This is a genomic window from Brachybacterium alimentarium, assembly GCF_002332425.1.
Taxonomy (GTDB): domain Bacteria; phylum Actinomycetota; class Actinomycetes; order Actinomycetales; family Dermabacteraceae; genus Brachybacterium; species Brachybacterium alimentarium.
Genome location: NZ_NRGS01000025.1, coordinates 115,344 through 169,849, shown reverse-complemented (window position 1 = coordinate 169,849; position 54,506 = coordinate 115,344). Strand labels below are relative to the sequence as shown.

Below are 54,506 nucleotides of genomic sequence, written 5' to 3'. Positions count from 1 at the left end.
GATATCAAACAACACGCGCACTCAGAACTCCGAGCCATCAGGCTCTTTGCTCCGGGGCAACCCTTATAACTTAGGGGTTCCGGTTCTCCATGTCAACTCGGAGGGAAGTGATCCGCGCCTCGCCGATCTCCGGAGAGATCCTCCGTGCCTGGTCAGGAGTGGAATCTCGGGACAGCCTCTCGGCCGCTCCTCGTTCCCGTTCTCCCGGGCACAAGGAAGAACATTACGCAGATCCAGTGGCGGCGTCAAGCTGGAACGGCCCTTCCGGCGGTGTCCTGCGCCACACACCGGGCCACCTGGACGAACACCCTGGTCAGGAGCTCATCTCGGGCCACCGTCGCCGTCCAGGGCGTCCGTGCCGGCGCGCTTGCTGCTCGGCGGCGTCCCACCGCGCCCGCTCAGCGCGGGGGCACGACTCCTCGGTGGAGGGCGACGATCCCCCCGGTGAGGTTTTGGAACTGGGTCCGCGCCAGTCCGATGGCCTCCATACGGCGGCGCAGGGTCTCCTGGTCCGGCCATTCGAGGATCGACTCCGCAAGGTAGTCGTAGGCCTCTGCGCTCGGGACCACCCGTCGTGCCATGGCCGGGAGCGCGCGCAGCAGGTACTTCTCGTACGCCTTGCGCCCGACGCGCGATGTGGGAGTGGAGAACTCGCAGACCACGACCCGCCCTCCGGGCCGGACCGCACGGACCATCTCGGCCAGCGCTCGCTCCGGGGTCTGCACGTTGCGCAGTCCGAAGGAGATGACGGCTGCGTCGAAGGAGCCGTCAGCGAAGGGCAGGCTCTGGGCGTCCGCTCCGATGAACGGCACCGGCGCCCCGCGGCGTCTGCCCTCGGTCATCATCCCCAGGGAGAAGTCCGCGGCGACCACCCGAGCACCCGCCCGCGCGATCGCCGTCGACGAGGTCCCGGTGCCGGCGGCGAGATCGAGGACCTCGTCCCCCGGCTGGATGTCGAGCGCGTCGACCATGGCGCTCCGCCACAGTCGTACCTGGCCCAGTGCGGCGACGTCGTTGACGAGGTCGTAGCGCGTCGCGATGCTGTCGAACATCCCGGCGACGTCGTACGGCTGCTTGTCGAGATCTGCTCGGGTCATGCTCCGATCCTGCCATGTGCACCGTCCCACGACGGACCGTTCTCGAGGGACGGCCGCTCCCCTGGCAGGATATGAGGCGGGGCCGGCGGATTCGCCGTCGGCACCGGTCCACGCATCACGAGGAGTTACCGATGTCCGATGCCCGCACCGCTCGAGCCGATACGATCCGCGGCCTGTCGATACCCCAGGAGATGCTTCCCGGGGACGGTCGCTTCGGTTCCGGTCCGTCCCGCATCCGCGACGCTCAGATGGAAGCCCTGAGCTCGGTCTCCCGCACGGTCATGGGGACGTCGCACCGGCAGGCGCCCGTCAAGCAGTACGTCGGCCGCATCCGTGCCGGGCTGCGCGAACTCTTCTCGCTGCCCGAGGGCTACGAGGTCGTTCTCGGCAACGGCGGTTCCACGGCCTTCTGGGGCGTCGCCGCCTGCGGCCTGGTCGAGCAGCGCGCTCAGAACCTGGTGCTCGGGGAGTTCTCGCAGAAGTTCGCCACCGAGCTCACCGCCGCTCCGCACCTCCGGGAGCCGGAAGTCGTCGCCGCGACGCCCGGCGCGCTCCCGGTGCCTGTCGCCCGGGACGACGTCGATGCCTACGCGTGGCCGCACAACGAGACCTCGACGGGTGTGATGGTCCCCGTGCAGCGCCCCGAGGGCGCCCGGCCCGATCAGCTCGTGCTGGTCGACGCCACCTCGGCCGCCGGCGGCGCGATGGTCGACATCACCCAGACCGACGCGTACTATTTCGCCCCGCAGAAGGCATTCGCCTCCGACGGCGGGCTGTGGCTGAGCATCCTCTCCCCCGCCGCGATCGAGCGTGCCGAGCGCCTCGCCGCCGACACTTCGCGGTGGATCCCCTCGTTCCTCTCCCTCACCAGCGCGATCGACAACTCGCGCAAGGACCAGACTCTCAACACCCCGGCCGTCGCGACCCTCGTGCTGATGGCTGAGCAGATCGAGTGGATGCTGGAGCAGGGCGGCCTGACGTGGGCGGACTCCCGCACCCGCACCACCAGCGGCATGCTGCAGGACTGGGCCGCCCGCCGCGACGAGGTCACGCCGTTCGTCACCGACCCCGGTGCGCGCTCGCAGGTCGTGACCACCCTGGACGTCGACGACGAGATCGACGCGACGGCCCTCACGACAGTGCTGCGACAGCACGGCGTCGTGGACGTGGAGCCGTACCGCAAGCTGGGCCGCAACCAGCTGCGCATCGCGACCTTCCCCGCCGTGGGCGAGGAGGACGTGGCCGCGCTGATCGCCGTCCTGGATCACCTGCTGGACCAGAGCGCCTGACCTCCTCCTGACCGCAGTGCATGCAGTACATGCAGTGCGGCCTGCGGGCGAAGGGCACGAGCACGAGGGCCGGACCACCTCCGCGGTGGTCCGGCCCTCGTGCAGGCAGCCGGCGGTCGGTCGGTGCACCGGTGGTCCGCTCGACCGGGACAGCACCGGCGGGCCTGAGGGTGTGCTCAGTCCGGTGACGAGAAGAGGGTGTCGCGCAGCAGTTCGGTCGCTGCCCGCAACGATTCCTGCTGGGCAGGTCCGGCCGCTTCGATCCGGGAGCGGAGCCAGGCATCGCGCTCGGCACGGCCGCGCACCACGACCTCCTCGCCGATCGTCGTGAGGGTCACCTGCACCTGCCGGCCGTCGCCCGGATGCGCCACGCGGTCCACGAAGCCGGCTGCTTGGAGCCGCCCCAGGAGTCGTGTCATCACCGGTGGACTGACGTGTTCGAAGTCCGCCAGGGTGCCGGGCGTCGACGGACCCGAGCGCTGCAGATAGGCGAGCACGGAGTACTGGGAGGCGGAGACGTCGTCGGATGCCGTGCGCGCACGCAGGACCCGTGAGGAGACCAGCAGGACCCGGCGCAGATCGGCCGCGAGCTCGGCGACCTCCTCCTGCGCCGTCTCCTCGGCAGCGCTCGGAGGCGGCGCTGCGTCGGCCGGGTCCTCCCGCCTCCCGGGGCTCACAGCAGGAGTCCCTCGATCGCGCCCCGCAGGAAGTAGGCGATGAAGAGGGCAGCGATCACGTACATCAGCCAGTGCACCTGGCGGGCCTTGCCGCGCACCACCCGGATGAGCACGTACATGAGGAACCCTGCTCCCATGCCCACGGTGATGGAGTACGCGAAGGGCATCAGGATGATCGTGAGGAACGCCGGGATCGCGACCTCGACATCGGTGAAGTCGATGTCCGTCACCTGGGTCATCATGAGGAAGCCGACCATCACCAGTGCGGGCGTGGCGGCCTCGTAGGGCACGAGCGCCACGAGCGGGGAAAGGAAGGTGGTCGCGAGGAAGGCGATGCCCACGACCACGGAGGCGAGACCGGTGCGCGCTCCCTCGGCGACTCCCGAGGTCGATTCGACGAAGCTGGTGTTCGAGGAGACGCCGCCGACACCGCCGGCGATCGCCGCGATCGAGTCGACCACGAGGATCTTCTGGGAGCCCTCGATCTCACCGTCCTCGTCGACGAGGTCGGCACCGGACGCCACGGCGACCATCGTGCCCATGGTGTCGAAGAAGTCCGCCAGCAGCAGGGAGAAGACGATGACGATCGCGCCGATGCCACCGGCTGCGGTCACGCCGCCGATCGGGTCGACGGTGAACAGCGTGGCGAAGTCAGGGGCCTTGATCGGGAACTCGGTGAGAGCGGGGACGTTCATCGCCCAGCCGCCCGGATTGCCACCGGCACCGGACTCATCGGCCGGGGAGAATCCGCCCAGGTGCAGGACCCGCTCGAGGACGATCGCGAGCACGGTCGCCACGACGATGGCCAGGAGGATCGAGCCGGGTACCTTGCGCACCCACAGCACGAACATCAGCAGCAGGCCCACCACGAACACCAGCGTCGGCCAGCCGGTGAGCGAGCCGTCGTTGCCCAGCTGCACCGGGGTGCCCGACGCGGTGGTCACGAACTTCGCGTTGAACAGGCCCAGGAACGCGATGAACAGGCCGATGCCGACGGCGATCGCGGTCTTGAGGAACGGGGGCACGGCGCTGAAGACGGCTTTGCGGAAACCGGTGAGCACGAGCCCGAGGATGACGACGCCCTCGAGGAGCACCAGACCCATGGCCCCGCCCCAGGTCATGCCGGGCAGCGGCACCACCGAGTAGGCCACGTAGGCGTTCAGCCCCAGTCCGGTCGCCAGGGCGAGCGGGAACTTCGCCCATGTGCCCATGAAGATGCTGAGCAGCCCGGCGATCAGGGCGGTGCCCGCAGCGACCGCGGCGAGGTTGGGCTCGTCCCCTCCTCCGAGGAACTTGCCCGTCGAGTCTGGCACGGTGCCGATGATCAGCGGGTTCAGCACCACGATGTAGCACATCGAGAAGAACGTGACCAGGCCACCACGGATCTCGCGGGCCACGCTCGAGCCACGTTCGGAGATCTTGAAGAAGCGGTCGAGACCGTTGCGGGGCGCCGCTGGCGCGACGGGGGACGGAGACGAGGAGGAGTCTGCCTTCTGCATGGGAATGATCGTATCCGCCCGGTCGCGGCGCGGCCTCTCCCTCCTCCTCTCGTCAGCTGTGAGGTACGACCGGGTTCTGTGCCGCGAGCGAGTGCTGGAACCGGTAGTAGTCGCTGAGCTCCAGCTGTGAGGCGGCCGCCTCATCGATCACGACGAGGACCTCCGGGTGCAGCTGGAGGCTGGTGGCCGGCCAGCGGGCGCTGATCGCTCCCTCGACGAGCTGCGCGACCGCCGCGGCCTTGCCCTCCCCGGACGCCGTGAGCACGATGCGCCGGGCATCCCTGATCGTGCCCAGGCCCTGGCTCAGCGCGCGCACGGGCACCTCGGAGACGTCACCGAAGAAACGGGCGTTGTCCTGGATGGTCCCCTGGGTCAGGCCCACGACATGCGTGCGGGAGGCGAGCGAGCTGCCGGGCTCGTTGAAGGCGATGTGGCCGTTGGAGCCGATGCCGAGGATCTGCAGATCCACGCCGCCGGCCTCGCGGATCTTCTCGTCATAGGCCGCGGCCTCGGCCGCGGGGTCCTCGGCGCTGCCGTCCGGCGAGACGACGGCGGCGTCGTCGATGTCGATGTGCGACGTGAAGTTCTCGCGGATGAATCGGTGGTAGCTCTGCTCGTGCCCGGCGGCCAGGCCCACGTACTCATCGAGCAGGAAGGCCCGGCTGCCGGCGAAGGAGAGCCCCTCCTCACGATGGCGACGGATCAGCTCCGTGTACGCCGGGACCGGCGAGGAGCCGGTGGCCAGGCCGAGCGCGGCGCCGGACCCCGCGGCCCCGCGCAGGGTGCTCTCGATGGCGTCAGCGACCGCCTTCGCGCCCTCGGAGGCGTCGGCGACGATATGGATCTCCATGCGGTCCTGCCCTTCCGGCCGTATCCCTCCACACGAGATGTTTCCGCCTGCGGATGGTCGACCCTGCTCGTTCAATGCCAGAAACGATCATACTCGGTCATTCGCGATGAGCGCGCCCGCGTCGGCCACGAGCACCGCATGACGAAGCACTGCCACGACGAAGCACCGCCACGCCTCGCGTGACGGTGCTTCGTGGTGCCTGCGGGCGGGAGGAGGCGATCAGTCCGCGCCTCCCGACCGGATCACTTCTTCTTGCCGGAGTTCGCGGCGTACTCGAACGCTGCGCGAGGGGTCGAGGACTGCGGGATGCCCACGATGTCCCGACGCGAGATCAGGTTGCTCGCCCACCCGGCGATGACGGCGGCCTTCCGGCCCAGCGTCGGCATCGCGTAGACGTGGTAGGCGCGCGCCATCGCCCAGGCCGGGAGCCCGCGGATGTCGAGCTCCTTGTCGGCCACGTTGAGGCGGCCGACGCCCTTGTACATGCCCAGGGTCGCCATGACACCGAGGTTCTTGTGGTAGTAGTCCACCAGCGGCCGGCCCTGCACAGAACGGGCGATGTTGTCGGCGACGCGCTTGCCCTGCCGCACGGCGTGCTGGGCATTGGGCGGGCAGAACTTGCCCTCGCCGGACGCCAGGTCCGGGACGGCGGCGCAGTCGCCACCGACGAAGACGTTCTCGAGCGGGCCGTCGGCGCCGTTGACCCGCAGATCGGCCAGCGCCTCGAGCTTGCCCATCATGGGGCCGCGCTCGGTGATGACCGGCAGATCGGAGGACTCGTCGTCGGAGAGCACCGGGTTGGGCTTCACGCCGGCGTTCCAGACCAGCAGACCGGTCTCGAACTCGTCGCCGTCGCTGGTCTTGATGAGACCGTCCTCGGCCGAGTTGAGGAAGGTCTCGAGCTTGACCTCGATGCCGCGCTCGCGCAGCTGGTTCAGCACGTACGCGCGCTGGTCCTCGGTGAGCTCGGGGAACACGAAGGGCGCCGCGTCGATGAGCACGAAGCGGATGTCCGACGCGTGCAGATCGGGGTAGTAGCGCAGTGCATCGCGCACCATGTCCTCGGTCTCTGCGATCGCCTCGCCACCGGCGAAGCCGCCGCCGATGAACGTGAAGGTGAGCAGACGCTTGCGGATCTTCGGATCCTTGGTGGAGGCGGCCTCGGCGAGGTTCGCGAGGATGCGATCGCGAACGGTGATCGCCTCCTCGACCTGCTTGAAGCCGATCGCGTTCTCCGCGAGGCCCGGGATGGGCAGCAGGCGCGGGACGGAGCCGAGACCGACGACGAGGTAGTCGTAGGAGATCTCGAGCTGCACGTCCTCCTCGATGGTCACCACGACGGTGTTCTCCGCGCTGCGGATCTGCGAGACAGCACCGGTGACGACCTTGGCGCCCGCGAGCACCTTGCGCAGGGGCGCGAGGACGTTGCGAGGATCGATGCTGCCCGCGCCGACCTCGGGGAGGAAGGGCGCGTAGGTCATGTACGGGCGCGGGTCGACGACCGTGATCGCAACCTCCGTGCCGAGCGTCTTGCGCAGATCGGACGCAGTCGTCAGGCCGACGGAACCGCCGCCGAGGATCAGGACATGGGGCTTACCGCCGAAAGTGGTGTTCATGGACCACAGCCTAGAACCGAGGAGCCCTGCTGACAAAAACGACGCGCTCCGTGGACGCGCTCCGTGGACACTTCTGCGACGGTCCCGGCGGGCTCTGCTCCGGGGAGGCGGCGGCCCGGGATCAGGACCGGTGGTCCAGCAGGTCCCGCGCGATCCCGTCGAGGATGTCGTGCTCGCTGGTGCGGGTCCGGGTGATGCCGGCCGCCGCAGAGACCCGCTGGACGATCCGCGCCCAGATCAGAGCACCCGCGCCGATCACGTCGATGCGCCCGGGGTGGATGATGCGGTGCGCGGAACGCTGCTCGCGGGTCATGCCCAGCAGCTCGTGACAGAGGCGGGTGACGTCCTCGACGGCGAGGGCCGCCCCGTGTGTGAGGTCGGGTCGGTATTCCTCGTGGCCCTGGGCGACGGCAGTGACGGTCGTCACGGTCCCGGCGACACCGATGAGCACGGTCGCCCGGTCCAGGGGGACCTCGGCGGCGGCGAGATCCAGGAGCTCGTCGATGTCCGCAGTCGCGGACGCGATCTGCTCGGCCGACGGCGGATCGCTGACCAGGTGGCGCTCGGTCAGCCGGACCGAGCCCATGTCGAGGCTGATGCGGTGGGTCGGAGTGGTGGTGCCGAGCACCAGCTCGGTCGAGCCGCCGCCGATGTCCACCACCAGCCGCGCTCCCTCGTCGGGCAGGTCCGGGAGGGTGCTGACCGCTCCCAGGAAGGAGAGCGCAGCTTCCTCCGCGCCGCTGATCACCTCCGGCGTGACGCCGAGGATCTCGCGGATCCCCTCGATGAACTCGTCGCGGTTCGAGGCGTCGCGCGTCGCGGACGTCGCCACGAAGCGCACCGCGCCGGGTGCCACGCCGTGCTGATCGATCAGGCGCCGGTAGCCGCGTGCGGCCTCCAGGGTGCGCTCGATCGCGACCGGGTCGAAGCGTCCGGTGCGGTCCACCCCGAGTCCCAGGCGCACCATCTCCAGGCGTCGCTCGAGCTCGACGACCTCGCCGGTGCTCTCGTCCTGACGGACGATCAGCAGTCGGATCGAATTCGTCCCGCAGTCGATCGCTGCGACGGGCGCGCTCATCGGCCCTCCCCCGTTCCTGCCGTCTCCTGCGTCGTTGCGTGCAGCTCTGCGGTCCCGTCGACGTCCGCATCGCACCGGCACACCAGCTCCGGAAGCACTCCGTCGATCGTCGCGAGGACCTCGTCGGCCACCGGGTTGATGCCAGGCCCCTCGGCGAGGGCCTGCCCGGCCACGGCGTGCAGGCACTTCACGCGGGTGGGCATCCCGCCGGCGCTCACGTGGCGGACCTCCTCGGCGTCACCGATCTCGGCCCGCCGGGCGAGATAGCGCTCGTGCGCCCGCTGGTATCCGGCGGCCAGCTCCTCGTCGGCGGCGAGCCGCTCGGTCAGGTCGGCCATCGTGCCGGTGGCCTCGATGCGGGAGATGTCCAGCGTGAGCCAGGGCAGCGTGAGGTAGAGCGAGGTGGGGAACGGAGTGCCGTCCTCGAGCCGCGGGGACGTGCGCACCACGGCCGGGCGGCCGCAGCCGCAGCGTCGGGCGATCGAGACCACCCCGCGCATGTCCCGGCCCAGCTGACCCCTCATCACCTCGAGATCGTGCTCTGTCGCGGGAGTCTCGTAGGGAAGGGGCGGGAGTGCAGTCACTGGTCGGCGTCCTGATCGGTCGAATCGTCGGCGGGATCCTCGTCGGAGACGTCGTCGTCGGTCGAGCCGGTCTCGTCGGGGATGTCCTCGGGGGTCAATCTGCTGGAACCCTCGACGCTCTTCCAGAGCGTCGAGAACCACTCGCCCTCCTGGGCCTGCTCCGCGGCCTGCTCGGCCTCGGTCTGCGGGACGTCGTGCCCGGAGGTGTCGGTGAGCCGGTACTGGGTCTCCCCCGGCATCGCGAACAGCAGCCGCTCGCGGGCGCGGGTGGCGACGAACGCGGGATCCTCCCAGCGGGCGACCTGCTCGCGCAGGGTCTCCACGTCCTTCTCCTGGTTCCCGACCTGGGTCTGGAGCTCGGAGAGCTGCTGGCGCTGGGCCACATAGGAGTTCACGGTGGGAACGAGCGCGGCGAGGGCGATCACCACCAGTGCCACCAGGGCCAGGGTGCGCCGGGTGATGGTCACGCCGGGGCCGTCCTGCTCGGGGCCGCGCGGCGCCGTGCTGCGGGGCCGGGAGGCCGACGCCGGGCCTCGACCACGCGAGCCCGCGGCGTTCTTGGTGCCGTGGCGCGAGGAGGCGGAGGCGGACCGGGCTCCCGGTCCTGCGGCCGGTCGTGCTCCGGGGCGACGGGCCCCGGACGCAGCGACCGGGCGCCTCGCTGATCGCGGGGCACCCGGTCGTCTGCTGCTCATGCTGAGAGGCTACAACGTCCTGCTGGACTCTCCCGAACTCTTGTGAGCTCTCAGGCGGAGAAGCGCGGGAACGCGGAGGCGCCGGCGTAGCGCGCGGCGTCGTCCAGCTCCTCCTCGATGCGCAGCAGCTGGTTGTACTTCGCCACTCGCTCGCCGCGGGCGGGAGCGCCCGACTTGATCTGACCGCAGTTCGTGGCCACGGCGAGGTCGGCGATGGTGGTGTCCTCGGTCTCACCGGAGCGGTGGGACATCATCGCCTTGAAGCCCGCGCGGTGCGCGAGGTCCACGGCGTCGAGGGTCTCGGAGAGCGTGCCGATCTGGTTGACCTTCACCAGCAGCGCGTTCGCGGAGCCCTCGGCGATGCCGCGGCCCAGACGCTCCGGGTTGGTCACGAACAGGTCGTCGCCGACGAGCTGGACCCGGGCGCCGACGCGCTCGGTCATGGCGTTCCAGCCCTCCCAGTCGTCCTCGTCCAGCGGGTCCTCGATGGAGACCAGCGGGTAGGCGTCCACGAGCTCGGCGTAGTAGTCGATCAGCTCGGTCGAGGTCTTCTTCTCGCCCTCGAAGAGGTACGAGCCGTCCTCGAAGAACTCGGAGGCGGCGACGTCGAGCGCGAGGGCCACGTCCTTTCCGGCCTCGTAGCCCGCCTTGCCGATGGCCTCCACGATCAGGTCGAGCGCGGCGCGGTTGGACTCGAGGTTCGGGGCGAAGCCGCCCTCGTCGCCGAGTCCGGTGGCCAGTCCGCGCTCCTTGAGCACGGACTTCAGCGCGTGGTAGACCTCGGCGCCGACGCGCAGCGCCTCGCTGAAGGTCTCCGCACCGATCGGCGCGATCATGAACTCCTGGATGTCGACGTTGGAGTCCGCGTGGGACCCGCCGTTGAGGATGTTCATCATCGGGACGGGCAGGATGTGGGCGTTCGGGCCGCCCACGTACTGGTACAGCGGCACGCCGGCCGAATCCGCGGCGGCACGGGCCACGGCGAGGGAGACGCCGAGGATGGCGTTCGCGCCGATCGCGCCCTTGTTCGTGGTGCCATCGGCCTCGAGCATGACCTGGTCGATCGCGCGCTGCTCCTGGACGTCCATGCCCAGGATCTTGGGCTGAATGTCGGTGATGACCGCGGAGACGGCCTCTTCGACACCCTTGCCGAGGTAACGGGACGAGTCGCCATCGCGACGCTCGACGGCCTCGAAGGCGCCGGTGGAGGCGCCGGAGGGCACTGCGGCGCGAGCCACGGTGTCGTCGGAGAGGAGGACCTCCACCTCGACGGTGGGGTTGCCGCGGGAATCGAGGATCTCGCGGGCGTGAACGGCATCGATCAGAGCTGCCATGGGCTGTTCCTTCCTTCAGGAGAAGTTCGGTCACGTCCGGTCGGCGCTGACCGTCCGCCGACCATCCTAGGCGGTTCTGGGCCGGAACGCCGCCGACGCCCGACCTGCTGCTCTCCCCGGCACTCTCCCTGGCGCTCTTCCAAGCGCTCTCCCTAGCGCTCTCCCTGGTTCCTCGCGGGTGCGGTGTCCGGGGGCGTCCGACGGGTGCCAGGGACGTCAGTGCGAGTCGGGACCGGCCTCGATCATGCTGCGGGTGCGGGCGAGCAGGGCACGCAGAGCGGTCTCGGGATCGTCGTCCCGCGCCTCGGCACGCACCGCGAGATCGAGCAGGTCACGGCCCAGGTCGGCGCCCCAGTCGAGGCCGTCGGCCGCGGCTGCGGCCTCGTCAGCGGCGGCGAGGAGCTCGTCGAGCCGGCCCTCGGAGCGGGCACGGTGCACGACCTTCGCCGCAGTCTGCAGCGAGGGCAGGTCCACGGGGATGCCCTCGAACCAGACCGGGCCCTGGGCGGCGATCGCTCCGGCCGCCTCGCGCTCGGCGGCCTTCACGGCGTGCCACTGAGCGACGATCTGCCCGACGTCCCCGCGGTCCTCGAGGGCGCGGTCCCGCCGCTCGCCGAAGATATGGGGATTGCGCCGCTCCATCTTCGCCGTGAATGCGCGCGCCACATCGTCGATGTCCCACGCCGGATCGGCCTCCTCCCCCACGCGAGCATGGAAGAGGATCTGGAACAGGAGGTCGCCGAGCTCGTCGCGCAGCGCCTGCGGTCCATGGGCCCCGGGATCGTCGATCACCTCGAGGACCTCGTAGGTCTCCTCGAGCAGGTACCGGGCCAACGAGGCGTGGCTCTGCTGATGGGTCCACGCGTCCCCGTCGGCGGCCCGGAGCGCCTCCATCACCTCGACCGCACGCAGCAGGGCGCTCCCGCGCGGCGCGGGGGGCTCCCCGGCGCCTGCGGCACCCGCGGCACCTGCGGCACCTGCTGCATCGGCGGCGTGAGCGGGACGCGTGCCATGGACTGCACGCGCCGCATCGTCGGGAGCGGTCGCGGGAGGCTGCTGCGGATCGGTCACGGGAGCGAGGCTACTTCGCCTCGCCCTGCACCGTCGGCCGGGAGATCGAGTCGGCCGCCGAGGGGATCAGCGTGCGCATCACCTCGCGCGCCCATTCCAGCAGCTCGTGGTCACGCAGCTCCGTGCCCCCGAACCGTGAGGTCATGGGCCGGGGCACGAGCACCTGGCGGGTGGCGGGCTTCAGCATCGTGCCCGGGTAGAGGCGCTTCATGCGCATCGCGGCGGAATCCGGGACGTCGAGGTGGGCGAAGCGGATCATCTTGCCCTGTGCCTGCACCTCGTCGATCCCGGCGCTGCGGGCATCGATCCGGAAGCGCGCGACGTCCAGGAGCACCTCCACGGGCGCCGGCGGCGTGCCGTAGCGGTCGGTGAGCTCGGCGCGGATCTGCTCGATCTCGGACATCTCCCGCACCGCGGACAGCTTCGAGTAGGCCTCCAGGCGGAGCCGCTCGGAGCCGATGTAGTCGTGCGGGACGTGCGCATCCAGCGGGAGCTCGACCCGGATCTCCTTCTCGGGAGCGGAGGATTCACCGCGGAACGCCGCCACGGCCTCCCCCACCATCCTCACGTACAGGTCGAAGCCGACCCCGGCGATGTGCCCGGACTGCTCGCCGCCGAGCAGGTTGCCGGCGCCGCGGATCTCGAGATCCTTCATCGCCACCTGCATGCCGGCACCGAGATCCGTGTTGGTCGCGAGCGTGGTGAGGCGATCGTGCGCGGTCTCCGTGAGCGGCTTGGACCCGTTGTAGAGGAAGTACGAGTAGGCGCGCTCGCTCGAGCGGCCCACGCGTCCGCGCAGCTGGTGCAGCTGGGAGAGGCCGAACTTGTCGGCGTTCTCCACGATCAGGGTGTTCGCGTTGGCGATGTCCAGACCGGTCTCGACGATCGTGGTGCACACCAGCACGTCGAAGTCGCGCTCCCAGAAGTCGATGATGACCCGCTCGAGCTGGGTCTCGTTCATCTTGCCGTGGGCGACCTGCACTCGGGCATCGGGCACCAGCTCGCGCAGGTGCGCGGCGACCCGGTCGATGTCCTCGACGCGGTTGTGGATATAGAAGACCTGGCCCTCGCGCAGGAGTTCGCGACGGATCGCGGCGGCGACCTGCTTGTCCTCCTGGGCGCCGACGTAGGTCAGGACGGGATGGCGCTCCTCGGGCGGGGTGGCCAGGATCGACATCTCGCGGATCCCGGTGACGGCCATCTCGAGCGTGCGCGGGATCGGGGTGGCGGACATCGCCAGCACGTCCACGTCGGTGCGCAGCGCCTTGAGGGTCTCCTTGTGCTCGACGCCGAAGCGCTGCTCCTCGTCGATGATCAGCAGGCCCAGGTCCTTGAACCGCACCTGCCCGGTGAGCAGACGGTGGGTCCCGATGACGATGTCGACGCTGCCGTCGGCGACGCCCTCGATGGTCTGCTGCGAATCCGCTGCGCTCTGGAAGCGCGAGAGGCCGCGCACGGTGACGGGGAAGCCCGTGTACCGCTCGGCGAAGGTGTCCAGATGCTGCTGAGCGAGCAGCGTGGTCGGAGCCAGCAGGGCGACCTGCTTGCCGTCCTGGACGGCCTTGAACGCCGCTCGCACCGCGATCTCCGTCTTGCCGTAGCCGACGTCACCGAGGATCAGACGGTCCATCGGGACGGTCTTCTGCATGTCGGACTTGACGTCCTCGATGGTGACCAGCTGATCGGGGGTCTCGACGAACTCGAAGGCGTCCTCGAGCTCACGCTGCCACGGCGTGTCCGGCCCGAAGGCATGGCCGGGGGCGGACTGCCGAGCCGAGTACAGGCGCACCAGCTCGTCGGCGATCTCCCGGATCGCCTTGCGGGCGCGGGACTTGGTCTTGGCCCAGTCCGAGCCGCCCATGCGGTTGACGCTGGGCTCCTCGCCGCCCACGTACTTCGTGACCTGGTCCAGCTGATCGCTGGGGACGTACAGCCGGTCGCCGGGCTGACCTTTCTTCGAGGCCGCGTACTCGATGACCAGGTACTCGCGCGTGGTGCGCTTCGCCCCGGTGCCCACGGTGCGGCTGGTCATCTCCACGAATCGGCCCACCCCGTGATGGGCATGGACGACGTGGTCGCCGGGACGCAGCTGCAGCGGATCGACGACGTTGCGCCGCCGCGAGGGCATCTTGCGATCCTCGGCGCGACGCGCTCCGGACTTGCCGGTGAGGTCCCGCTCCGAGGCGAGGATCAGGCGCAGGTCATCGACGATGAGCCCGTCGGGGAACGGGCCGACGGTCACGACGGCCTCGCCGGGCGCGACATGGCCCTCGAGATCGTGGGAGAACACCGCCGGCATGCCCTCCGCGCGGAGGTTCTCCGTCACGTGCCGGGCACCTCCGGGGCCCACCATCGTGGCGACGACGCTCCACCCGTCCTGCCGTCGGCGCTCGAGATCCTTCGCCGCGTCGCCGGGCTTGCCGGAGTACCCGGGGTGGGTGTGGGAGGTGGAGGTGAGATCGAGATCGGGGTCGAGGCCGAAGGGGGCCAGGGTGAACCAGGCGCGGCCGCCCTCGCGGGCGTGGCCCTTGGCCTCCGAGAGCGGGACGAAGCTCGCATCGCCCACGTCGATCGGCAGGCCTCCCCCGGCAGCGGCGCTGGACCAGGCCGCGGCGAGGAACTCCTCGGTGGTCGCGACCAGCTCCTCCGCGCGCGAGCGGGTCTTCTCGGGATCCAGGACGAGGAAGCGGGCGTTCTCGGGGAGGACGTCGGCGACCTGCTCCATGCCGTCGACCAGCACGGGGCTGAGGGACTCCATGCCGTCGGCCGCGATCCCGTTCGCGATGCGCAGCAGCAGGTCACGGGCGCCGGGGAGCTCCTCGGCCATCGCCCGGGCGCGATCGCGCACCTCGGGGGTCAGCAGGATCTCGCGGCAGGGCGGGGCGTCGAGCCCTCCCGGCGCCGGGTCCAGCGAGCGCTGATCGGCGATCGAGAAGTACCGCACCTCGTCGATCTCGTCCCCGAAGAGATCCACGCGCAGCGGATGCGGCTCGGTGGGCGGGAAGACGTCGAGGATGCCTCCGCGCACGGCGAACTCCCCGCGCTTCTCGACCATGTCCACCCGCACGTAGGCGGCGTCGACGAGGTCGCGCACGATCTCGTCGAGGGGGTAGGTGTCCCCCACGTCCGCGCGCAGCGGGCGCAGATCGCCCAGACCCTTCGCGATCGGCTGGAGCAGCGAGCGCACGGGCATCAGCAGCACGTGGACGGGCGTCTCCGTCTCCGGGTGCGCGATGCGACGCAGGGTGGCCAGGCGCTTGGCCACCGTGTCAGCGCGCGGGGACAGCCGCTCGTGCGGCAGCGTCTCCCAGGCGGGAAGCTCGGCGACGTGGTCGGTGCCGATCAGGGCGGACAGCGCCGCCCGCAGGTCCTCGAGCGCCCTGGTGGTGGGGGTGACCACGATCAGCGGGCGCTCGGCGCTCGCCTCTCGCGCGAGGTCGGCGACGGCGAAGGGGAACAGACCGGTGGGCGCGACGATGCTGCCGTCCTCGCCGGAGCTCTCGCCGTCCTGGACGAGAGTGCGCAGGGCGGTCAGATCCCGACCAGCGGCCAGCTGGTCCAGCAGCGGGAGGAGGGGGTGCAGCGGGGTCTGCGTCGGGGCGGTGGCGGAGGTGGTGGTCATCGTGCCTCTCGGGAGTGGAATCGCTGCTGGGCCGCGGTGAGTCCCTCGAGGACCACGGACTCGACAGCATCTGCTGCGTCCGAGATCAGCAGGTCCAGCGACCTGCGCTCGGTGGTGCTGAACGGGGCGAGCACATGGTCGGCCGTGTCCCGGCCTCCGACCGGACGGCCGACGCCGACCCGCACCCGCAGGTAGTCCTTGGTGCCCAGGGCCCTGGTGAGGTCGCGCAGGCCGTTGTGGCCGCCCTCGCCGCCGCCGAGCTTGAGCCGTACGGCGTCGAACGGGATGTCGACCTCGTCATGGACCGCGACCACCCGCTCCGGAGGGACGTCGTAGTAGGCCGCGAGCGCCTTCACCGGGCCGCCGGAGACATTCATGTAGGTGGTCGTCTTGGCGAGGATGACACGCGCATCGGAGCCGGGAGTGCCCAGGCGGCCCTCCAGCACCACAGCCTGCGCGCGGCGCGCTGCGGCGAAGCGGCCGCCCGCGGCACCGGCGATGTGGTCCAGCACCATCTGACCGATGTTGTGCCGGGTCGCGGCGTACTTCGCCCCGGGATTGCCCAGCCCCACCACCAGGTACGGTCCGGCGCGGCGATCGCTCACGGTCATGGCCTGCTCCTCGCTGCAGCGTCGACGCCGGATCCGGGACTCGCTCCTGCCCGGTACGGCCTGATGGCCCGCGGCGCAGCACCTCGCGCGCCCGACAGGGCCTCGAACACAGTACCGGGGCGCCGCGCAGTGCGCGACGCCCCGGTGCTGAAGGTGTGAGCAATCGAGCGGGCGGTCCACGTCGCGGGGCGACGTAGGTCTCCGCTCGTGCGGGTCACTCCTCCTCGGCGGACTCCTCGGTGGGCTCGGCGCCCTCCTCGGCCTCCTCGGTCTCGTCGGTCTCCTCCTCCACGCGGGGCAGGGCGACGCTGGCGACGAGGATCTCCACGTCGGTGACGAGCTCGGTGCCCTCGGGCAGCGTGACATCGCCGGCGAAGACCTGGAAGCCGTCCTCGGAGCCGTCGACGTCGACATCGACCTGCTCGGGAACGTTCAGGGCGTCGACCAGGAGGGTCAGGTGCTGCAGGTCGACGTAGGCGTCGGCCGGGGCGACGGGCTCGCCGTGCAGGACGACGGGGATCTCGACCTCGACCTTCTCGCCCTTGCGGACGGTGATCAGGTCGAGGTGGTTCAGGTTGCGCTTGAGCGGGTGACGCTGGATCTCCTTGATCAGCGCCAGCTGCTTCTTGCCCTCGGGCAGCGCGAGCTCGAGCAGGGCGTTGGGGTTGCGCGCGATCAGCGCGGTCTCGTGGCCCGGGAGGGAGAGGTGGATCGGGGCCTCGCCGTGGCCGTACAGGACGGCCGGGACACGGCCCTCGACGCGCAGGCGGCGCGCAGCGCCCTTGCCGAAGTCCTCGCGCTGTTCGACGTTCAGCTTCTCAGCCATGGTGGTGCTCCTCGTGATGCGGTTGCTCGACGATGAGCGACGCCACGGGGCACAGGAGGAGTCCTCCCGTTCACCGCACCGCGTCGATCACGGAGGGGCCAGTGCCCGCTCCCTCGCCGAAGTGACCCGGTGAGATTAGCACGCAGCAGGCACCGTGGCCGCACGGACGTGACGCCCGTCGCCGCTGCGGCGGGAACGCGAAGGGCCCGCCTCCCGGAGGAGGCGGGCCCTTCAGAAGGCACGAGCGCGCTGGAGGCTCCTCGGAGCTCTCAGACCTCACCGTCGAACAGGCTGGTGACGGACCCGTCGTCGAAGACGGCGCGGATGGCGCGGGCCAGCAGCGGCGCGATCGACAGCTGCGTGAGGCGGTCGAACTGCTTCTCCGGCGGCACCGGCAGCGTGTTCGTGCACACGACCTCGCGCACCGAGCTGGCCTTCAGGCGCTCGGTCGCGGGATCGGACAGGATCGGATGCGTGGTGGCGATCACGACGCTGGCCGCACCGTTGGCGATCAGGGCGTCCGACGCCTGCACGATGGTGCCGGCGGTGTCGATCATGTCGTCGACGAGGATGCAGGTCTTCCCGGTGACCTCGCCGATCACGCGCTTGGCGACGGCCTGGTTCGGGCGCTCGGGATCACGCGACTTGTGGATGAACGCGAGGTTCACGCCGCCGAGCTTCTTCGCCCACTGCTCAGCGACGCGGATGCGGCCGGCGTCGGGCGAGACCACGGCGATGTCCTCATCGCCGTACTTGTCCTGGATGTACTCCGCGAGGATCGGCAGCGCCATCAGGTGGTCGAGCGGGCGGTTGAAGTAGCCCTGCACCTGCGGAGCATGGAGGTCGACGGAGATCATGCGGTCCACGCCGGAGGTCTCGTAGAGATCCGCCATCAGACGGGCGGAGATCGGCTCGCGGCCGCGATGCTTCTTGTCCTGGCGGGCATAGGGGAAGCTCGGGGCCACGGCGGTGATCCGCTTGGCCGATGCGCGTTTGAGCGCATCGATCATGATCAGGTGCTCCATGACCCACGTGTTGATCGGCGCGGGGTGGGACTGCAGGACGAAGACATCGGTGCCGCGCACGGACTCGCCGTAGCGCACGTAGATCTCCCCGTTGGCGAAGTCCCATGCGTCCATCGGGAGGATCTCGACGCCGAGCTCGTCGGCGACCTCCTGGGCGAGGACCGGGTGGGCCCTGCCGGAGGCGAGAACCAGGCGCTTCTCCCCCGTGGTGACGATTCCGCTCATCGCTGCTCGTGCTCCTTGTGCTCATCGGCGACTGGTGTGGCAGGCGCATCGGCAGCGGACCTGTCTGATGAGCCGAGTGCGGCACGTGCTGCCGCCTCGGCCGCGGTCCCCGCACGGCGTCGCAGGGTCCATCCTTCCATGTTCCGCTGCGAGACCGCGCTGACGGCCAGCGCGCCCGCGGGCACGTCCTTGCGCACCGTGGTCCCGGCACCGGTCGCCGCGCCGTCGCCGATGGTGACGGGGGCGACGAGCACGTTGTCCGAGCCGACGCGCACATGCCTGCCGACCGTGGTGCGGTGCTTCTCGACGCCGTCGTAGTTGGCGAAGATCGTGGCCGCGCCGATGTTCGTGCCCTCGCCGATCTCGGCATCGCCCACGTAGCTGAGGTGAGGGACCTTGGCGTCCTCGCCGATCGTGGCGTTCTTGGTCTCGACGAAACCGCCGATCTTGCCCTTCGCGCCGAGGTCCGTGCCGGGCCGCAGGTAGGAGAAGGGGCCGACGGAGGCATGCGCGCCGATCACGGCGAGGACCGTGTGCGAGCGCACCACCTCGGCGCCCTCGGCGACCTCGGTGTCGCGCAGCGTGGAGTCAGGGCCGACGAGGGCCTGCTCGCCGATGTCGGTCGCACCGAGGAGCTGCACGCCCGGGAGGATGGTCGCGTCCTGACCGATCGACACCTCCGCATCGATCCAGGTGGTCGAGGGATCGACGATCGTGACCCCGGCGCGCATGTGGCGCTCGAGGGTGCGACGGTTCATCTCGGCGCCGAGCTGGGCGAGCTGGACACGGTCGTTGACGCCCTCGACCATCATCACGTCGTCGGTGACGAGGGCGTGCACGGAGCGGCCGTCGGTGCGCGCGATGGAGAGCACGTCGGTGAGGTACATCTCGCCCTGGGCGTTGTCGGTCCCGATGCGGGCCAGCGCATCGCGCAGCACGGCGAGGTCGAAGGCGTAGATGCCGGAGTTGATCTCGTCGATCCCGCGCTGCGCCTCGGTGGCGTCCTTGTGCTCGACGATGCCGAGCACCTCGGAGCCGTCCGGGCTGCGCAGGATGCGGCCGTAGCCCGTGGGGTCGGCCACGCGCGCGGTGAGCACGGTCGCGGCCGCCCCGGCGCTCTCATGCGCCCCGACCAGCTCGCGCAGGGTGGCAGGGTCCAGCAGCGGCACATCGCCGTAGGTCACCAGGACCGTTCCCTCGGAGGCGGAGACCTGCTCGAGGCCGCACTGCACGGCGCGGCCGGTGCCGGGGACCGCGTCCTGGTCGGCGACGGAGACCTCGGAGGCGTGCTCGGCCAGATGCTCGGCGACCAGGTCGCGCTCATGGCGCAGGACGACCACGAGCTCGGAGGGACTGGTTCCCTCCGCGGCGGTGACCGCGTGGACGAGGAGCGACCTGCCCCCGATCTCATGCAGGACCTTCGGTGTGCGGGACTTCATGCGAGTCCCGGCACCGGCGGCCAGAACGATGACAGCGACGGGTGCGGGGGAATCCACGTCGGCAGCTCCTCGGAATCGACGGGTGGTGTGCGGCGGCATCGTCGCCAGGACGATGGTCGTTCCGCCATCAGGACTCGAACCTGAAACTTCAGAACCAAAATCTGAGGTGTTGCCGATTACACCATGGCGGACCGTGCTGCAGGGAGCCGGGGCCCTCGGCGCAGCGCCCGCCGCGGAGCATGCGGACGTGAGGGACCGGCGCCGTGAGCGCGGGACCGATCCTATCCTCCGGAACGTCCTGCCCGGGCCGCTGCCAGCGACGCCCCGGGGTGCTCCTGGCCACGCCTGTGCGACACTCTCGCCATGGCGGAGAAGGGTGCTTCCCGAGGTCGGTCGACCCGGATGACAGGGCGCGAGCGGCGCGAGCAGCTCGTGGCGGTGGGCCGACAGGTCTTCGCCGAGAAGGGCTTCGACATGTCCAGCGTCGAGGAGATCGCCGCCCGCGCGACGGTCTCCAAGCCGATCGTCTACGAGCACTTCGGGGGCAAGGAGGGCCTGTACGCGGTGGTCGTGGACCGTGAGGTGAGCACTCTCCTGGCGGATCTCGAGCGCTCCCTCAGCGATCAGCGCGCCCATCCCCGTCTGCTCATGGAGCGGGCCGCGCTGGCCTTCCTGTCCTACATCGACGAGAACGAGGCCGGCTTCCGGATCCTCGTGCGCGACTCCCCCGTGAGCCAGGCCGGCGGCACGTTCTCCTCGCTGCTGACCGACGTCGCCCAACGGGTCGAGGACATCCTCGCCGCGCAGCTGAAGATGCACAGCTACCCCACGCGGGACGCCACGCTGTACGCGCAGATGCTCGTCGGCATGGTGGCGTACACCGGTCAGTGGTGGGTCGAGACCCGCACGCCGACCAAGGAGGTCGTCGCCGCGCGGATGGTGAACCTCTCCTGGTACGGACTGGTCGCTCTCCAGAAGGAGCCGACGCTCCGCCAGGACGCCCGCGGCTGATCCGGTGCGGGCGTCTGATCCGATGCGCTCTTCCGGTGCCGAGGCCCGGGGCCCGCAGGTCTCCTCCGCTCTCCACCGCTCTCCGCCGCTCCAGACCGTGGCACGCACCACGCGGGGCCGGGGCATCCTGTCTGTCCGATCGTCCCGACCCTAGACTCGGCCCATGCCCACGACTGCTGATGACGCCGCCGCGCCGTGCCTCGACGAGGTCGACCGGATCATCCAGGGCTGGGAACGGGCGCGCTCGGACCTCGACATCGAACCGCTTGCCGTGTTCTCCCGCATCTCGCGACTGGCCCGCTACCTCGAGACCGCACGCCGCGAGTCCTTCGCCGCCGCCGGTCTCGAAGGCTGGGAGTTCGACATGCTCTCCGCCCTTCGGCGCAGCGGCGACGACGCCCTCTCCCCCGGTGCGCTCATGCATCAGACCCTCGTGACCAGCGGCACCATGACCACGCGCATCGACAAGCTCGTCGCCCGGGGCCTGGTCAGCAAGAACCGCAGCCCGCGCGACGGCCGCGCCGTCGAGGTGCGCCTGCAGCCCGACGGGGTCTCCCGGGTCGACACGGCGATGGAGAGCCTGCTCTCCGCGGAGCGCCGGCTGCTGCAGCCGCTCAGCGCGCAGGGCCAGTCCGCCCTCGCCAGCACGCTGCGCTCGCTGCTGCTGACCTTCGAGGCGGACGAGTCGTGAGCCCGCTGATCGCTTCGGCGTCCGCTCTCGCGCCGGACCGTGCAGTATCCGTGGGCGCCACGCGTGCGACCTCGAGGCCGTCGGCCTGTCGCCGCCCGCGCTCTATCCCTCCTGATCTCCCGCCGCCCGTGCTCTAGCTGGTCGAGCTGGTCAGGCAGGTCGAGCTGGTCGGGCAGGTCGGGCTTCTCGCGCTGCTCTCGGGACCGTGCTCCCGCGGCGCCAGCCGCTCGGCCCGCCGGCTCTCCGGCCCACCAGCTTTCCGGCCCGCCAGCTTTCCGGCTCGTCGGCTCCCAGGCCCGCCGCCTCTCCGGACCGCCAGCCCACCGGCTCTCCACCACGTCGGCTCCGCTCCATCTGTGAAGGACGCACCACCCCATGGCTCATATGCTCGGCACCCAGTCCCTCCACGTCTCCCTCCCTGATCGCGTGCTGCTCGACGACGTCACGATCGGGATCGACGAGGGGGACCGCATCGGCGTCGTCGGACGCAACGGCGACGGCAAGTCGACGCTGCTGCGGATGCTCTCCCGGAGGCAGGGTCCCGATTCCGGGCGCGTCACGGTGCGCGGTGACGTGCGCGTCGGCGTGCTGGACCAGCAGGACGACGCCACGGCGAACACGACCGTGCGCGAGCGCGTGGTCGGCGACCGCCCCGAGTACGAGTGGGCCTCCGATCCCCGCATCCGAGACGTTCTGGCCGGCCTCCTGGACGAGGTCGACCTCGAGTCGAACCTCGCCGATCTCTCCGGCGGGCAGCTGCGCCGCGTGCACCTCGCCGAGCTCCTGGTGGGTGACTGGGACGTGCTGCTGCTGGACGAACCCACCAACCATCTCGACGTCGAGGGCATCGCCTGGCTGGCCGAGCACCTGCGTCGCCGCTGGAGCGGACGGGACGGCGGCCTCGTGGTCGTCACCCACGACCGCTGGTTCCTCGATGCCGTGTGCACTCGCATGTGGGAGGTGCATGACGGGATGGTCGAGCCGTTCGAGGGCGGCTACGCCGCCTATGTGCTGCAGCGCGTGGAGCGCGACCGCCAGGCCGCGACGATCGAGTCCAAGCGACAGAACCTCATGCGCAAGGAGCTCGCCTGGCTGCGCCGGGGCGCTCCCGCCCGCACGTCGAAGCCCAAGTTCCGGATCGACGCGGCCAATGAGCTGATCTCCGGCGAACCGCCCGTGCGCGACACGGTGGAGCTGACGCAGCTCGCGACCTCGCGACTGGGCAGGGACGTGCTCGACGTGCTGGACGTGGACGCGGGCTACGGCGACGTCCGCGTGCTGAACGACGTGACGCTCCACATCGGCCCCGCAGACCGGATCGGCGTCCTCGGCCCCAACGGCGCCGGCAAGTCGACACTGCTCGCCCTGATCACCGGCGACCTCGAACCGCAGGCCGGTCGCGTCAAGCGGGGCAAGACGGTCACGGTCCGTCAGGTCACGCAGCGGCTCGAGGGCCTGCAGGACCATCTGGACTCCCGGGTCAGCGATGTGGTGGGCAGGTACCGCACCACGTTCAAGGCAGGGAAGGACGAAGTCTCCCCCGGGCAGCTGCTGGAGCGCCTCGGCTTCACCGCTACACACCAGAAGGTCCTCGTCAAGGCACTCTCCGGTGGTCAGCAGCGGCGGCTGGACCTGCTGCTCACGCTCCTCGAGGAGCCGAACGTGCTGGTCCTGGACGAGCCGACGAACGACATGGACACCGACATGCTCGCGGCCATGGAGGATCTGCTGGACACCTGGCCCGGCCCGCTGATCGTGGTATCCCACGACCGGTACCTGCTCGAGCGCATCACGGATATCCAGTACGCGGTGCTCGACGGGACCGTTCGGCACGTGCCCGGTGGCGTGGAGCAGTACCTGAAGCTGCGGTCCGAGTCCGAGGCGACGACAGCCGGTCAGGCCAGCCGGGCGTCCGGCTTCGCGCCGGCCAAGGGCTCCTCATCGAGTCAGGAGTCCTCCGGCGGAGCTGCCGGAGCTGCCGGAGCTGCCGGCTCTGAGGGGTCCGACGGATCGGCGGCGTCGGGAGCGTCGGCCGGAATCTCCGGTGCGCAGGCCCATGCCGCTCGCAAGGAGTTGAGCGCGGCCGAGCGTCGCATGGAGAAGCTCACCGGGCAGACCAAGAAGCTGCACGAGAAGCTCGCGACTCACGACCAGTCGGACTACCAGGGGCTGCAGTCGATCACCGATGAGCTGCGTGACATCGAATCGGAGATCGAGACGCTCGAGGAGCGGTGGCTGGAGCTCTCCGAGATCATCGGCTGAGCGGCCTCAGCCGTCGACCGACCGCCATCGGCCCGCTTCGAGCGCAGCGGCGGCGTCGAACACGTAGTCACAGCGAGCTTGGAGCGTGAGCCGCTGTCGATTCAGCGAGTCACGGCGGTGGTGAGCGGTGAAACCGGCCAGCGCGATTCGATGCAGTCCGCGATGGGTGCTGGCATGCGATGAGGGCTCCGGTGCCTCGCGCTCCCACTTCCGGGCGACGTCATCGAGGGTCCGCGCTGTCCACCCCTCCAGGAAGTCTCCGTCGTGCGTCGGGACCTCCGCGACGGGATGCTGCTCCACGTCGCGCTGCTCCGCGTCGTCATTTCGGGATGGCGACGCACTGGTGCCCTGATCAGCGTGAGGGTTCCGGCCGCGGAGGGTCCGCCAGGCAGTGCCGACGGGGTCGAAGTTGGTGCCTCTCCTCCGGGCCTTCTGGCCATAACGTGTCGTCCACTCCACGGAGCGTCGTGTCCCGTCGGCGTCGCGCACGACTCGAGCCCGGACACCGGCCTCTTCCTTCTGATTGTCCAGGGCGCAAAGGCCGTTCCCGTTGTCCACCGAGGTGGAGCCACCCTCTGCATACGGCGTGATGTGGTCGTTCTGACGGATCGGGGCATCGCAGTAGGGCGCTCGACAGGTGAGGTGGCTCCATCGGAGGAATCTCGACAGCGCTGGAGGAAACGCTCGGGAGCGGGATTCGACTGCGACGAGCTGACCGTCCTCGGGATCGATGTACAGATTCCGCAGGGCGAGCCGGAGGTCGGGATCGTCATCACCGGTGCCCATCGCGCACCGCATCTCCTCGCGGATGTGCTCATAGGGGACGGGCCCGAGGCCCTCGATGACGGCAGGGTCCGCGTGCGCCGGAGCGAAGAGCGAGCGATCCGTGATGATCACTCCGATCTCCATGGTGGTGGGCGCATCGCCGGTGCCGCGCCCGATCAGGGTGTCCGCGAACAGATCGGCCATGATCTGGCTGTGCCCGCGACGATCCCCGTGCGCACGAGCCTTCTCGGCGGCGAGCGAGAGCCCCTTACGGATCCTGGCCCCGTCGAGCGCTGTGAGCGTCGCGGTCACGCGGCTCATCCCGTTCTCCGACCTGCGCACGGTAACGCCCCGGCTCTGCGTGGCGCGCACATGACGGGCGGCTGCACCGTCCGGGTCGAGAGTCTGCATGATCTTCTCCGCCTCACTCCCCCATTCCTGCACGCCGCAGCCCTCGAGGTACGGCAGGTGCTCGGTGAGCACGTCGTCGACCTGGGTGCGCAGGCGCGGGGAGGCCGGGCCGACGACGCGGCCGACGCGGTGCGCGGCCGCCGGGGACACCTTGCCGCCAGCGAGCGCAGAGAGCATCCCGGGCATCGACTGCACGAGACGTCGCGAGCTCGACATGCTCTGACCTGCTGCTGCCGGCGCGGCATGCAGAGCGAAAGCGGCCTCGGCGCGCGCCGTTCTCAGAGCGACTCGTGGCTTCGCGCCACGAGCGAGGCAATCCTCCTTCGTGGCAGTCTCGAGTCGGAGCAGCGCTCGCGCCTGCACCGCGGCTATCGCTGCGGAGATCCCGTTCAGGCCGGCGAGGAGTTCGATCGTGTCCGAGGTCGAGAGATGCGCCAGGGATTCCGCCCCGTCAGCGCCGAGACTGGCGAGAACTGACCTCGCCGCCGACAGGTCGACATCGTCGAGCCGGAGCTCGCCCTCCCCCGCCACGATCGCGATGCCTCGCCGGGCGGCCGCCTCGCCACTGCCCTTGGCGGACACCAGCGCCGAGTCCGGCGAGGGCGAGGGCGAGGGCGAGGGCGAGGGCGAGGGCGAGGACCCAGGAAGAGAGGACGAGGAGGAGGAGGAGGACGACGACGCACCCGCGCCCTCGAAGGAACCTCCGTCGGCTCCCTCGTCTCCCCGTATCTCACCAGCCGCACCCTGATCCATACCCACCATTATCGCACGCACATTCGAGTTACCGTAGGGTTATTCCGGAATCTCCGCACGTACGACCGGAAACGTGGACACCAATGTGGATAAAAAGGCTCTGTGGAGGAAAGGCCAGAGATCTGCCGATCCGCGTTGCGGCCCACACAGGAGGGTCACGGCACGGCGGAGCGCACCCTCGAAGACACCACCTTGATAGCACCGCAGGAGCAGTCGCTGCTGCATCGAAAACACAGCACCTGGGCAGTCGATGCAGCACAAAGGCAGTCCAGGCAGGCGCGCCAGGCGCACCAGATACTGCCGGTGCTGCAGGTGAGGCGGGCACAGGAAGGTTCCGGGCAAGGATGCCGCGCAGGCGCGGGCAGACCCCTCATGGCGCGCCTCTGTCGGTCTACACACAAACGCACACAAGGTACATGCAGCGCCGCTGCCCACGTCGGCTGCCGTGCACGGCCAGCACTACCTACCCGCGCCGTCCGCATAGCCGCACTACCTCACCGCACGCCCGACGCCATCGACATGAAATACGTCGGAATACCTCGGTCCCCGTATCCAGTCAACTACCCACCGAGAATTGTGGATCGTCCCGCAACGAGGCGCATCCGATCTTCCGAACCGGCGTTCTCGACCTGCGGCCCCAGGAGCGGAAGCCTGATGACACCAGGACTCAGAGCTCAAGACTCTTCGAGAATGCTTGCGCCGGGGGCGGATCCGCGGGCCACGAGGTAGGACTCCACGAGCTGCTCCTGGCGCATCCGCGCACCGATCTCATGAGCGTGCTGGTCATCCTCGACGAGGGCGGCGACGGTCGGCCCGGACCCGGAGACCATGGCTCCGAAGGCCCCCGACCTCTCTGCGAGCTCAACGACGGGCTCGAGGCGGGGGTCCAGCGCGAACGCGGCGGCCTGCAGGTCATTGTGGAGCGTCTCCCCCAGCATCGCCGCACCGCCGGAGCTCAGTGCCTGGAACTGCAGCTCCTCGATCTCGGGTTGCTCCGGCAGGGCGCGGCCCACCGCACGTGCGATCTCGTCGTGCCGGCGATAGACCTCAGGGGTGGACAGGTAGCCGCCGGGGAACGCCAGCAGCCAGGTCCACTCGCCATGCGTGAGCACTGTGGTGAGGTCGGCTCCGGTCCCGCGGCCGAGGGCGGTGTGCCCAAGCATCGAGAAGGGGACGTCGGCACCGAGGCGGGCACCGAGGGTGCGCAGCTCGCCCGGCGCCAGGTCGAGCCCCCATAACCTGTCCAGGGCGACCAGGACTGCCGCGGCGTCCGCCGATCCCCCGCCCATGCCGCCGGCCACCGGCACCTGCTTGTGGACATGGAGAGCGGCACCCTCGGTCACGCCGTACTCGGTGCGGAGCATCTCCGCCGCACGCAGAGCGAGATTCGTGCCGTCCAGCGGGATCTCGCCGGGCACGTCGGAGTCGACCTGGAGGGTCAGCGCCGAGCTTGCGCCCTCGAGCCGGGTCGCGGTCACCGTCTCGTAGACGTCCACGGCCTGGAAGACGGTGGCGAGGCGGTGGTACCCGCGTTCGTCCACGGCTCCGACCACCAGGGACAGGTTGATCTTGCCGGGGGCGCGCACCACGACGCGGCCGAGGCCCTCCACCATCAGGTGATCTCTCCGCTCGCCCGGGCGATCGCCCGGAACTGCTCGATCTCCAGGGTCTCGCCTCGCGCGGTCGGGTCGACACCGGCGGCGCGCAGGATCCGCTCGGAGCGGTCCGCGCTCCCGGCCCAGGCGGCCAGAGCGGCACGCAGCGTCTTGCGGCGCTGGGCGAAGGCGGCGTCGACCACCGCGAACACCTGGTCCCGTTCAGCGGGCGTGCCCAGGGGCTCGTCATGGCGGATCAGCTCGACCAGAGCGGAGTCGACATTGGGCACCGGCCAGAAGATCTGTCGGGAGATGCGGCCGGCGTGCACGGCCCGGCCGTACCAGGCGGTCTTGACGCTGGGTCCTCCGTAGATGCGGCTGCCCGGTCCGGCGGTGAGCCGGTCCACGACCTCGGACTGCACCATCACCAAGGCGGTGCGGACGGAGTCGAAGCGCTCGAGGACGGTCAGCAGGATCGGGGTGGCGACGTTGTACGGGAGGTTCGCGACCAGGGCGGTCGGCGCCTCCCCGCTCGGCGGCGAGGGCAGCTCCCGGACCTGCAGCGCGTCCGCATGGACGAGACGATGGCGGGAGTCGTCCACGCCGCGTGCGCGCAGCGTCATCGGAAGCAGCTCGGCGAGTCCCCGGTCCAGCTCGATCGCGGCCACATCGGCTCCGGCCTCGAGCAGTCCGAGGGTCAGGGAGCCGAGACCGGGCCCGACCTCGAGCACGGCCTGGCCCGGGGTGATCCCCGCGCGGCCGACGATCGTGCGGACCGTGTTGGGATCCATGACGAAGTTCTGCCCGCGCTGCTTCGAGGGCCGGATGCCCGCCGCCGCGGCCAGTTCGCGGATATCGCGTCCGGTCAGCAGCAGCCCGCTCTCGGACCCGGTCTCGGATCCGGCCCCGCTCGCGGGCCCGGGCACCTGCCCGCTCATGCCGCCACCGCTTCCGGCCACCCGTAGACCTGCTGGGTGGTGGCGCGGATCGTGCGGCATGCCTGCTCGAGCTCGGTGCCGGTGACGTCGGCGATCGTCGCCATGGTCAGCGGGATCAGGTACGACGAGTTCGGGCGCCCGCGGTGCGGGACCGGGGTCAGGAACGGCGCGTCGGTCTCGACCATGACCTGACCGAGGCCCACCTCGGCCAGGGCCTCGCGGAGGTATCCGGCGTTCTTGAAGGTCACGTTGCCGGCGAAGGAGAGGTAGTAGCCGCGATCAGCGCAGGCACGAGCGAACTCCGCGTCGCCCGAGAAGCAGTGGAAGACAGTGCGCTCCGGCGCCCCGTCGGCCTCGAGCACGTCGAGCACGTCGCGATGGGCATCGCGGTCATGGATCTGCATCGGCAGACCCAGCTCCTTGGCCAGGGCGATGTGCGCGCGGAACGCGTCGATCTGGGCCGTGCGCGCCGTCTCGTCGTCCCTCGACGTGCGGAACCAGTCCAGTCCGGTCTCGCCCACCACGACCATGCCGGGGCCGCGCAGGAGGGTGGAGACCTCGGCGATCGCTTCGTCGAGCCCGATCAGCAGGTTGCCGTCATGATCGGCGCCGCGCGCATGCAGGGCCGCCTCATTCGGGTGGACGGCGACGCCGCCGCGAAGCGACGGCGGGCAGGACTCCGAGGCGAGCAGCTCGGCGGTCCAGCGCACGGCCTCCACGTCCGAGCCGATCGTGATCTGCGCATCGACACCCACCGCCGCGGCGCGCGCGACGTGGTCGTGCACGTCGAGCGCCTGGTCGCCGTCGGCGAAGTCGAGATGGCAGTGGTTGTCGATCACCGGGAACGGCAGCGGCTCGGGTTGCGGCGGCCACGAGCGGTCTCGAGACCTGCCTCGCGGGTCGATGTCCTCGCGGCTGCGCACCGGGGGCGGCGCGGCCGGGGTCGGAGCGGATCCGGCGCCAGGGCGGGACTCGGTCTCAGGCGATGACGGCATGCGACCATGGTAGAAGGATCAGGCGGGCCGGCCGTCCACCGGCCGTCCACCGGGCGCCTGCGCGGGGCGGGCCCGACGACGGATCAGGATCCCCTTCACGGCCGACGGGTTCTGACGGCCTGCCGACGCTCTGGCCACTCCACCTCGATGTGCGGTGGGATACGTCACGAGCCTCCAGGAGGACGCGAACTGCGCCTGTGTGACAAGATGGGTCGTCGTTGTGCGTCCCATCGTGCACCCGAGCGCCCCGATTTCAGCAGGACCGGGTTCGGGTCGCTGCTCGGGACGGACGCCAACGCCAGTTCATCTCCGGACCGTCAAGGAGCGTCCTCATGGCAGTGCCCAAGTTCAAGATGTCCCGCGCTCGTACGCACTCCCGTCGCTCGCAGTGGAAGGCGAACAACGCCGACCTCGTGCAGGTGACGGTCCGTGGCCGTACCGCGTCCGTCCCGCGTCGCCTGGCCAAGGCCTACCAGCGCGGTCTCCTCGAGATCGAGGACTGATCCTCCTCGGGTCCTCCGACCCGCTGCTGATCGTCGACGAAGCCCCTGGCACTCGGTGCCGGGGGCTTCGTGCTGCCCGAAGGCCGCCAAGGTCAGCGCTGCCGAGCCAGTCACTCAGCGCTTCCGGCTCAGCGCCAGATCGTAGAGCTCGCTCGCACTGATGCCGTCGTGCGCCTTGGCCACGTCCTTGGTGACGTCCTTGAGGCGCTCCCCCGCCGCGACGCGGGCCAGGACCTGCTCGACCAGGTCCTCGGCGCTCGCAGCCACCGGTTCCGCACCGGAGACCACGATCACGACCTCGCCGAGCACCTCGGTCTCCCGGGCCCTCTCGGCGAGCTCCCCGAGGGTGCCCCGCACGATCTCCTCATAGGTCTTGGTCAGCTCGCGCGCGAGCGCAGCCGGCCGCTGCGGCCCGAACGCCTCGGCCATCGAGGCGAGGGTGGCGGCCGTGCGGCGAGGCGACTCGAAGAACACCATCGTGCGCTGCTCGGCGGCGAGGGGCTCGAGCGCGCTGGTGCGTCGACCCTCGCGGCGCGGTGGGAAGCCCTCGAAGGTGAAGCGGTCAGGGGCGATCCCCGACGCCGCGAGCGCCGTGAGCACCGCGGAGGGGCCAGGGATGACGGTGACCCGGACGCCGGCGTCGGCCGCGGCGCGCACGGCGCGGAAACCGGGATCGGAGACCACAGGCATGCCGGCATCGGTGACGATCAGGACCCGGTCCCCGGCCGCGAGGGCGTCGAGCAGGACGCTCGTGCGCTCGGCCTCGTTGTGCTCGTGGTACGAAAGGATCCTTCCGGTGGTCTCCACCTCGAGGGCGCCGACGAGCCGTGCCAGCCGTCGCGTGTCCTCGGCGGCGATCAGGTCGGCCTGCTCGAGCGCGCGCATGAGGCGCACGGAGGCGTCCAGCGGGTTGCCGATGGGGGTCGCGGCGAGGGTGAGGACTCCGGGTTCGAGCATCCGGCCATGCTAGTCGTCGTCAGTCGTCGTGAGTCATCGCCAGTCATCGCCGGTCATCCCGCTCGTCGGTCGTCGGTGCGCCGCGCGCAGTCCGGGGTTCGGGGCGGAGGAGGCGGATGTCCTAGCATGTGCGGGTGCACACGGAGGAGGTCGCGACCCATCGCGCAGACGTCGAGGGAGAGCCCGATGAGCTGCTCGCCTCCTACCGTCGCCGGCTGAAGACGTTCGATCTCCCCGTCTCGCGCGTGGCCTGGGCCGGTGCGATGGCCCTGTTCGGGCTCGCGCTCGTGCTGCGGCTGTGGGGCCTGGGCGCCGTGGACGAGCTGATCTTCGACGAGACGTACTACGTCAAGGACGGCTACGCGCTCACCCAGGAGGGCGTCGAGATGTCCTGGCCCGACGAGCACGACGCCGTGTTCGAGTCCGGCGACGTGGACACCTACGAGGACACCGGCTCGTACGTGGTCCATCCGCCGCTGGGCAAGTGGCTGATCGGCCTCGGCATGTCGCTGATGGGGCCCGACTCCCCCGCCGGCTGGCGGATCTCGAGCGCGCTGATGGGCTCGGCCGCAGTGCTCATGCTGACCTTCATCGGCCGCAGGCTGTTCCGCTCGACGACCGTCGGCCTGATCGCCGGGCTGCTGCTCGCGATCGACGGCATGCACATCGTCCACTCCCGCACGAGCCTGCTGGACCCGTTCCTGATGTTCTTCGCGCTGGCCGCGTTCGGAGCACTGCTCATCGATCGCGACCGATTCCGCGAACGGCTCGCCCGGGAGACCGCCCGCCTGCACGCGAGCGCCGCGCTCGCGCCGACCCTCGGGATCTCCGGGGGCCTGCGCCCCTGGCGTCTCGCCGCCGGGGTGCTGCTCGGGATGGCCTGCTCGGTGAAGTGGTCCGGGCTGTACATGATCGCGGTGTTCGGCATCATGACGGTGCTGTGGGACTGGTGGGCACGACGCACGATCGCCCAGCGCCGCTGGCTGCTGGGCGGCCTGGTCAAGGACGCGATCCCCGCTTTCTTCGCGACCGTGGGCACCGCGGTGGTGGTCTACGTGCTGTCGTGGTCGGGGTGGTTCGCCTCTTCGGTGGGCTACAACCGGCACCTGGCCGAGCGCGACGGAGCGGGCACGGGCAACGGGGTCATCGACTCGCTGGTCTCGCTGTGGCTGTACCACCGCCAGGCGTACAACTTCCATGTCGGACTGGACTCCGAGCACCCCTATCAGGCGAACCCGTTGGGCTGGCCGCTGATGCTGCGGCCCACCAACTTCTACTACCGCTCCTACGAGTACGGGGAGAACGGCTGCGAGGTCGCCAAGTGCGCCTCGCACATCCTGGACGTGGGCAACCCGCTGATCTGGTGGCTGGGCAGCATCGCCGTGATCGTCACCCTGCTCCTGGCGATCCTGCGCTTCGACGGCCGGGCCTGGGCCGCGCTGGCCGGCATCATCGGCGGCTACCTGCCGTGGCTGCTCTACATGGACCGCACGATCTTCACCTTCTATGCCGTCGTGTTCGAGCCCTGGCTGATCCTGTGCCTCGCCTACGTGCTCGGGCTGGTGATCGGACCCCGCGGCGCCGACTCGGAGCGCCGTCTGGCGGGCGGGCTCTTCGCCGGCTCGCTGCTCGTGCTCATCGTGCTGGTCTCGGCCTTCTTCTGGCCGCTGTGGACCGGCGAGGTCATCGATCTGGAGCAGTGGCGCTACCGGATGTGGCTGCCCGGCTGGACCTGATCCCCTGGTGCGCTCCCCCGGCGTGGTCCCCCGCGGCTGATCACCGCGAGGGCCCCGGTGTGATCGCCGTTACGATGACGGCATGTCCCCGGATCCCACAGCGCTGCGCGACCTCGCCCACGACCTCGGTGTCAGCACCGAATACTGGGGATGGGACGGCACTCTCCAGGACGTCCACGACGACACCCTGCTCGCGGTGGTGACGTCGCTCGCCTCGCCCGGCCGGGACATCACCGACGACGAAGACCTCGCTCGGCTCCGCAGCGAGCACGGACGCGCTCCCTGGAGCCGCACGGTGCCGCCGGTGACCGTGCTGCGCACCGATCAGGACTCGAGCGTGCCCGTCCACGTCGAGCACGGCACCGCGGTCACCGCCCACCTGCTGCTCGAGAGCGGCGGCCGCCGGGACCTCGAGCAGGTCGAGGACCACACCCCGCCCGTCGAGCTCGATGGGCGTCTGCTCGGCAGAGCCCGGTTCCGCCTGCCCGCCGGCCTCCCCCTGGGCTGGCACCAGCTGGTCGCCTCAACGGCCGACGGACGCCACGAGGGGGACGTCGTCGTCACCCCGGAGACGCTCACGACGCACGAGCCCTTCGCGGCCCGCCGCGCCACGGGACTCCAGGCGCAGCTCTACTCCGTGCGCTCCGACCGCTCGTGGGGACTCGGGGACCTCGCCGATCTGCGTGATCTGGCAGCGATCCTCGGTGTCCACCACGGGGCGGACTTCGTGCTGGTGAACCCGCTGCACGCGAGCTATCCGACCCCGCCGGTGGAGCCCTCCCCCTATCTGCCCGTCACCCGCCGCTTCACCAGTGCGCTGTACCTGCGGCCCGAGGACGTCCCCGAGTACCGCGCGCTGCCGGAGCAGGCCCGGCAGCGCCTCGACCTCCTGCGGACCGAGATCGAGGGCTGGAACACCCGGGTGGACCGTCTCGAGCGCGACGACGTGCTCACCGCGAAGATCGGCGCTCTCGAGGAACTCTTCGCGGTGCCGCTCACGGCAGGGCGGCGCGCACTGCTGGACGCCTACCGTCGGCGTGAGGGGAAGGGCCTGGAGGACTTCGCCCTGTGGTGCGCGCTCGCGGAATCGCTGCGCGGCACGCCCGAGGAGCAGCAGCTGGCACATCTCGACGAGGAGACCGTCGAGCAGGCTCGCGGGCAGCTCGCCGACCGCATCGAATTCCACGTGTGGACCCAGTGGCTGCTGGATGAGCAGATGGGTGCAGCTCAGGCGGCCGCGCGGGAGGCCGGGATGCGGATCGGCATCATGCACGATCTCGCCGTGGGCGTCGAGCAGGTCGGGGCGGATGCGTGGCGGCTGCGCGACGTGCTCGCCCGCGGAGCGACCGTCGGCGCCCCGGCGGACCAGTACAACCAGCAGGGCCAGAACTGGCATCAGCCGCCCTGGCATCCCGAACATCTCAGGGAGGCCTCCTACCGGCCGTGGCGCGACATGCTGCGCACCCTCATGAGGCATGCCGGGGCCCTGCGGATCGACCATGTGCTGGGCCTGTTCCGGCTGTGGTGGATCCCGGAAGGGCATGAGGCGTCCGACGGCGCCTATGTCGCCTACGACCATGAGGCCATGATCGGCATCCTGGCGCTGGAGGCCGAGCGCTCCGGCACGCTCGTGATCGGCGAGGATCTGGGCACCTTCGAACCCTGGGTGCGCGACCACCTGGTGGATCGCGGGATCCTCGGCACGTCGATCCTGTGGTTCGAGGCCGACGACGAGGGCAGTCCGCTGCCGCCGGAGCACTACCGGCCCCTGTGCCTGGCCTCGGTGACCACGCACGATCTGCCGCCCACGGCCGGCTACCTCGCCGGGGACCATGTCACGCTGCGCCATGAGCTGGGTCTGCTGGAGCGAAGTCTCCAGGAGGAGCTCGCGACGGATGCCGCCGGGCGCGAACGCGTGCTGGACGTGCTGCGCGCCGACGGGCTCCTGGGGCCGGGAGCCGGCATCGAGGACACGGTGATCGCGCTGCACCGGTTCCTGGCCCGGACCCCGTCGATGCTGCTGGGCGTGTCCCTGGTGGATTGCGTGGGCGAGCGGAGGATCCAGAACCAGCCCGGCACCGACGAGGAATATCCGAACTGGAGGATCCCGCTGGCCGATGCCCACGAGCGGCCGGTGTCGATCGATGACCTGGCCACGGATCCGCGCACCGCGCGCCTGCTGGCGGCGGTGCGCGAGGAGATCAGCTCGCCGTGACCTGGCCCCACTGCTCGCGAGCGTCCAGGAAGCTGCGGGCGGCGGCCTTCGCGCCCTCGAGGGTGTGGTGCGCTCCCCAGCCGCACTGGATCTCGTTGGCGGCGGGGACCTCGTCGGCCGCGAGCAGATCCTGCAGGGTCGCCTCGAGGACCGGGGCGAAGCCCTCCGGGGTGTGGTCGCCGATCAGCAGCACGTAGAAGCCGGTGCGGCAGCCCATCGGGGAGACGTCCAGGACGACATCGCTGTGGTTGCGCATGTGCTCGGCCATCATGTGCTCGAGCGAGTGGACGGTCTCGGACTCCAGGTGCTCGACGTTGGGCTGGGTGAAGCGCACGTCGAACTTCGTGAGCACGTCGCCGCCGGGCAGCTCCTTGCGATCGGCGATGCGCAGATAGGGCGCGGCGACGGTGCGGTGGTCGAGGTTGAAGCTCTCGACGTTCATGTGCGGGGCCTGCTCGGTCATGGGTTCTCCTTCGTCGTGGAGGGGTCGTCGGTCGGGAGTTGGTGGGTCTGGCCAGGCTGTCACGGCTGCGCCCGGGGCGCAGCAGCTGCTCAGCGGCTGGAGCGGGCGGTGCGACCGCGCACGACGCCCACGAACTCCTGCCGGGTGTCGTCGTCCGCCTCGCGGGGCCAGGCCAGAGCGATGCGGGTGGGGCCTCCATCCACGAGGGGACGGTGCACGGCGTCCTTGCGATGGTGGAGGCGCGCCAGCGACAGCGGCATCCGCGCGTAGCCGACGCCGGCCGCGGCGATCGCGACCCGGGAGGCGGCATCGTCGGGGTCCTGCTGCGGCAGCTCGGTCTCCTCGACCAGATCCTCCTCGTGGATCTCGTCGAGCACGCTGAGCACGTGCTCGTCCCCCACCACGACGGCTGCTCGCTCCTCCCACAGCGGGACCACGTGGAGCTCGTCCGTGAGCAGCGGCAGGCGCACGAAGCACATGTCGACCTCGCCCTCGTCGAGCGCGGCGCGCTGGCGGGAGACGGGGACGGGCACGAGTTCGAGCCAGGCCTCGCGGCGGCCGGCTTTCCAGCGGCGCACGAAACGGTCCGGTTCGACGCCGGGCACGAAGCCGACGCGGAGGAGGGGGCGGGTCATGGGTCCCAGCCTACGGCGCGATCCATGGCAGGCGCACAGCGAGAGCGGGTTGCGCTCGGACGAGGCCGGCGGTGGCGACTAGATTGAGAGCATGCCGAGCTACCGCATGCACCTGCCCATCGGTGACCTGCATCCAGGGGCGACGCCCGCCGACGTCATGGAGCAGGCGGCGCTCGCCCTCGGCTCCCTGCACATGATCGAGAAGCGTGACGTGGAAGCACCGCTGGTGGACGGGCGGCGCGTCGGTCGGGTGGTGCTGCGCTACGTCGTCGATCCGCTCGAGGGACGTCGCGAGGACGACACCGCCCGGCATGCGGTGCACATGGTCATCGACCATCTCGAGCGCACCACCGCGACCATCTCGCCGCCGCGGGCGGTCCTGCTCACCCGCGGCGGCGGCCGATTCCGCCCGATCTCCTGGCGATGACCCCGTTCCGGTGACCGGCTGCCCGCCTGACGGGCGTCCCCGTCGAGGGCGCTCCCCGTTGCCCGGTGCCATCCGCCGAGCCGCGGTCCGCAGCTGGACACGAAGAAACCCCCTCCCGACCAGTGTGTCGACTGGTGGGAGAGGGTTTCTCCTCCGGTGGAGCTAGGGGGATTCGAACCCCCGACCTTCTCATTGCGAACGAGACGCGCTACCAACTGCGCCATAGCCCCATGTCGCGTGGCGACCATGACAGATTACCACCGGGAAGCCCCGGATGACGACTCGTCATGACCTCCTTGACGAGGATCACAGATCTGCGTCACGCAGAGCTTGGAGCTCCTCGAACACGCCGTCGACCAGGTCGAGGCGCTCCTGACCGGTGCAGGCGACATAGGCCGGGTTCAGGAAATCGGGCAGGCCCTTCTCCCCTCGGCCCGGCCACGTGCGCACAGAGCCACCGGCCCGGTTCAGGATGTGGAACCCCGCAGCGATGTCCCAGGCGTTGATCGAGGCCAGGAAGGTCGCATCGGCCCAGCCGGCGGCGACATAGGCCAGTTCGATGGCTGCCGAGCCGAGATGGCGGATCGCGGAGAGCCCGTCCTCCAGCTGAGGCTGCACCCGTGCGGCGTGCTCTGGGAACTCCGCCCATGTGCGCTGGCCCGGGAAGCCGGACAGCACCAGGGCATCGGGCGCACCGTTCGTGGCGCGAGGCCGCAGCTCGCGACCGTTGAGCATCGCAGGTCCGTCGGCCGCCGTGAACACCTGGCCGAGGATGGGAGCGTCGATCACGCCGGCGACCAGTTCATCGCCGACCGTCACCCCGATCGAGATGCAGAACAGGGGCAGGCCGGCCGCGAAGTTGCTGGTCCCGTCGATCGGGTCGACATAGAAGCTCACGACCTGCTCCGCCGAGTCCGCCTCGCCGGCATGGGGCGCATCGGCCGGGCGCTCCCCGCCCTCCTCGCCGACGATGCGGCAGGTGGGGAGCAGGCGGCGCAGCTCGGCGACGATGATCTCCTCGCTCGCCCTGTCGTGCTCGGTGACGATGTCGTGGCTGGAGGTCTTGTACTCGCGGGCCAGGCCCTCGCGATCCAGGGATCGGATGTAGTCCGCCGCAGCACGCGCTGCGGTGAGGGCGATGTCCAGCAGGTGGTCGGGGCTCGGTGCTGTGGTGGGCGCTGTCTGCGCTGCTGACGTGTTCATCGTCTCGAGCCTAGCCCGGTCCGGTGGGGCACTGCCGGGACGGCCGCCGGGCGGACCGACCCCGGTGCGGGACGTGGACGGACCATCCTCGATGCGCAGCGATCGCCGCACGACGCTCAGAGCAGGAGGTGTCGGAGGTATCCGGTCAGCAGCACCCCGTCGGGATCCACCGCCTCCCGCACCGTGCGGAAATCCTCGAACCGGGGATACAGGGAGGTCAGCTCCTTCCTGCTGAGCCAGTGCCGTTTGCCCCAGTGCGGGCGCGCTGCGAACGGCTCCAGGACGCGCTGGACCATCAGCAGATAGGGCCCGGCTTCCTCGCGATGGTAACGATGCGCGGCGATGTACACGGTGTCCCGGCCGTGAGCGGTGGACAGCCAGACATCGTCCGCCGCGGCCCGACGCACCTCCAGCGGGAAGGTGACGCGCACGTTCTCGTCCTCGAAACGCGCCCGCAGCGCGGCGAAGGCCGCGGGGAAGCGCGACGCCGGGATGGCCCATTCGGATTCCTGGAAGCGCACTCGCCGGGGTGCGGTGAAGACGGCGGCCGATTCGTCGACCACGCGCGGCCCGGCGAACACGCGCGAGGCGATCTCGGCCGCCGGGCGGCTGAGATGCGGCACGAGGGCGGCGCTGCGGCACAGCAGTTCCCAGGCCCCGTTGCCGAGGACCTCCTGCTGGAGGAGCTCGGCTGCGCGACTCGGGCGTCGCCGCGCCGTCTCCTGCGGGACCCGCCTGCTGACGCGCACGGTCGCGCGGTCCGTCCGCGGGAACCAGAAGAATTCGTGATGATCGGTGATCGCGGAGTCCGGCAGGAAGGAGCCGACGGTCGCCTCGAGCGGCTCGGTGCTCTCGACCAGATCGAGCCGATACGCGGGCACGCACGCGATCGTCACCTCGAGGACGATGCCGATGGTGCCGAGTCCGAGACGGGCCGCCTGGAAGAGATCCGGATCCTGCGTGGGCGAGGTCTCCACGATGCTGCCGTCGGCCAGGGCGAGGCGCAGGGCTCGCACCATGCCGGCGACCCCCGTGAAGCGGGCGCCGGTGCCGTGGGTCCCGGTCTGGATGGCGCCGGCGATCGACTGGCGATCGATGTCGCCCATGACGGACAGCGCGAGACCGTAGGGGGCCAGCAGCTCCGCGATCTCCCAGAGTCGGGTGCCGCCCCGCAGAGTCACCAGGCCCGATGCTGGGTCCGCACGGACCAACCCGGACAGCGCATCCAGGCTCATCGCGACGCCGTCGGTCGCGGCCAGCGGAGTGAAGGAGTGCCCGCCGCCGATCACCCTGAGCGGCAGCTTGCGGGACCGCGCGAGCGCGAGCCCCTCGAGCACGCCGGCCTCGTCGCGCGGGGCGAGGAGGTGCTGGGGGCACCAGCGATGCCCACCGCTCCACGTCCTGGTGGGGATGTTCGCTGTGCGCACGGAAGCTCCTCTGCTGCCTGGTGGGAGATCGCCCGGTGGATCCCGATCGCGTCAGCTCTGACGGTGCCGGAGTGCGACGAGCGGCTCGGGCCGGGTGCAGGCGGCGGCGGTCATAGGAAGACCCGCCCCTCGCCGCGGTAGGTGTCGACGACGGCGCCCACGGTGATCGGGTCCGCCTCGTCCCCCGCACCGCGGATGAGAACGTACGAGCTCACATGCTCCGCGGGCTCGCCCGCCTTCGCATGACGCAGCCAGACCGTGTCCCCGACCCGGAGATCATCGGCAGCGGCTCCGAGCACGGGGGTCTGCACCTCCCCGGCCGCCTCCTGCGGAGCGAAGGAGAGCCCGCGCGGGGCGGTGATCGTGGGCAGCCTGTCCGCTCCGGGGGCGCCGCTCGCGATCCAGCCTCCCCCGAGCAGGGTCGCCACGCCCGGTGCCGGGCGGCGCACCACGGGGAATCCGAGGTGCAGGGCGGGCTGCGGGCGGAAACCGCGATATCCGTCGAAGAGGCCGGGGCCGATCAGCCCGGACCCGGCCGCGATCTCGGTGACCGCGGGCTCGGCGCCGGTGGACTCGATCGAACCGGTGCCTCCGCCGTTGACGAATTCGAGGTCGGCGACCTCGCGCACCGCCGCGACAGCCTCGGTGCGGCGTGCAGCGACGTCCGGCCGCGAGAGCGCCTTCATCGCGCGCACCGCGAGGCCGTACGGCGTCGACGAGGAATCGGTGACCCCGGCGATGTGGCCCTCGTAGGCCATCAGCCCAACGAGCTCGAGAGCGGGCCGGGCGGCGATCTCGCGAGCAAGGCTCACAGCCTGCTGCGGACCGCGCACCGGGGAGCGGTACGCACCGAAGCGGAGGCCGGGCAGCGGGGAGTAGGAGACGTCGAGCTCGATCGCGACCCGTATGCGCGCACCGGCACGGGAGCGGAGGTCTGCGGTGGCGTCGAGGATCAGGTCGAGCTGGGACGTCTCATCGACCATGAGGGTGATCGAGCCCGCCACCTTCGGTGCGGTCACCAGCTGCCGCAGGGCGCCGCGATCAACCGTCGGGTAGGCGACGACGATGTCGCCGAGTCCGTGGCCGACCAGCCAGAGCGCTTCCGGCAGCGTGTACGCCAGGATTCCGGAGAAGGCAGGATGGGAGAGCGCACGCTCCAGCAGGGACCGGACCCGCAACGACTTCGAGGCAACGCGGATCGGGGTGCCGGCGGCGCGACGGGCGAGGTCCTCGAGGTTCGCGTCGAAGGCGTCGAGATCGAGCACCGCGACCGGTCGCTCGCTCAGGCCGGCCCTGGCGAGAGCGCCCTCGCTCTCCACGATCCGCACGGACGCTCCCTTCCCGATCCTGTCTCAGGCCCGACGTCGCGCGAGGATCTCGTCGAGGTGGAGGTCCTGGGCGGGGGCGAAGGCTTCGTCGACCGCCTCGAGCTCCTCGACCGAGTCGCTCTCCAGCGGCACCGTGGCCGACTGCATGCTCTGGCGGTGGGCAGCGTGACGGGTGGCGAGATCGTCCACTTCGCCACGCAGTGCGTACGTGGGCGCCGGGACGGGGCGCGGGGTCCACTCACCGGCCGCCGTGACCTGGTGCGCGGCGCGCTCGGTGGTGGCTTCCAGCGGCTCCCGACGCACCGGGGCGGAACCCGTCTGCGCGGTGGTCCCCGTCGGCTCCACTGCCGCGGACTGCGATCCGGTCGAGGCCGCTCGACGGCTGGTCTCGCGCTGCGCTCGCTCCTGACGGGCAAGGGTTGCCGCGCGGGTGACGCGGGCGCGCCTCTCGAGCTCGGCCCGGCGCAGGCCCAGCAGGTACGTGGTCAGGGCGATGACGGCGATCGCCGGCACCCACCAGGTGAGGATCTGGGCCACAGCGAGCCCGACGAGCGCGAGGGTGATCGCAACCATCCCCACCAGCACGACCTTCATGAGACGCCGCGCTCGGGCGCGCTCCTCGAGCAGGTCGATGCGGGCACCGGGCACTGCGTCGAAGCGCGGGCGACTGGTCGGATCGGCGGGACGCAGGAGCAGGCGGTCCTGGGACATAGCGGCATTCACCTCACGGGAGGAGCGACGGGCGTGGACGGCCTCGGACAGATCACGGGTTCCCGAGCTGATCTCGGTGAGCTCCGTCTCCCGCGCTCGGCCCATCACCTCGCGGCGGCCTGCCGTCCGCGGGAGGGCATAGGCCACCCACAGCAGCAGCAGAAGGCCGAAGAGGACGGCGCCGAGGTTGATGGACTCCACACCGACACACTAATGACAGGGATGTGATTTCCCTGGTCATCCCATGGGCGTGTCGGAGAAGAACTCTCTGTGAAGTCGCGCGAGGACGCCCTTGCCGTCATCCCCCGTCCTCACCTCCTCCGCCGTGAGCGCGAAGACGCTGTGATCGCGCCAGGCGCCGTCGACGTGGATCGCGGCGCGGCGAGTCCCCTCGGGGCGCAGATGCAGTTTCTGGACCACTCTCAGGCTGGCGTCGTTCTCGGGGCGGACCGTCACCTCCACCCGGTGCAGCCCGAGCTCGGCGAAGAGGTGATCGATCATCAGCGCCGCGGATCTCGGCACGAGACCGGCTCCGGCCAGGTCCCGATCGATCCAGTAGCCGAGAGTTGCGGTGCGCAGCGCGCCGTACTGGATCGGACCTGCGGTGATCTGGCCGGCCGGCTTGCCGCGCACGGTGATCAGCAGCGGCAGATACAGCCCCAGGCGTGCCTGCTGCTCGTTCCAGCGTCGCACGGAGCTGAAGGGGAGGATCCTGCGGGGAGCCTCCGGATCCGTGGCGTCCCAGGGCCGCAGCCACTCGCGGTTGCGGGTGCGCAGGCGCTCGAAATCGGCGCGATCACGGCGTCGCAGGGGCCGCAGCACCAGCTCCCCGTCGCGCAGTGTCAGCGGCCACACGTGAACCATCGCGCCATCGTAGACGGGCGCGGCCCGCGCCCGGGGCACGTCTCGCTGCTGGGTGGCGAGGTGGAGTGGCGAGGTGCCCGTCCAGGTGAGGCGCGCTCAGAGGTGCGCTGTGGGATCGTGGAGCACATGGACACGGAGGCGATCACCACGCGGAAGAAGGAGCTGCGCAGCATGCTGCGGGCCCAGCGTCGGGAGCGCTACGGAGGGCAGGACGGTGCGCGACGTCGTGCCCGGGAGTCCCAGCAGCTGCTGGAGGAGGCCGAGCCCGTGATCGCGCGGATCCAGGCGCTCCTGGCAGCGGCCGGCACCGAACGCCCGCTGGTCGCCGCCTATCATCCGACCCCCACCGAAGCCGACGTGCTGCCCCTGGCGCGCCGGCTCGCCGAGCTCGGGGCGGACCTCGTGTTCCCTGCTGCTGCGGGAGCGGAGCGACTCGACTGGATCCGGTGGGACGGGCACTCCGACTTCGTCGCGTCCCCGGGGCGCGGATTCGGCATGGAGCCCGCCGGGGAGAGGATCGGTCCCGATGCCCTCGCCCGTGCCGCCCTGGTGCTCGCGCCGGCGGTCGCGGTGGATCGCCTCGGCACGCGCATCGGCCACGGCGCCGGGTACTACGACCGGGCACTCACCCAGGTGCGCGACAGCTGCGAGGTGATCGCGGTGGTGCATCCCTCCGAGCTCCTCTCGGCGGGTTCGCTCCCGCGCGAGGAGCACGACATCCCGATCCCGGCCGTGCTCACGGCCGACGGGCTCGTCTGCCTGGTCACGATCGATGGCGCAGAGACCCCACACGTCCCGTCCCAGTCGTAGAATCGTCGCGGCCGCGCCTTCCGCGGTCGAGTTCACAGAACATCCCGGAGGACTCCGCGTGCCCACCTATGTTTATGCCTGCAAGAACTGCGGTCATCGGTTCGAGCAGTACCAGAGCTTCAGCGACGCCTCTCTGGTGACGTGCCCCGAGTGCACGCAGGAAACGTTGCGCAAGGTCTTCGACTCCGTGGGGATCGTCTTCAAGGGCCCCGGCTTCTACTCCACGGACTCCGCGTCCTCGGGCGCCTCCTCCTCGGGCTCCTCGGCGGCCTCCGGCACGGGCGACAGCTCGACGGAGTCCTCCTCCGCGGCACGCTCGAGCTCGGACTCCAGCACCAGCACCAGCACCAGCACCAGCACCAGCACCAGCGCCAGCACGGAGTCCAGCAGCGCCGGCAGCACCAGCAGCCAGCCCGCTCCCGCCGCCTCCTGACCCACGGCCCGGGCGCTGGTCCGACGGCTGCGCGGCCGGCGTCACGACCTCTCCTCCACAGACCGAGCTCGTCCACCGCCGGCTGCGCCGTCGCGCGGCCCGGCAGGAGCGCGCTCTAGCCTCGGGCCATGCTCCCTCGGATCCGTGCCCAGCTCCCCGTCTGGCGGCGCGCTCTGCGTCGACGCCGGCGCACCCTCGCGGCCCTCGCCGCTGCGCTGGTCCTCGCCCTGGTCGTCCCGCCTCTGCTGCCACCGGACAGCCAGGCAGCCACCGTCGTCGTGGCGGATGTCGAGCTGCCGGCCGGCACGGTGCTGGATGCCCATCACCTCCGCTCGGTGCGCGTAGCGGTCGACCTGGTCCCGCCGGGAGCCGTCTCGAGCGCCGAGGGGATCGTCGGGCAGGAGACGGCGGTGCGGGTGCCGGCCGACTCCCCTGTGCTGACCGGAGCACTCGATGGAGGCGAGCCCTCCGCCGTCGCCGACGGATCCGCGCTGATGGCCGTGCCCGTCCCCGCGGCGCTGGCGCCGCTGCTGATCCCCGGGTCCCAGGTGGAGATCATCGGCTCCGCCCCGGAGTCCGCCGTTCCCCGCCGCATTCTCGCCCATGTGGTCGAGGTCCCATCGGATCGCGACCCGGAGACCTCCTCCATGCTCAGCAGCGGAACCGCAGCACCAGCGCAGGTCCTGGTCGCGATCGACCGCGATGATGCGGCCGTCCTCGCCCGCTCCTCGGCGGAAGGCTGGTTGAGCGTCGCGCTGATCGGTTAGAGTCCCGGTGGGCCGTGCAAGCGGCTTTCCCTCTCCCCGAATCAGTAAGGATGACCCTATGAAGGGCTTCAAGGAATTCATCATGCAGGGCAACGTCATCGACCTTGCCGTCGGTGTCGTCATCGGCTCCGCCTTCACGGCCCTGATCACCGCGTTCGTGGAGAACATGATCCAGCCCGTCATCAACGTCTTCGGCGGTAACAACGTCGACGGCCTGGCCTTCAAGATCACGAACGAATCCACCAAGGTGGATATCGGCGCGATCCTCTCTGCAGTCATCGCATTCCTCATCACGGCAGCTGTCGTGTACTTCGTCTTCGTGCTGCCGATCTCGGCCGCGCGCAAGATGGACCGTCGTCGCCGTGGGCTCCCTGAGGAAGAGGAGTCCGCGGTCTCCGAGGACATCCTGCTCCTCACCGAGATCCGTGACGCCCTGGCTCCTCAGCACGCTGCTGGCGCTGCTCCCCTCCAGGACGGCAGCACGGCTCCGCAGGACGGCACCACGCCCCCTCAGCAGGGTGGCGCAACGCCTCCCCAGGTCTGAACGACATGAATGGTGCCCCGGCACCACCTCTCCTCACTGCGGGGCGGGACCGAGAGGTCCCGCCCCGCAGTGCTCAGGAGCAGACACCTCCGACAGATCAGGTGTCTGACCTCAGCGTGGAGACGGTGATCGAGTGGTTCGCCCACCACGGCCGCGATCTCCCCTGGCGTCATGAGGACACCTCCGCCTGGGCCGTGCTGGTCTCCGAGGTGATGCTGCAGCAGACCCCAGTCTCGCGGGTGCTCCCCCGGTGGACGGAGTGGATGCGGCAGTGGCCCACCCCCGCGGATCTCGCAGACGCCCCGACCTCGGAGGTCCTGCGCTGCTGGGACCGGCTGGGATATCCGCGCCGCGCATTGCGGTTGCAGGAGTGCGCGAGAACGATCGTGCGCGAGCATGGGGGAACGGTCCCTCGCGGGCTCGACGCTCTGCGCGCCCTGCCCGGCATCGGCGAGTACACGGCCGCTGCCATCACCGCGTTCGCCCACCATGACCGTGCCGTCGTGGTGGACACCAACATCCGGCGCGTCCTCGCCCGGAGCGTCGAAGGCGTCGCCCTGCCCGCCCGCTCCTACTCGGCGGCGGAGCGCGCGCTGGCCACGCGCAGCCTGCCGGCCGAGCGTGAGCGATCGGTCGCCTGGAACCAGGCGGTCATGGAGCTCGGGGCTCTCGTGTGCACTGCTCGTTCCCCTCGCTGCGCGCAATGCCCCCTGGCCGAGAACGGGTGCGCCTGGGTCGCCGGCGGCAGCCCGGCCGCTCCCGTCGACACCCGACGTCGCCAGACCTTCGAGGGCACCGACCGTCAGATGCGCGGTCAGATCATGGCGGCCCTGCGCCGCGACGGCGAGGCGCCGACCAAGGATCTGCTCGCGCTGGATCCCGAGGACCGGCCCCGCGTGGAGCGCTGCATGACGTCCCTCGTGGCCGACGGGCTCGCCGCGCGGACCGAGGAGGGACTGCGCCTCCCCTGACCCACGGGTTCCGACGACGGGGTGTTCCGGTCGCTGCAGCGCCGATCCGGGAGCCTGTCAGTCCCCGCTCGGCAGCGTCCAGATCATGCGGGTGTTGCCGAGAGTGTTGGGCTTGACGCGAGCCAAGTCGAGGAACTCCGCGATGCCTTCGTCCGGAGAGCGCAGGAGCTGGTTGTAGATCTCGGGCTCGACCACCTCGGCCATCACTTCGAAGCCATGACGGGCGAAGAATTCGACCTCGAAGGTGAGACAGAAGACGCGGCTGAGCCCGAGCTGCGTGGCGCGCTCCAGCAGCGCGACGAGCATGCGGTGCCCCAGTCCGGTGCTGCGCTGGCTGTCGTGCACCGCCAGGGTGCGCACCTCGGCGAGGTCCTCCCACATCACGTGGAGGGCGCCGCAACCGACCACCTCCCCGCTGTCGTCCACGGCGACGAGGAACTCCTGCACCGCCTCGTAGTACGACACGAGATCCTTGCCGAGCAGGATCCCGGTGTGCGTCATCGGCTCGACGAGCGCGTTGATGGCTCGTACGTCAGCGGGAAGCGCCGGGCGGATGCTGATGGTCATGCGGGACTGTCCTGTCCTTGTGCGGTGACGGGTTCTGGATCTGCGAGCTCTGGCGTCCCGCTCGCCCGCGGACCGGTGGAATCCAGCGGGACCTGCGAGGCGGAGTCCTGCGGAACCTGGGAGGCGAAGTCCTGCGAGTCCTGCGCCGCGGCGGCGTGGGCGGCCTGGGCCGTCGGCCCCTCCGGTCCGGAGAGGGGCTCGTCCTCGTCCCGGTCCGGGACGATCTCTCCAAGGGCCTCGGCGCGGCGGTCCAGCGTGCGGTGGACGGCGTTGATCACGCGCTCGGCGATCAGCGCGAGCACCACGGCGGCGACGAGCGCGACCGTGATCGCCAGCAGGTTGTGCTCACCGAACCAGGCACCGGCGATGGCACCGATCGCGCAGGAGTACACGGCCCACACGAAGGTCGACAGCAGGGAGCGCGGCCAGAACTTGGCATGCGGGAAGTGCACCGCCCCGGCGACGAGGTTGACGGCCGTGCGTCCGAAGGGGATGTACCTGGCGGTCATGAGGAAGAGCAGCGCGCGTCGCTGCAAGCCACGCTCAGCGGCTTCGACCGCCGTGCGCCCCTTGCCCTCACGCAGGAACCGGAAGCGCTCCCAGCCGATCTTGCTCCCGAGCCAGTAGCCGATGTTGTCCCCGGTCCAGGCCCCGATCCATGCCGCGAGACCGATCAGGAGGAGGTAGGGCCGGCCGGAGGAGGACCACAGGGAGGAGAGCGACACGATCGTCGACTCGCTCGGAGCCGTCGGGAAGAAGCCGTCCAGTGCGGACAGCCCGTAGATGACGAGGTAGACCCACCAGGCGTCGGCGACGACCAGGATCCAGTCCTCGACCTGCCCGGACAAGGACAGCATCCAGTCGATGAATTCGCCCATTCGTGGGTTCCTTCCTCATCGATGTCGAGATCAGCTCTCAGAGCGATCTGCTGCTCGTGGATCTGCTGCTCATGGTGATCGTGCGGTGCTGCCCACGGCCGTCAGCTCCGCGTCGCCAGGCCGCCGGGGACGATCCAGGATGCCGGTGCGGTGCCGAGACCTGTTGACACGTGCCGCGCCAGCCCAGGACAGGTCGCCGCCGACCGTCGCCAGGTTCGCCGACCGGCGGTGAGGGCGGCCCCCGCGGCCGCCCTGACCGCCCCGCACGCGGAAAGGGCCGGCCCCGCGTGACGCGGGACCGGCCCTCACCGATCAGGAGGTACTGGCCTCCGCACTGTCCGTGCCCGGTTCCACCGGGGCATCAGGATGCGTGAGCTCCTCCGACCGAGCCTGGGTGACCGACTCGAGATCGATGTTCTCGCTGATCGGCTCGACCGTGCCGTCGGGCGTACGGCGGCTGAAGGTCAACTCGCCGAGCAGGCCCTCGCCCTCCGCGTCCACGAGGATCGTGTCGCCCACGTGGACCTGGCCGAAGAGGATCTTCTCCGACAGGACGTCCTCGATGTCGCGCTGGATCGTACGACGCAGCGGACGAGCGCCCAGGACCGGGTCGAAGCCCTTCTCCGCGACGACGCTCTTCGCGGCCGGTGCGAGCTCGATCGACATGTCCTTGTCCTGCAGACGCTTGCCGAGCTTGCCCACCTCCAGGTCGACGATCTCGACGATCTCCGAGCGCGAGAGCTGCGGGAACACGACCACGTCATCGACGCGGTTGAGGAACTCGGGCTTGAAGTGCTGCTTGAGCTCCTCGTGGACCTTCGCCTTCATCCGCTCGTAGTCGGTGGAGAGGTCACCCCCGGCGCTGAAGCCCAGGGACACGCCCTTGGCGATGTCGCGGGTGCCGAGGTTGGTGGTCATGATGATCACGGTGTTCTTGAAGTCGACGATGCGACCCTGGGAATCCGTGAGCCGACCGTCCTCGAGGATCTGCAGCAGCGAGTTGAAGATGTCCACATGGGCCTTCTCCACCTCGTCGAACAGGACCACGGAGAACGGCTTGCGACGCACCTTCTCGGTGAGCTGTCCGCCCTCGTCGTAGCCGACATAGCCGGGAGGCGAGCCGAACAGCCGCGAGGCGGTGTGCTTCTCGCCGAACTCGGACATGTCCAGCTGGATGAGCGACTCCTCGTCGCCGAAGAGGAACTCCGCCAGCGCCTTGGCCAGCAGCGTCTTGCCGACGCCGGTGGACCCGGCGAAGATGAACGAGCCGCCCGGGCGCTTGGGATCCTTGAGCCCCGCGCGGGTGCGCCGGATCGCCTGCGAGAGCGCCTTGATGGCCTCGTGCTGACCGATGACGCGCTTGTGGAGCTCGTCCTCCATGTTGAGCAGCCGCGAGGACTCCTCCTCGGTGAGCTTCACGATCGGGATGCCGGTGGAGGCGGCGAGCACCTCGGCGATGACCTCTTCGGAGACCGTGGTCACCGCGTCGTTCTCGCCATGGCGCCAGGCCTTCTCCTTCTCGTCGCGCTCGGACTTGAGCTGCTGCTCCTCGTCGCGCAGGGAGGCGGCGAGCTCGAAGTCCTGGCCGTCGATCGCCTCTTCCTTCTTCTTCCGCGTCTCCTCGATGCGCGTGTCGAACTCCTTGAGCTCGGGCGGCGCGGTGAGACGGCGGATGCGCAGGCGCGCACCGGCCTCGTCGATCAGGTCGATCGCCTTGTCCGGCAGGAAACGATCGTTGACGTAGCGGTCCGCGAGGTTCGCGGCGGCCACCAGGGCGGCATCCGTGATCGTCACCTTGTGGTGCGCCTCGTAGCGGTCGCGCAGGCCCTTGAGGATCTCGACCGTGTGCGCGACCGACGGCTGATCCACCTGGATCGGCTGGAAGCGGCGCTCGAGCGCGGCGTCCTTCTCGATGTGCTTGCGGTACTCCTCGAGAGTGGTCGCGCCGATGGTCTGCAGCTCGCCGCGGGCCAGCATCGGCTTGAGGATGCTCGCGGCATCGATCGCCCCCTCGGCGGCACCCGCACCCACGAGGGTGTGGATCTCGTCGATGAACAGGATGATGTCGCCGCGGGTGCGGATCTCCTTGAGCACCTTCTTCAGGCGCTCCTCGAAGTCACCGCGGTAGCGGGAGCCCGCCACCAGGGAACCGAGGTCGAGGGTGTAGATCTGCTTGTCCTTGAGCGTCTCGGGGACGTCCCCGGCCACGACGGACTGGGCGAGGCCCTCGACGACGGCGCTCTTGCCCACGCCGGGCTCGCCGATCAGCACCGGGTTGTTCTTGGTGCGGCGGCTGAGCACCTGCATGACCCGCTCGGCCTCGTGCTCGCGCCCGATGACCGGGTCGAGGTTGCCGTCACGGGCGGCCTGCGTGAGGTTGCGGCCGAACTGGTCCAGCACGAGCGATCCGGCGGGCTGACCCTCGGAGGGGCCGCCGGCGGTGGCCGGCTCCTTGCCCTGGTAGCCGGAGAGGCGCTCGATGACCTCCTGCCGCACGGCCGACGGCTCGGCCTTGAGGCGGGAGAGCACCTTGACCGCAGTGCCCTCGCCCTCGCGCAGCAGGCCCAGCAGGATGTGCTCGGTGCCGATGTAGTTGTGTCCCAGCTGCAGCGCTTCGCGCAGGCTCAGCTCCAGCACCTTCTTCGCACGGGGCGTGAAGGGGATGTGGCCGCTGGGGGTCTGGTTGCCCTCGCCGATGATGTCGCGAACCTGCTCGCGCACGGCATCGAGGGTCACGCCGAGGGCTTCGAGCGCCTTGGCGCCGACTCCTTCGGCCTCGTGGATGAGTCCCAGCAGGATGTGCTCGGTGCCGATGTAGTTGTGATTCAGCAGCCGTGCTTCGTCCTGGGCCAGGACGACGACGCGACGGGCGCGATCGGTGAAGCGTTCGAACATGGTCCTCCCCCGTCCGGTGGTGGTGATGGCTCGAGACTACGCGGATTCGGCGCGGAAGCCGCGCCTGTTCGCCGCGGGCGTGACGGGCGGGCGGGACAGGCGGGCGCGACATGAGGTGCGGAATGGGGTGCGGCACGGGGAGCTGACGGCGAGCGCGCCCAGCGGTCTGCCGGGCGCTGCCCCTGCACAGGGCTCCCGCGGATCCCCGCAGATCCCGGCAGATCCCGGCAGATCCCCGACGAACCCGCACGGTCAAGGTTCCCGGACGGGCCCGTCGTGCTTCCCCCGCTCTGCGGTTCGCGAGAACCGGCCCGCCGTGGGCGGGCACGCCCGTTCGACTCCCGGGTGCAGCCCACTTCGACTAGCATCGAACCGATGCGTGACCGGCACGTACGCCGGTCCGGCGAGGAGTGGGACACGATGCCAGCACCGCATGCTGTGACGGACCGTGCGATCGATGCGATCAAGCAGATGATCATCGACGGCGAACTCGGTCCGTCGGACCGTCTGCCGCCGGAGAAGGAGCTCGCCGAGCGGATCGGCGTGAGCCGCAACTCCCTGCGCGAGGCCGTCAAGGCCCTCTCCGTGATCCGTGTGCTGGACGTGCGCCAGGGCGATGGCACCTATGTCACCTCCCTCGCCCCGAGCCTGCTGGTGGAGTCGCTGGGATTCATCCTGGACCTGCATCAGGGATCGGGTGAGGGACAGATCCTCGAGGTGCGCCGCCTGCTGGAGCCCACTGCTGTCGAGCAGGCCTGCCCGCACCTCAGCGACCATGACTTCGAGCGGCTCGAGCAGCTCATGGTCGACCTCTCGGACCACTCCTCGGTCGAGGATCTCGTCCAGGCAGACATCGACTTCCATCAGCTCATCACGAGCCGGTGCCCCAACGCCTACCTCGCCTCGATGCTCGAAGGGCTCGCGAGCGCCACCGCCCGCGCCCGGGTATGGCGCGGGCTCACGGAGGACTCCGCGGTGCAGGCGACGCTCGCCGAGCACCGTCGCATCCTCGACGCGCTGCGCGCCGGTCGGGCGGATCTGGCGCGTGTGCATGCCGCTGCCCATATCGGCGGGGTCGAGAGCTGGATCCAGAAGGGGCTCTCGGCCGGCTGAGCGGGGCCCGCCCCGCGCGGGATCAGCGCGGGATCAGGCGGTCGAGAGCCGCCGGTAGACCCGCTGCGCGGTGCCGTGCATGATCTCGGCACGATCCTCGGACGGCAGCTCCCCCAGCAGCTCGAGCAGCGGCCCGGTCCCCGATCCCAGGTCGAAGGGCGTGGGCGCGATCGGCCAATCGCTGCCGAACATCAGGCGTTCCGGCCCGAACACCTCGAGGGCGAGGTCGAGGGCGGTGCGCAGTGCGCCGGACGCTGCGAAGCCCCGGCCACTGGTCGAGAGGCCGGAGATCTTGGCGACCGTGCCCTTCTGCGCCGCGACGCCCCGCAGGGACCGCTCCCACTCCTGCATCTCGGCGACGTCCCCCAGCGGTGGCTTCCCCAGGTGGTCCAGCACCACCACCAGGCCCTCCACCTCCGCCGCGACGCGCGCGGCCTGGTCGAGATGCCGGGGGAAGGCGTCCGGGACGTCGAGCGGGAGGCCCCTGGCGGCGAGCAGGCCGAGGCTCTCGCGCACCTCGGCGCGATCCAGGACGCCGGGATCCGGATCGTCGTGGATCAGCTGGCGCACGCCCACGACGTGGGCCATCGCCGTACCGTCCCCGAGCAGGCGCGCGCACTCACCGGGATCGGCCAAGGGCAGCCACGCGACCACGTCCACGCACTGCACTCCCGTAGCCCCGGGCCTGCTCCTGGCGCTCGATTCGATCGCGGTGGCCGCTTCCTGCATCGCGAGGGTGTCCGCCCGGGTGTCGTCGGCCTGCACGAGCACCACGCGCTCCACCCCGAGTGCGTCGAGCTGAGGCGCAGCCGCGTCCCAGCGGGCGTTCCGTCGCAGAGCCTCGGGGGCTTCCGCGAGCCAGCCGTAACCGCCTCCGGCGAGATCCCACAGGTGCAGGTGGGCATCCGTGCGGACCTCACGCATCGATCTGCTCCCAGATCTCCTCGGGGATCTCCCGCAGGCAGCGCTCGATGTTCTGGCGCACCTGATCGGCGGTGCGCATCCCGAGCACGACGGAGGAGATCGCGGGGTGCCGCAGCGGGTAGCGGATCGCCAGCTCGGGGAGCTCGACGCCGTAGCGCACGGCGAGCGCGGCCAGCTCGCGAGCACGCTGCAGGAGATCGACGGGCGCGTCGCCGTACTCGTACTTCGCGCGGTCCGGCACCGTGGGCCGGGAGAGGATCCCGGAGTTGAAGACGGATACCGCGACCACCTCCACCTCATGGTCCAGGCAGGCGGGCAGCAGCTGCTCCGCGGCGGGCTGCTCGAGCAGGGTGTAGCGACCGGAGACCATGACCACGTCCACCAGGCCGGTGCGCACGGCGCGGGTGAGGACGTCCACGTCCTTGGAGCCGACGCCGATGCGGCTGATCAGGCCCTCCTCCCGCATCGCGGCCAGAGTGGGCAGGGCCTCCGCGAACGCCTGCTCGGTGGGGCCCTCCTCCGGGTCGTGCAGATACAGGATGTCAACCCGGTCCAGGCCGAGCCGCTCGAGGGACTCCGCGTGGCTGCGCCGGATCCCTTGACCGCTCATGTCCCACACCCGGATGTGATCGTCCGGAACGGCGAACTCATGCTCCATGTCGTCGCCGTCACCGGGGCCGGGCACGAGCAGCCGCCCCACCTTGGTCGAGAGCACATACTCCTCCCGGGGACGGTCCGCGAGGAGAGCCCCGAGGCGCCGCTCGCTGGTCCCGATGCCGTAGTGCGGCGCGGTGTCGAACATCCGGATCCCGCCCTCCCACGCCGCGTCGACGGCGCCGCGCGCCTCGTCGTCGGTGGTGACGCGGTAGAGGTTGCCGAGCTGAGCAGCTCCGAAGCCGAGCTCCGGCAACGGGTTGCGCCGACGACGCGCAGGCGCATCCGGCGCCGCAGCACCGGAGAGGCCAGAGGGGTCAGTGGGACCGGCGGGATCAGTGGGACCGGCGGGGCCGGCGGAGGCGGTGTCAGGAGGCGTCGGCATCGCTCAGATCCTTCCAGACGTCGCCCTGCGGGAACAGGTGCTCCTGGACGGAGCGCTCGTGCATTCGCGCTCCCGAACCGGGATTCGTGGGTGCGGCGTAGGAACCCTGGTCGATCACGACGGGATCCTCGAAGTGCTCGTGGAGGTGGTGCACGTACTCGATGTAGCGGTCCGAGCGCGGTCCGGCGACGGCGGCGGCATCGAAGAACGCGTAGTGCTGGACGAGCTCGCACAGGCCCACTCCACCCGCATGCGGGCAGACGGGGATGTCGAACTTCGCGGCCAGCAGCAGGATCGCGATGTTCTCGTTGACCCCTCCGACCCGGGAGGCGTCGAGCTGGAGCACGTCGAGAGCTCCGGCCTGCAGGAGCTGCTTGGCGATGATGCGGTTCTGCATCTGCTCCCCGGTGGCCACCCGCAACGGGGCGATCGCCCGACGGATCGCGGCGTGGGCCAGCACATCATCGGGGCTGGTGGGCTCCTCGATCCACGCCGGATCGTAGGGAGCCAGCCGCTCGAGCCAGGCCACGGCGTCCGCGACATCCCAGCGCTGATTCGCATCCATCGCGATCGGGTAGCCCTCCCCCATCGTCTCGCGGGCGATCCGCATGCGTCGCGCATCGTCCTCGACGTCGGCGCCGACCTTCAGCTTGACCATGTCGAAGCCTTCGTCGCGTGCCTCGCGCAGCAGCCGGATGAGCTTCTCGTCGCTGTAGCCGAGCCATCCCGGGGTGGTCGTGTAGGCCGGGACGCCGTCGGCCTGCAGAGCGGCGATGCGCTGCGACTTCCCGGGCTCCGTGCGTCGCAGGATCTCGAGCGCCTCGTCCCGGGTGAGCGCGTCGGACAGGTAGCGGAAGTCGACCAGGTCGACGATCTGCTCCGGGGCGAGCTCTGCCAGCAGCAGCCAGAGCGGCTTGCCCTCACGGCGCGCACGAAGGTCCCACGCAGCGTTGACCACGGCGCCGATCGCCATGTGCATGACGCCCTTCTCCGGACCGAGCCAGCGCAGCTGGGAATCGCCGACGAGTTCGCGGGAGAAGTCGCCCAACCCCGAGAGCAGGGCATCGACGTCCCGGCCCACGACATGGCCGGCGAGCGCCTCGATCGCCGCGCACTGCACATCGTTGCCCCGGCCGATGGTGAACACGAGGCCCTCGCCCGTCTCACCGTCGCTGGTGAGCAGTTCGACGTAGGCGGCCGAGTAGTCCGGGTCCGGGTTCATGGCGTCTGATCCGTCCAGGTCCCGTGAGGTCGGGAAGCGGACGTCATGCACACGCAGGTCACTGATGGTCGGCACGGTTCTCCTCGAATCTGCTCGGATCAGGTTGTGAGCGTTCCTCCCACAGTCCTCCGATGTCTAGACGTAGATTACGGACGGACGGCGGCCGACGCAAGGCTGAGCATCACCATCTACGGCGCTCGGTCGCGCCGGCCGCGCAACACAGTCCGCGCCGCTGTCCGCAGACCTCCTACCTCTAGAAGGGCGCATCCCCTGAGGAGGTGCGCGTCGGACACGCGCGGCGCAGGCCGACCCACCACGTCTCAGAACCTCGGCCTCAGGACACGGGCCTCTGCGTGGTCGCGCTGTATGCGATGTCCGAGTCAGGAGTCGGTGCGTCGCCGGCGTCGTGCACGGCGACGGACTCGATCACTGCACCTGGCCCGTCGACCTCGACGACGAGCGAGTCTGACTGCACCGGCGTCTCGAGGCGATGGATGCGCCGCACGCCGATGCTCCCGCCCGTGGCCAGGACCGTGCCGTCCTCGAGCAGGACCCGGTGAGCGGCGACCCGCTGCCCCTCCTCGAGCGCCTCGTGGATCTCGACATGGTCGAAGGTCCTCCCGGCGGGAAACTGCGCACGGACGGCGCCTGCGCCACCCGTCTCGAGCACGGCCTCGACAGGATCGCCGAACCGCTGCTGCAACGCCTCGGCGAGCTCTCTGACACGCTCCACATCGGCTTCGTCGAGGCGACCGCGCCGGTCCGGCGGGATGTTCAGCAGCAGATTGGCGCCCAGGCCGATGGATCGATCGTGGATGGCCAGCAGGTGAGAGAGTGATTTGGGCTCCTCCCCCGGCTGCCAGAACCAGCCCTTGCGCAGCGAGACGTCGCATTCGGGCGGCAGGTAGACGGCCT

At 70.3% G+C, this 54,506-nt stretch carries 48 protein-coding genes, 2 tRNA genes and 1 pseudogene (1 of these 51 only partly in view); 14 read left to right on the top strand and 37 right to left on the bottom strand.

Annotated elements, in window-relative coordinates:
* Positions 1-398: 398 nt before the first annotated feature.
* Positions 399-1,097 (bottom strand): demethylmenaquinone methyltransferase, encoded by a 699-nt coding sequence (locus CIK71_RS14650; protein ID WP_096166409.1) that lies wholly within the window; start codon positions 1,095-1,097, stop codon positions 399-401.
* 131 nt (positions 1,098-1,228) lie between these two features.
* Between CIK71_RS14650 and serC the strand changes: the two genes are divergently transcribed.
* On the top strand, positions 1,229-2,386 hold the full coding sequence (gene serC / locus CIK71_RS14645) for a phosphoserine transaminase (RefSeq protein WP_096166408.1): 1,158 nt from the start codon (positions 1,229-1,231) through the stop codon (positions 2,384-2,386).
* Positions 2,387-2,562: 176 nt separating this feature from the next.
* Here serC and CIK71_RS14640 read toward each other — a convergent pair whose 3' ends face one another.
* The 15 genes from CIK71_RS14640 to CIK71_RS14570 form a co-directional block, all read right to left on the bottom strand.
* Complete coding sequence (locus CIK71_RS14640) at positions 2,563-3,063, bottom strand: MarR family winged helix-turn-helix transcriptional regulator (RefSeq protein ID WP_096166407.1); 501 nt, start codon at positions 3,061-3,063, stop codon at positions 2,563-2,565.
* Complete coding sequence (locus CIK71_RS14635) at positions 3,060-4,562, bottom strand: NCS2 family permease (protein WP_096166406.1); 1,503 nt, start codon at positions 4,560-4,562, stop codon at positions 3,060-3,062. Before CIK71_RS14635 ends, CIK71_RS14640 begins: the two co-directional genes overlap by 4 nt.
* A 52-nt stretch (positions 4,563-4,614) precedes the next feature.
* Positions 4,615-5,412 carry a glucosamine-6-phosphate deaminase gene (nagB, locus tag CIK71_RS14630; protein WP_096166405.1) on the bottom strand — a complete coding sequence of 266 codons (798 nt, stop codon included), beginning with the start codon at positions 5,410-5,412 and terminating at the stop codon, positions 4,615-4,617.
* A gap of 242 nt (positions 5,413-5,654) precedes the next feature.
* Positions 5,655-7,028, bottom strand: a complete 1,374-nt coding sequence (locus CIK71_RS14625; protein WP_096166404.1) for an NAD(P)/FAD-dependent oxidoreductase — start codon at positions 7,026-7,028, stop codon at positions 5,655-5,657.
* Between the two features lie 121 nt (positions 7,029-7,149).
* The gene (locus tag CIK71_RS14620) at positions 7,150-8,106 is read right to left on the bottom strand and encodes a Ppx/GppA phosphatase family protein (protein WP_096166403.1); all 957 of its coding nucleotides are present in this window, start codon (positions 8,104-8,106) and stop codon (positions 7,150-7,152) included.
* Positions 8,103-8,690 carry a DUF501 domain-containing protein gene (locus tag CIK71_RS14615; RefSeq protein ID WP_096166402.1) on the bottom strand — a complete coding sequence of 196 codons (588 nt, stop codon included), beginning with the start codon at positions 8,688-8,690 and terminating at the stop codon, positions 8,103-8,105. Before CIK71_RS14615 ends, CIK71_RS14620 begins: the two co-directional genes overlap by 4 nt.
* A complete protein-coding gene (locus CIK71_RS17790) occupies positions 8,687-9,385 on the bottom strand; it encodes an FtsB family cell division protein (protein ID WP_176485661.1) in 699 nt (232 codons plus the stop codon). The genes CIK71_RS14615 and CIK71_RS17790 overlap by 4 nt, the downstream gene beginning before the upstream one ends.
* A 50-nt stretch (positions 9,386-9,435) precedes the next feature.
* On the bottom strand, positions 9,436-10,719 hold the full coding sequence (gene eno / locus CIK71_RS14605; RefSeq protein WP_096166401.1) for a phosphopyruvate hydratase: 1,284 nt from the start codon (positions 10,717-10,719) through the stop codon (positions 9,436-9,438).
* Between the two features lie 216 nt (positions 10,720-10,935).
* Positions 10,936-11,790, bottom strand: coding sequence for a MazG nucleotide pyrophosphohydrolase domain-containing protein (locus CIK71_RS14600; protein WP_245857613.1), 855 nt, complete (start codon positions 11,788-11,790; stop codon positions 10,936-10,938).
* 10 nt (positions 11,791-11,800) lie between these two features.
* A complete protein-coding gene (gene mfd, locus CIK71_RS14595; protein ID WP_096166400.1) occupies positions 11,801-15,412 on the bottom strand; it encodes a transcription-repair coupling factor in 3,612 nt (1,203 codons plus the stop codon).
* Positions 15,409-16,023: an aminoacyl-tRNA hydrolase gene (gene pth / locus CIK71_RS14590; protein WP_096166399.1), complete on the bottom strand. Its 615-nt coding sequence runs from the start codon at positions 16,021-16,023 to the stop codon at positions 15,409-15,411. The genes mfd and pth overlap by 4 nt, the downstream gene beginning before the upstream one ends.
* A 214-nt stretch (positions 16,024-16,237) precedes the next feature.
* The gene (locus tag CIK71_RS14585) at positions 16,238-16,849 is read right to left on the bottom strand and encodes a 50S ribosomal protein L25/general stress protein Ctc (protein ID WP_096166398.1); all 612 of its coding nucleotides are present in this window, start codon (positions 16,847-16,849) and stop codon (positions 16,238-16,240) included.
* Positions 16,850-17,118: 269 nt separating this feature from the next.
* A complete protein-coding gene (locus CIK71_RS14580; protein ID WP_096166397.1) occupies positions 17,119-18,099 on the bottom strand; it encodes a ribose-phosphate diphosphokinase in 981 nt (326 codons plus the stop codon).
* Positions 18,096-19,637, bottom strand: coding sequence for a bifunctional UDP-N-acetylglucosamine diphosphorylase/glucosamine-1-phosphate N-acetyltransferase GlmU (glmU, locus tag CIK71_RS14575; protein ID WP_096166396.1), 1,542 nt, complete (start codon positions 19,635-19,637; stop codon positions 18,096-18,098). The genes CIK71_RS14580 and glmU overlap by 4 nt, the downstream gene beginning before the upstream one ends.
* 20 nt (positions 19,638-19,657) lie before the next feature.
* Positions 19,658-19,729, bottom strand: a tRNA-Gln gene (locus CIK71_RS14570).
* Positions 19,730-19,901: 172 nt separating this feature from the next.
* Here CIK71_RS14570 and CIK71_RS14565 point away from each other — a divergent pair.
* The 3 genes from CIK71_RS14565 to CIK71_RS14555 all read left to right on the top strand — a co-directional run bounded on the left by CIK71_RS14565 (position 19,902) and on the right by CIK71_RS14555 (position 23,502).
* Entirely contained in the window at positions 19,902-20,549 is a 648-nt protein-coding gene (locus CIK71_RS14565; protein ID WP_096166395.1) for a TetR/AcrR family transcriptional regulator, read from the top strand.
* A 163-nt stretch (positions 20,550-20,712) separates the two neighbouring features.
* A complete protein-coding gene (locus CIK71_RS14560; protein ID WP_096166394.1) occupies positions 20,713-21,240 on the top strand; it encodes a MarR family winged helix-turn-helix transcriptional regulator in 528 nt (175 codons plus the stop codon).
* 375 nt (positions 21,241-21,615) lie between these two features.
* Positions 21,616-23,502 carry an ABC-F family ATP-binding cassette domain-containing protein gene (locus tag CIK71_RS14555; RefSeq protein WP_096166393.1) on the top strand — a complete coding sequence of 629 codons (1,887 nt, stop codon included), beginning with the start codon at positions 21,616-21,618 and terminating at the stop codon, positions 23,500-23,502.
* Positions 23,503-23,508: 6 nt separating this feature from the next.
* Here CIK71_RS14555 and CIK71_RS14550 read toward each other — a convergent pair whose 3' ends face one another.
* The 4 genes from CIK71_RS14550 to CIK71_RS14530 all read right to left on the bottom strand — a co-directional run bounded on the left by CIK71_RS14550 (position 23,509) and on the right by CIK71_RS14530 (position 28,959).
* Positions 23,509-25,209, bottom strand: coding sequence for an HNH endonuclease signature motif containing protein (locus CIK71_RS14550; RefSeq protein ID WP_245857622.1), 1,701 nt, complete (start codon positions 25,207-25,209; stop codon positions 23,509-23,511).
* Positions 25,210-26,105: 896 nt separating this feature from the next.
* Entirely contained in the window at positions 26,106-27,044 is a 939-nt protein-coding gene (locus CIK71_RS14540; RefSeq protein ID WP_096166390.1) for a 4-(cytidine 5'-diphospho)-2-C-methyl-D-erythritol kinase, read from the bottom strand.
* Positions 27,044-27,964, bottom strand: coding sequence for a 16S rRNA (adenine(1518)-N(6)/adenine(1519)-N(6))-dimethyltransferase RsmA (gene rsmA / locus CIK71_RS14535; protein ID WP_096166389.1), 921 nt, complete (start codon positions 27,962-27,964; stop codon positions 27,044-27,046). The genes CIK71_RS14540 and rsmA overlap by 1 nt, the downstream gene beginning before the upstream one ends.
* Positions 27,961-28,959 (bottom strand): TatD family hydrolase, encoded by a 999-nt coding sequence (locus CIK71_RS14530; protein WP_096166388.1) that lies wholly within the window; start codon positions 28,957-28,959, stop codon positions 27,961-27,963. Before CIK71_RS14530 ends, rsmA begins: the two co-directional genes overlap by 4 nt.
* Before the next feature lie 332 nt (positions 28,960-29,291).
* On the opposite strand from CIK71_RS14530, the gene rpmF reads away from it, so the two are divergent.
* A complete protein-coding gene (gene rpmF, locus CIK71_RS14525; RefSeq protein ID WP_096166387.1) occupies positions 29,292-29,462 on the top strand; it encodes a 50S ribosomal protein L32 in 171 nt (56 codons plus the stop codon).
* Between the two features lie 114 nt (positions 29,463-29,576).
* On the opposite strand, the gene rsmI is transcribed toward rpmF, so the two are convergent.
* Positions 29,577-30,419, bottom strand: coding sequence for a 16S rRNA (cytidine(1402)-2'-O)-methyltransferase (rsmI, locus tag CIK71_RS14520; protein ID WP_096166386.1), 843 nt, complete (start codon positions 30,417-30,419; stop codon positions 29,577-29,579).
* A 134-nt stretch (positions 30,420-30,553) separates the two neighbouring features.
* On the opposite strand from rsmI, the gene CIK71_RS14515 reads away from it, so the two are divergent.
* Complete coding sequence (locus CIK71_RS14515; protein ID WP_245857610.1) at positions 30,554-32,155, top strand: dolichyl-phosphate-mannose--protein mannosyltransferase; 1,602 nt, start codon at positions 30,554-30,556, stop codon at positions 32,153-32,155.
* An 82-nt stretch (positions 32,156-32,237) separates the two neighbouring features.
* Positions 32,238-34,370 carry a 4-alpha-glucanotransferase gene (malQ, locus tag CIK71_RS14510; RefSeq protein ID WP_096166384.1) on the top strand — a complete coding sequence of 711 codons (2,133 nt, stop codon included), beginning with the start codon at positions 32,238-32,240 and terminating at the stop codon, positions 34,368-34,370.
* Here the strand turns inward: malQ and CIK71_RS14505 are convergent.
* Both CIK71_RS14505 and CIK71_RS14500 read right to left on the bottom strand, forming a co-directional pair.
* The gene (locus CIK71_RS14505; RefSeq protein ID WP_096166383.1) at positions 34,357-34,833 is read right to left on the bottom strand and encodes an S-ribosylhomocysteine lyase; all 477 of its coding nucleotides are present in this window, start codon (positions 34,831-34,833) and stop codon (positions 34,357-34,359) included. The two genes, malQ and CIK71_RS14505, sit on opposite strands and share 14 nt — an antisense overlap.
* 89 nt (positions 34,834-34,922) lie before the next feature.
* Positions 34,923-35,468 (bottom strand): LysR substrate-binding domain-containing protein, encoded by a 546-nt coding sequence (locus tag CIK71_RS14500; protein WP_096166382.1) that lies wholly within the window; start codon positions 35,466-35,468, stop codon positions 34,923-34,925.
* A gap of 91 nt (positions 35,469-35,559) precedes the next feature.
* On the opposite strand from CIK71_RS14500, the gene CIK71_RS14495 reads away from it, so the two are divergent.
* Complete coding sequence (locus CIK71_RS14495; protein WP_096166381.1) at positions 35,560-35,895, top strand: hypothetical protein; 336 nt, start codon at positions 35,560-35,562, stop codon at positions 35,893-35,895.
* Between the two features lie 157 nt (positions 35,896-36,052).
* Here CIK71_RS14495 and CIK71_RS14490 read toward each other — a convergent pair.
* The 6 genes from CIK71_RS14490 to CIK71_RS14465 form a co-directional block, all read right to left on the bottom strand.
* Positions 36,053-36,125: transfer RNA gene (locus CIK71_RS14490), tRNA-Ala, on the bottom strand.
* Between the two features lie 76 nt (positions 36,126-36,201).
* Positions 36,202-37,098, bottom strand: a complete 897-nt coding sequence (locus CIK71_RS14485; protein WP_096166380.1) for an inositol monophosphatase family protein — start codon at positions 37,096-37,098, stop codon at positions 36,202-36,204.
* 116 nt (positions 37,099-37,214) lie between these two features.
* Positions 37,215-38,525: a D-arabinono-1,4-lactone oxidase gene (locus CIK71_RS14480; protein WP_096166379.1), complete on the bottom strand. Its 1,311-nt coding sequence runs from the start codon at positions 38,523-38,525 to the stop codon at positions 37,215-37,217.
* Between the two features lie 110 nt (positions 38,526-38,635).
* A complete protein-coding gene (locus CIK71_RS14475; RefSeq protein ID WP_245857597.1) occupies positions 38,636-39,853 on the bottom strand; it encodes an alanine racemase in 1,218 nt (405 codons plus the stop codon).
* A gap of 24 nt (positions 39,854-39,877) precedes the next feature.
* Positions 39,878-40,765, bottom strand: coding sequence for a hypothetical protein (locus CIK71_RS14470; RefSeq protein ID WP_096166377.1), 888 nt, complete (start codon positions 40,763-40,765; stop codon positions 39,878-39,880).
* A gap of 36 nt (positions 40,766-40,801) precedes the next feature.
* Complete coding sequence (locus CIK71_RS14465; RefSeq protein WP_096166376.1) at positions 40,802-41,428, bottom strand: GNAT family N-acetyltransferase; 627 nt, start codon at positions 41,426-41,428, stop codon at positions 40,802-40,804.
* 126 nt (positions 41,429-41,554) lie between these two features.
* Here CIK71_RS14465 and CIK71_RS14460 point away from each other — a divergent pair, with 126 nt between their 5' ends.
* Both CIK71_RS14460 and CIK71_RS18235 read left to right on the top strand, forming a co-directional pair.
* The gene (locus CIK71_RS14460; protein ID WP_096166375.1) at positions 41,555-42,238 is read left to right on the top strand and encodes a 5-formyltetrahydrofolate cyclo-ligase; all 684 of its coding nucleotides are present in this window, start codon (positions 41,555-41,557) and stop codon (positions 42,236-42,238) included.
* Positions 42,201-42,440, top strand: a pseudogene (locus CIK71_RS18235) (FmdB family zinc ribbon protein); the annotation flags it as partial. The gene CIK71_RS14460 and the pseudogene CIK71_RS18235, both read left to right, overlap by 38 nt.
* 14 nt (positions 42,441-42,454) lie before the next feature.
* On the opposite strand, the gene CIK71_RS18230 reads toward CIK71_RS18235, so the two are convergent.
* Positions 42,455-42,676, bottom strand: a complete 222-nt coding sequence (locus CIK71_RS18230) for a hypothetical protein (protein WP_338022887.1) — start codon at positions 42,674-42,676, stop codon at positions 42,455-42,457.
* A gap of 123 nt (positions 42,677-42,799) precedes the next feature.
* Between CIK71_RS18230 and CIK71_RS14450 the strand changes: the two genes are divergently transcribed.
* The 3 genes from CIK71_RS14450 to CIK71_RS14440 all read left to right on the top strand — a co-directional run bounded on the left by CIK71_RS14450 (position 42,800) and on the right by CIK71_RS14440 (position 44,953).
* The gene (locus CIK71_RS14450) at positions 42,800-43,438 is read left to right on the top strand and encodes an SAF domain-containing protein (RefSeq protein WP_096166373.1); all 639 of its coding nucleotides are present in this window, start codon (positions 42,800-42,802) and stop codon (positions 43,436-43,438) included.
* 58 nt (positions 43,439-43,496) lie between these two features.
* Positions 43,497-43,982 carry a large conductance mechanosensitive channel protein MscL gene (gene mscL / locus CIK71_RS14445; protein ID WP_096166372.1) on the top strand — a complete coding sequence of 162 codons (486 nt, stop codon included), beginning with the start codon at positions 43,497-43,499 and terminating at the stop codon, positions 43,980-43,982.
* A gap of 101 nt (positions 43,983-44,083) precedes the next feature.
* The gene (locus CIK71_RS14440) at positions 44,084-44,953 is read left to right on the top strand and encodes an HhH-GPD family protein (protein WP_245857594.1); all 870 of its coding nucleotides are present in this window, start codon (positions 44,084-44,086) and stop codon (positions 44,951-44,953) included.
* A 57-nt stretch (positions 44,954-45,010) separates the two neighbouring features.
* Here the strand turns inward: CIK71_RS14440 and CIK71_RS14435 are convergent, their stop codons facing one another.
* From CIK71_RS14435 to CIK71_RS14425, 3 genes are all read right to left on the bottom strand, one after another.
* A complete protein-coding gene (locus tag CIK71_RS14435) occupies positions 45,011-45,520 on the bottom strand; it encodes an amino-acid N-acetyltransferase (RefSeq protein ID WP_096166370.1) in 510 nt (169 codons plus the stop codon).
* Entirely contained in the window at positions 45,517-46,398 is an 882-nt protein-coding gene (locus tag CIK71_RS14430; RefSeq protein WP_096166369.1) for a DedA family protein, read from the bottom strand. Before CIK71_RS14430 ends, CIK71_RS14435 begins: the two co-directional genes overlap by 4 nt.
* A gap of 312 nt (positions 46,399-46,710) precedes the next feature.
* Entirely contained in the window at positions 46,711-49,293 is a 2,583-nt protein-coding gene (locus tag CIK71_RS14425; RefSeq protein ID WP_096166368.1) for an ATP-dependent Clp protease ATP-binding subunit, read from the bottom strand.
* Between the two features lie 420 nt (positions 49,294-49,713).
* On the opposite strand from CIK71_RS14425, the gene CIK71_RS14420 reads away from it, so the two are divergent.
* Positions 49,714-50,406, top strand: coding sequence for a FadR/GntR family transcriptional regulator (locus tag CIK71_RS14420; protein WP_096166367.1), 693 nt, complete (start codon positions 49,714-49,716; stop codon positions 50,404-50,406).
* Between the two features lie 33 nt (positions 50,407-50,439).
* Here the strand turns inward: CIK71_RS14420 and CIK71_RS14415 are convergent, their stop codons facing one another.
* The 4 genes from CIK71_RS14415 to CIK71_RS14400 all read right to left on the bottom strand — a co-directional run.
* Entirely contained in the window at positions 50,440-51,330 is an 891-nt protein-coding gene (locus CIK71_RS14415) for an amidohydrolase family protein (protein WP_096166366.1), read from the bottom strand.
* Positions 51,323-52,369: an aldo/keto reductase gene (locus CIK71_RS14410; RefSeq protein WP_096166365.1), complete on the bottom strand. Its 1,047-nt coding sequence runs from the start codon at positions 52,367-52,369 to the stop codon at positions 51,323-51,325. The genes CIK71_RS14415 and CIK71_RS14410 overlap by 8 nt, the downstream gene beginning before the upstream one ends.
* Positions 52,353-53,666 carry an enolase C-terminal domain-like protein gene (locus CIK71_RS14405; RefSeq protein ID WP_217990174.1) on the bottom strand — a complete coding sequence of 438 codons (1,314 nt, stop codon included), beginning with the start codon at positions 53,664-53,666 and terminating at the stop codon, positions 52,353-52,355. The genes CIK71_RS14410 and CIK71_RS14405 overlap by 17 nt, the downstream gene beginning before the upstream one ends.
* A gap of 259 nt (positions 53,667-53,925) precedes the next feature.
* Positions 53,926-54,506 carry the 3' end of an alpha-L-fucosidase gene (locus CIK71_RS14400; protein ID WP_096166364.1) on the bottom strand. It continues 724 nt past the right edge of the window, so the window shows 581 of its 1,305 coding nt (coding positions 725-1,305); the start codon falls outside the window, past its right edge — the gene reads right to left on this strand; its stop codon occupies positions 53,926-53,928.

Bases quoted from the DNA above. Each gene is read 5' to 3' on its own strand.
- CIK71_RS14650 (WP_096166409.1), bottom strand. From the start codon at position 1,097: ATGACCCGAGCAGATCTCGACAAGCAGCCGTACGACGTCGCCGGGATG.
- serC (WP_096166408.1), top strand. From the start codon at position 1,229: ATGTCCGATGCCCGCACCGCTCGAGCCGATACGATCCGCGGCCTGTCG.
- CIK71_RS14635 (WP_096166406.1), bottom strand. From the start codon at position 4,562: ATGCAGAAGGCAGACTCCTCCTCGTCTCCGTCCCCCGTCGCGCCAGCG.
- nagB (WP_096166405.1), bottom strand. From the start codon at position 5,412: ATGGAGATCCATATCGTCGCCGACGCCTCCGAGGGCGCGAAGGCGGTC.
- CIK71_RS14625 (WP_096166404.1), bottom strand. From the start codon at position 7,028: ATGAACACCACTTTCGGCGGTAAGCCCCATGTCCTGATCCTCGGCGGC.
- CIK71_RS14620 (WP_096166403.1), bottom strand. From the start codon at position 8,106: ATGAGCGCGCCCGTCGCAGCGATCGACTGCGGGACGAATTCGATCCGA.
- CIK71_RS17790 (WP_176485661.1), bottom strand. From the start codon at position 9,385: ATGAGCAGCAGACGACCGGGTGCCCCGCGATCAGCGAGGCGCCCGGTC.
- eno (WP_096166401.1), bottom strand. From the start codon at position 10,719: ATGGCAGCTCTGATCGATGCCGTTCACGCCCGCGAGATCCTCGATTCC.
- mfd (WP_096166400.1), bottom strand. From the start codon at position 15,412: ATGACCACCACCTCCGCCACCGCCCCGACGCAGACCCCGCTGCACCCC.
- pth (WP_096166399.1), bottom strand. From the start codon at position 16,023: ATGACCGTGAGCGATCGCCGCGCCGGACCGTACCTGGTGGTGGGGCTG.
- CIK71_RS14585 (WP_096166398.1), bottom strand. From the start codon at position 16,849: ATGGCTGAGAAGCTGAACGTCGAACAGCGCGAGGACTTCGGCAAGGGC.
- CIK71_RS14580 (WP_096166397.1), bottom strand. From the start codon at position 18,099: ATGAGCGGAATCGTCACCACGGGGGAGAAGCGCCTGGTTCTCGCCTCC.
- glmU (WP_096166396.1), bottom strand. From the start codon at position 19,637: ATGCCGCCGCACACCACCCGTCGATTCCGAGGAGCTGCCGACGTGGAT.
- CIK71_RS14565 (WP_096166395.1), top strand. From the start codon at position 19,902: ATGGCGGAGAAGGGTGCTTCCCGAGGTCGGTCGACCCGGATGACAGGG.
- CIK71_RS14560 (WP_096166394.1), top strand. From the start codon at position 20,713: ATGCCCACGACTGCTGATGACGCCGCCGCGCCGTGCCTCGACGAGGTC.
- CIK71_RS14555 (WP_096166393.1), top strand. From the start codon at position 21,616: ATGGCTCATATGCTCGGCACCCAGTCCCTCCACGTCTCCCTCCCTGAT.
- CIK71_RS14540 (WP_096166390.1), bottom strand. From the start codon at position 27,044: ATGGTGGAGGGCCTCGGCCGCGTCGTGGTGCGCGCCCCCGGCAAGATC.
- rsmA (WP_096166389.1), bottom strand. From the start codon at position 27,964: ATGAGCGGGCAGGTGCCCGGGCCCGCGAGCGGGGCCGGATCCGAGACC.
- CIK71_RS14530 (WP_096166388.1), bottom strand. From the start codon at position 28,959: ATGCCGTCATCGCCTGAGACCGAGTCCCGCCCTGGCGCCGGATCCGCT.
- rpmF (WP_096166387.1), top strand. From the start codon at position 29,292: ATGGCAGTGCCCAAGTTCAAGATGTCCCGCGCTCGTACGCACTCCCGT.
- rsmI (WP_096166386.1), bottom strand. From the start codon at position 30,419: ATGCTCGAACCCGGAGTCCTCACCCTCGCCGCGACCCCCATCGGCAAC.
- malQ (WP_096166384.1), top strand. From the start codon at position 32,238: ATGTCCCCGGATCCCACAGCGCTGCGCGACCTCGCCCACGACCTCGGT.
- CIK71_RS14505 (WP_096166383.1), bottom strand. From the start codon at position 34,833: ATGACCGAGCAGGCCCCGCACATGAACGTCGAGAGCTTCAACCTCGAC.
- CIK71_RS14500 (WP_096166382.1), bottom strand. From the start codon at position 35,468: ATGACCCGCCCCCTCCTCCGCGTCGGCTTCGTGCCCGGCGTCGAACCG.
- CIK71_RS14495 (WP_096166381.1), top strand. From the start codon at position 35,560: ATGCCGAGCTACCGCATGCACCTGCCCATCGGTGACCTGCATCCAGGG.
- CIK71_RS14485 (WP_096166380.1), bottom strand. From the start codon at position 37,098: ATGAACACGTCAGCAGCGCAGACAGCGCCCACCACAGCACCGAGCCCC.
- CIK71_RS14465 (WP_096166376.1), bottom strand. From the start codon at position 41,428: ATGGTTCACGTGTGGCCGCTGACACTGCGCGACGGGGAGCTGGTGCTG.
- CIK71_RS14460 (WP_096166375.1), top strand. From the start codon at position 41,555: ATGGACACGGAGGCGATCACCACGCGGAAGAAGGAGCTGCGCAGCATG.
- CIK71_RS14450 (WP_096166373.1), top strand. From the start codon at position 42,800: ATGCTCCCTCGGATCCGTGCCCAGCTCCCCGTCTGGCGGCGCGCTCTG.
- mscL (WP_096166372.1), top strand. From the start codon at position 43,497: ATGAAGGGCTTCAAGGAATTCATCATGCAGGGCAACGTCATCGACCTT.
- CIK71_RS14435 (WP_096166370.1), bottom strand. From the start codon at position 45,520: ATGACCATCAGCATCCGCCCGGCGCTTCCCGCTGACGTACGAGCCATC.
- CIK71_RS14430 (WP_096166369.1), bottom strand. From the start codon at position 46,398: ATGGGCGAATTCATCGACTGGATGCTGTCCTTGTCCGGGCAGGTCGAG.
- CIK71_RS14425 (WP_096166368.1), bottom strand. From the start codon at position 49,293: ATGTTCGAACGCTTCACCGATCGCGCCCGTCGCGTCGTCGTCCTGGCC.
- CIK71_RS14420 (WP_096166367.1), top strand. From the start codon at position 49,714: ATGCCAGCACCGCATGCTGTGACGGACCGTGCGATCGATGCGATCAAG.
- CIK71_RS14415 (WP_096166366.1), bottom strand. From the start codon at position 51,330: ATGCGTGAGGTCCGCACGGATGCCCACCTGCACCTGTGGGATCTCGCC.
- CIK71_RS14410 (WP_096166365.1), bottom strand. From the start codon at position 52,369: ATGCCGACGCCTCCTGACACCGCCTCCGCCGGCCCCGCCGGTCCCACT.